General features: G+C 38.9%; 59 protein-coding genes (2 of these 59 cut by a window edge). 1 reads left to right on the top strand and 58 read right to left on the bottom strand.

The genetic code is table 11. The features are described from left to right. The 42 genes from rseP to ACJ004_RS02460 all read right to left on the bottom strand — a co-directional run. Positions 1 to 37, bottom strand: partial view of an RIP metalloprotease RseP gene (gene rseP / locus ACJ004_RS02665; protein WP_410890986.1) — the 5' end (the start) only. 1223 nt of this gene lie to the left of the window's left edge; only the first 37 of its 1260 coding nucleotides appear in the window; the start codon lies at positions 35 to 37; its stop codon lies off the left edge, out of view. Between the two features lie 17 nt (positions 38 to 54). Continuing rightward, complete coding sequence (gene dxr, locus ACJ004_RS02660) at positions 55 to 1197, bottom strand: 1-deoxy-D-xylulose-5-phosphate reductoisomerase (protein WP_410890985.1); 1143 nt, start codon at positions 1195 to 1197, stop codon at positions 55 to 57. 35 nt (positions 1198 to 1232) lie between these two features. Beyond that, positions 1233 to 2027 carry a phosphatidate cytidylyltransferase gene (locus ACJ004_RS02655; protein ID WP_410890984.1) on the bottom strand — a complete coding sequence of 265 codons (795 nt, stop codon included), beginning with the start codon at positions 2025 to 2027 and terminating at the stop codon, positions 1233 to 1235. Positions 2028 to 2050: 23 nt separating this feature from the next. Then, entirely contained in the window at positions 2051 to 2827 is a 777-nt protein-coding gene (gene uppS, locus ACJ004_RS02650; protein ID WP_410890983.1) for an undecaprenyl pyrophosphate synthase, read from the bottom strand. Between the two features lie 265 nt (positions 2828 to 3092). After that, positions 3093 to 3650 carry a ribosome recycling factor gene (gene frr / locus ACJ004_RS02645; RefSeq protein ID WP_410890982.1) on the bottom strand — a complete coding sequence of 186 codons (558 nt, stop codon included), beginning with the start codon at positions 3648 to 3650 and terminating at the stop codon, positions 3093 to 3095. Next, positions 3650 to 4375 (bottom strand): UMP kinase, encoded by a 726-nt coding sequence (gene pyrH, locus ACJ004_RS02640; protein WP_168242772.1) that lies wholly within the window; start codon positions 4373 to 4375, stop codon positions 3650 to 3652. Before pyrH ends, frr begins: the two co-directional genes overlap by 1 nt. 123 nt (positions 4376 to 4498) lie before the next feature. Further along, positions 4499 to 5380, bottom strand: a complete 882-nt coding sequence (gene tsf / locus ACJ004_RS02635; RefSeq protein WP_410890981.1) for a translation elongation factor Ts — start codon at positions 5378 to 5380, stop codon at positions 4499 to 4501. A gap of 268 nt (positions 5381 to 5648) precedes the next feature. Then, positions 5649 to 6353: a 30S ribosomal protein S2 gene (gene rpsB, locus ACJ004_RS02630; RefSeq protein ID WP_088086379.1), complete on the bottom strand. Its 705-nt coding sequence runs from the start codon at positions 6351 to 6353 to the stop codon at positions 5649 to 5651. A gap of 278 nt (positions 6354 to 6631) precedes the next feature. After that, the gene (gene codY, locus ACJ004_RS02625; protein WP_410890980.1) at positions 6632 to 7411 is read right to left on the bottom strand and encodes a GTP-sensing pleiotropic transcriptional regulator CodY; all 780 of its coding nucleotides are present in this window, start codon (positions 7409 to 7411) and stop codon (positions 6632 to 6634) included. A gap of 120 nt (positions 7412 to 7531) precedes the next feature. Next, positions 7532 to 8935, bottom strand: coding sequence for an ATP-dependent protease ATPase subunit HslU (hslU, locus tag ACJ004_RS02620; protein WP_410890979.1), 1404 nt, complete (start codon positions 8933 to 8935; stop codon positions 7532 to 7534). Positions 8936 to 8954: 19 nt separating this feature from the next. Continuing rightward, complete coding sequence (gene hslV / locus ACJ004_RS02615) at positions 8955 to 9497, bottom strand: ATP-dependent protease subunit HslV (protein WP_026566454.1); 543 nt, start codon at positions 9495 to 9497, stop codon at positions 8955 to 8957. 354 nt (positions 9498 to 9851) lie between these two features. Next, entirely contained in the window at positions 9852 to 11159 is a 1308-nt protein-coding gene (gene trmFO / locus ACJ004_RS02610) for an FADH(2)-oxidizing methylenetetrahydrofolate--tRNA-(uracil(54)-C(5))-methyltransferase TrmFO (RefSeq protein ID WP_410890978.1), read from the bottom strand. A gap of 231 nt (positions 11160 to 11390) precedes the next feature. Next, positions 11391 to 13469, bottom strand: a complete 2079-nt coding sequence (gene topA, locus ACJ004_RS02605; protein ID WP_410890977.1) for a type I DNA topoisomerase — start codon at positions 13467 to 13469, stop codon at positions 11391 to 11393. A gap of 343 nt (positions 13470 to 13812) precedes the next feature. Then, a complete protein-coding gene (dprA, locus tag ACJ004_RS02600) occupies positions 13813 to 14700 on the bottom strand; it encodes a DNA-processing protein DprA (protein ID WP_410890976.1) in 888 nt (295 codons plus the stop codon). 91 nt (positions 14701 to 14791) lie between these two features. Beyond that, a complete protein-coding gene (gene sucD / locus ACJ004_RS02595; RefSeq protein ID WP_410890975.1) occupies positions 14792 to 15694 on the bottom strand; it encodes a succinate--CoA ligase subunit alpha in 903 nt (300 codons plus the stop codon). 22 nt (positions 15695 to 15716) lie between these two features. Next, positions 15717 to 16877, bottom strand: coding sequence for an ADP-forming succinate--CoA ligase subunit beta (gene sucC, locus ACJ004_RS02590; RefSeq protein WP_410890974.1), 1161 nt, complete (start codon positions 16875 to 16877; stop codon positions 15717 to 15719). Positions 16878 to 17901: 1024 nt separating this feature from the next. Beyond that, positions 17902 to 18669, bottom strand: coding sequence for a ribonuclease HII (locus ACJ004_RS02585; protein WP_410890973.1), 768 nt, complete (start codon positions 18667 to 18669; stop codon positions 17902 to 17904). Positions 18670 to 18765: 96 nt separating this feature from the next. Next, positions 18766 to 19671 (bottom strand): L-serine ammonia-lyase, iron-sulfur-dependent, subunit alpha, encoded by a 906-nt coding sequence (sdaAA, locus tag ACJ004_RS02580; RefSeq protein ID WP_410890972.1) that lies wholly within the window; start codon positions 19669 to 19671, stop codon positions 18766 to 18768. A 31-nt stretch (positions 19672 to 19702) separates the two neighbouring features. Next, on the bottom strand, positions 19703 to 20365 hold the full coding sequence (gene sdaAB, locus ACJ004_RS02575) for an L-serine ammonia-lyase, iron-sulfur-dependent subunit beta (protein ID WP_410890971.1): 663 nt from the start codon (positions 20363 to 20365) through the stop codon (positions 19703 to 19705). A gap of 129 nt (positions 20366 to 20494) precedes the next feature. After that, positions 20495 to 21358, bottom strand: a complete 864-nt coding sequence (gene ylqF, locus ACJ004_RS02570) for a ribosome biogenesis GTPase YlqF (protein WP_410890970.1) — start codon at positions 21356 to 21358, stop codon at positions 20495 to 20497. A gap of 144 nt (positions 21359 to 21502) precedes the next feature. Further along, positions 21503 to 22060: a signal peptidase I gene (lepB, locus tag ACJ004_RS02565; RefSeq protein WP_410890969.1), complete on the bottom strand. Its 558-nt coding sequence runs from the start codon at positions 22058 to 22060 to the stop codon at positions 21503 to 21505. Positions 22061 to 22455: 395 nt separating this feature from the next. Further along, positions 22456 to 22800, bottom strand: coding sequence for a 50S ribosomal protein L19 (gene rplS / locus ACJ004_RS02560; protein ID WP_335382540.1), 345 nt, complete (start codon positions 22798 to 22800; stop codon positions 22456 to 22458). Positions 22801 to 22945: 145 nt separating this feature from the next. Continuing rightward, a complete protein-coding gene (trmD, locus tag ACJ004_RS02555) occupies positions 22946 to 23686 on the bottom strand; it encodes a tRNA (guanosine(37)-N1)-methyltransferase TrmD (protein WP_410891265.1) in 741 nt (246 codons plus the stop codon). Then, positions 23686 to 24204, bottom strand: coding sequence for a ribosome maturation factor RimM (gene rimM / locus ACJ004_RS02550; protein WP_410890968.1), 519 nt, complete (start codon positions 24202 to 24204; stop codon positions 23686 to 23688). The genes trmD and rimM overlap by 1 nt, the downstream gene beginning before the upstream one ends. A gap of 4 nt (positions 24205 to 24208) precedes the next feature. Continuing rightward, positions 24209 to 24604 carry a YlqD family protein gene (locus ACJ004_RS02545; RefSeq protein ID WP_410890967.1) on the bottom strand — a complete coding sequence of 132 codons (396 nt, stop codon included), beginning with the start codon at positions 24602 to 24604 and terminating at the stop codon, positions 24209 to 24211. Between the two features lie 82 nt (positions 24605 to 24686). Next, complete coding sequence (locus tag ACJ004_RS02540) at positions 24687 to 24917, bottom strand: KH domain-containing protein (RefSeq protein WP_410890966.1); 231 nt, start codon at positions 24915 to 24917, stop codon at positions 24687 to 24689. A gap of 11 nt (positions 24918 to 24928) precedes the next feature. Further along, positions 24929 to 25201 carry a 30S ribosomal protein S16 gene (gene rpsP, locus ACJ004_RS02535; protein WP_410890965.1) on the bottom strand — a complete coding sequence of 91 codons (273 nt, stop codon included), beginning with the start codon at positions 25199 to 25201 and terminating at the stop codon, positions 24929 to 24931. A 120-nt stretch (positions 25202 to 25321) separates the two neighbouring features. Continuing rightward, positions 25322 to 26674 (bottom strand): signal recognition particle protein, encoded by a 1353-nt coding sequence (gene ffh, locus ACJ004_RS02530; protein WP_410890964.1) that lies wholly within the window; start codon positions 26672 to 26674, stop codon positions 25322 to 25324. A gap of 12 nt (positions 26675 to 26686) precedes the next feature. Further along, positions 26687 to 27019, bottom strand: a complete 333-nt coding sequence (locus ACJ004_RS02525; protein WP_410890963.1) for a putative DNA-binding protein — start codon at positions 27017 to 27019, stop codon at positions 26687 to 26689. A 96-nt stretch (positions 27020 to 27115) separates the two neighbouring features. Next, positions 27116 to 28102, bottom strand: a complete 987-nt coding sequence (ftsY, locus tag ACJ004_RS02520) for a signal recognition particle-docking protein FtsY (protein ID WP_410890962.1) — start codon at positions 28100 to 28102, stop codon at positions 27116 to 27118. 17 nt (positions 28103 to 28119) lie between these two features. Beyond that, complete coding sequence (gene smc, locus ACJ004_RS02515) at positions 28120 to 31686, bottom strand: chromosome segregation protein SMC (protein ID WP_410890961.1); 3567 nt, start codon at positions 31684 to 31686, stop codon at positions 28120 to 28122. Positions 31687 to 31740: 54 nt separating this feature from the next. Then, a complete protein-coding gene (rnc, locus tag ACJ004_RS02510) occupies positions 31741 to 32481 on the bottom strand; it encodes a ribonuclease III (RefSeq protein WP_410890960.1) in 741 nt (246 codons plus the stop codon). A gap of 171 nt (positions 32482 to 32652) precedes the next feature. Beyond that, complete coding sequence (gene acpP, locus ACJ004_RS02505; protein ID WP_026566432.1) at positions 32653 to 32886, bottom strand: acyl carrier protein; 234 nt, start codon at positions 32884 to 32886, stop codon at positions 32653 to 32655. A 152-nt stretch (positions 32887 to 33038) separates the two neighbouring features. Then, the gene (gene fabG / locus ACJ004_RS02500; RefSeq protein WP_410890959.1) at positions 33039 to 33782 is read right to left on the bottom strand and encodes a 3-oxoacyl-[acyl-carrier-protein] reductase; all 744 of its coding nucleotides are present in this window, start codon (positions 33780 to 33782) and stop codon (positions 33039 to 33041) included. Beyond that, positions 33779 to 34726, bottom strand: coding sequence for an ACP S-malonyltransferase (gene fabD, locus ACJ004_RS02495; RefSeq protein WP_410890958.1), 948 nt, complete (start codon positions 34724 to 34726; stop codon positions 33779 to 33781). The genes fabG and fabD overlap by 4 nt, the downstream gene beginning before the upstream one ends. A gap of 12 nt (positions 34727 to 34738) precedes the next feature. After that, positions 34739 to 35743 carry a phosphate acyltransferase PlsX gene (plsX, locus tag ACJ004_RS02490; protein WP_410890957.1) on the bottom strand — a complete coding sequence of 335 codons (1005 nt, stop codon included), beginning with the start codon at positions 35741 to 35743 and terminating at the stop codon, positions 34739 to 34741. A gap of 12 nt (positions 35744 to 35755) precedes the next feature. Then, positions 35756 to 36322, bottom strand: a complete 567-nt coding sequence (fapR, locus tag ACJ004_RS02485; RefSeq protein WP_410890956.1) for a transcription factor FapR — start codon at positions 36320 to 36322, stop codon at positions 35756 to 35758. 141 nt (positions 36323 to 36463) lie between these two features. After that, positions 36464 to 38512 carry an ATP-dependent DNA helicase RecG gene (recG, locus tag ACJ004_RS02480; RefSeq protein WP_410890955.1) on the bottom strand — a complete coding sequence of 683 codons (2049 nt, stop codon included), beginning with the start codon at positions 38510 to 38512 and terminating at the stop codon, positions 36464 to 36466. Further along, on the bottom strand, positions 38496 to 39392 hold the full coding sequence (gene sdaAA / locus ACJ004_RS02475) for an L-serine ammonia-lyase, iron-sulfur-dependent, subunit alpha (protein ID WP_410890954.1): 897 nt from the start codon (positions 39390 to 39392) through the stop codon (positions 38496 to 38498). Before sdaAA (ACJ004_RS02475) ends, recG begins: the two co-directional genes overlap by 17 nt. 22 nt (positions 39393 to 39414) lie before the next feature. Further along, complete coding sequence (gene sdaAB, locus ACJ004_RS02470) at positions 39415 to 40077, bottom strand: L-serine ammonia-lyase, iron-sulfur-dependent subunit beta (RefSeq protein ID WP_410890953.1); 663 nt, start codon at positions 40075 to 40077, stop codon at positions 39415 to 39417. Positions 40078 to 40192: 115 nt separating this feature from the next. After that, positions 40193 to 41875 carry a DAK2 domain-containing protein gene (locus ACJ004_RS02465; RefSeq protein ID WP_410890952.1) on the bottom strand — a complete coding sequence of 561 codons (1683 nt, stop codon included), beginning with the start codon at positions 41873 to 41875 and terminating at the stop codon, positions 40193 to 40195. A gap of 36 nt (positions 41876 to 41911) precedes the next feature. Beyond that, positions 41912 to 42274, bottom strand: coding sequence for an Asp23/Gls24 family envelope stress response protein (locus tag ACJ004_RS02460; protein WP_088086349.1), 363 nt, complete (start codon positions 42272 to 42274; stop codon positions 41912 to 41914). Positions 42275 to 42559: 285 nt separating this feature from the next. Between ACJ004_RS02460 and rpmB the strand changes: the two genes are divergently transcribed. Beyond that, complete coding sequence (rpmB, locus tag ACJ004_RS02455) at positions 42560 to 42748, top strand: 50S ribosomal protein L28 (protein ID WP_026566424.1); 189 nt, start codon at positions 42560 to 42562, stop codon at positions 42746 to 42748. Between the two features lie 168 nt (positions 42749 to 42916). Here the strand turns inward: rpmB and spoVM are convergent, their stop codons facing one another. The 16 genes from spoVM to ACJ004_RS02375 form a co-directional block, all read right to left on the bottom strand. Beyond that, positions 42917 to 43000: a stage V sporulation protein SpoVM gene (gene spoVM, locus ACJ004_RS02450; protein WP_035445740.1), complete on the bottom strand. Its 84-nt coding sequence runs from the start codon at positions 42998 to 43000 to the stop codon at positions 42917 to 42919. A gap of 153 nt (positions 43001 to 43153) precedes the next feature. Then, on the bottom strand, positions 43154 to 43801 hold the full coding sequence (locus ACJ004_RS02445; RefSeq protein ID WP_410890951.1) for a thiamine diphosphokinase: 648 nt from the start codon (positions 43799 to 43801) through the stop codon (positions 43154 to 43156). 55 nt (positions 43802 to 43856) lie between these two features. Beyond that, on the bottom strand, positions 43857 to 44501 hold the full coding sequence (gene rpe, locus ACJ004_RS02440) for a ribulose-phosphate 3-epimerase (RefSeq protein WP_410890950.1): 645 nt from the start codon (positions 44499 to 44501) through the stop codon (positions 43857 to 43859). Between the two features lie 2 nt (positions 44502 to 44503). Further along, the gene (rsgA, locus tag ACJ004_RS02435) at positions 44504 to 45385 is read right to left on the bottom strand and encodes a ribosome small subunit-dependent GTPase A (RefSeq protein WP_410890949.1); all 882 of its coding nucleotides are present in this window, start codon (positions 45383 to 45385) and stop codon (positions 44504 to 44506) included. Positions 45386 to 45427: 42 nt separating this feature from the next. Further along, complete coding sequence (gene pknB, locus ACJ004_RS02430) at positions 45428 to 47410, bottom strand: Stk1 family PASTA domain-containing Ser/Thr kinase (protein WP_410890948.1); 1983 nt, start codon at positions 47408 to 47410, stop codon at positions 45428 to 45430. After that, the gene (locus tag ACJ004_RS02425) at positions 47407 to 48165 is read right to left on the bottom strand and encodes a Stp1/IreP family PP2C-type Ser/Thr phosphatase (RefSeq protein WP_410891264.1); all 759 of its coding nucleotides are present in this window, start codon (positions 48163 to 48165) and stop codon (positions 47407 to 47409) included. Before ACJ004_RS02425 ends, pknB begins: the two co-directional genes overlap by 4 nt. Positions 48166 to 48170: 5 nt before the next feature. Beyond that, positions 48171 to 49262 carry a dual-specificity RNA methyltransferase RlmN gene (gene rlmN, locus ACJ004_RS02420; RefSeq protein ID WP_410890947.1) on the bottom strand — a complete coding sequence of 364 codons (1092 nt, stop codon included), beginning with the start codon at positions 49260 to 49262 and terminating at the stop codon, positions 48171 to 48173. 3 nt (positions 49263 to 49265) lie between these two features. Continuing rightward, positions 49266 to 50615, bottom strand: a complete 1350-nt coding sequence (rsmB, locus tag ACJ004_RS02415) for a 16S rRNA (cytosine(967)-C(5))-methyltransferase RsmB (protein ID WP_410890946.1) — start codon at positions 50613 to 50615, stop codon at positions 49266 to 49268. Continuing rightward, positions 50596 to 51555: a methionyl-tRNA formyltransferase gene (fmt, locus tag ACJ004_RS02410; RefSeq protein WP_410890945.1), complete on the bottom strand. Its 960-nt coding sequence runs from the start codon at positions 51553 to 51555 to the stop codon at positions 50596 to 50598. The genes rsmB and fmt overlap by 20 nt, the downstream gene beginning before the upstream one ends. Continuing rightward, positions 51552 to 52037: a peptide deformylase gene (gene def, locus ACJ004_RS02405; protein WP_410890944.1), complete on the bottom strand. Its 486-nt coding sequence runs from the start codon at positions 52035 to 52037 to the stop codon at positions 51552 to 51554. The genes fmt and def overlap by 4 nt, the downstream gene beginning before the upstream one ends. 114 nt (positions 52038 to 52151) lie before the next feature. Then, positions 52152 to 54563, bottom strand: a complete 2412-nt coding sequence (gene priA / locus ACJ004_RS02400; protein WP_410890943.1) for a primosomal protein N' — start codon at positions 54561 to 54563, stop codon at positions 52152 to 52154. Continuing rightward, positions 54550 to 55773: a bifunctional phosphopantothenoylcysteine decarboxylase/phosphopantothenate--cysteine ligase CoaBC gene (gene coaBC / locus ACJ004_RS02395; RefSeq protein WP_410891263.1), complete on the bottom strand. Its 1224-nt coding sequence runs from the start codon at positions 55771 to 55773 to the stop codon at positions 54550 to 54552. Before coaBC ends, priA begins: the two co-directional genes overlap by 14 nt. A 195-nt stretch (positions 55774 to 55968) precedes the next feature. Next, complete coding sequence (gene rpoZ, locus ACJ004_RS02390; RefSeq protein ID WP_410890942.1) at positions 55969 to 56187, bottom strand: DNA-directed RNA polymerase subunit omega; 219 nt, start codon at positions 56185 to 56187, stop codon at positions 55969 to 55971. 1 nt (position 56188) lies between these two features. Then, positions 56189 to 56803 (bottom strand): guanylate kinase, encoded by a 615-nt coding sequence (gmk, locus tag ACJ004_RS02385; protein ID WP_410890941.1) that lies wholly within the window; start codon positions 56801 to 56803, stop codon positions 56189 to 56191. A gap of 11 nt (positions 56804 to 56814) precedes the next feature. Further along, the gene (gene remA / locus ACJ004_RS02380) at positions 56815 to 57078 is read right to left on the bottom strand and encodes an extracellular matrix/biofilm regulator RemA (RefSeq protein ID WP_026566410.1); all 264 of its coding nucleotides are present in this window, start codon (positions 57076 to 57078) and stop codon (positions 56815 to 56817) included. A 59-nt stretch (positions 57079 to 57137) separates the two neighbouring features. Next, on the bottom strand, positions 57138 to 57671 hold the 3' portion of the coding sequence (locus ACJ004_RS02375; RefSeq protein WP_410891262.1) for a YicC/YloC family endoribonuclease. 342 nt of this gene lie beyond the right edge of the window; the window shows 534 of its 876 coding nt (coding positions 343–876); the start codon falls outside the window, past its right edge; the stop codon is at positions 57138 to 57140.

The following is a 57671-nucleotide window of genomic DNA, read 5'->3' as shown; positions in this document are numbered from 1 at the left end:
CGCCAAAAATCACAATAAAGGCAATAACTGTAGTCAAATTAAAACCACCTTTTTTTATAGAAGTGAACGTACATAGTCTCTTGTATCTTTATCTATCTCTTGGATTGCAGTTAGGCTAGGGTGATCGACGGTTTGGTGAGCGGTTAATGCCTTTTCAATCAAGTCTTCAATTTGCAAGAAGTGAATTTTTCCCTCTAAAAATGCTGCAACGGCTACTTCATTAGCAGCATTTAATACTGTAGGCATTGATCCCCCTTTTTTTCCTGCCTCATAGGCAAAACCAAGACAGCGGAATCTTGCAACATCCATTTCCTGAAAATGTAATTTCCCGATATTCGCTAAATTTAAACGCTTTGATGTGGGCAATTCCAGGCGATCAGGATAGGTTAGTGCATACTGGATTGGTACTCTCATGTCTGGCGTACCAAGTTGAGCAATAATACTGCTATCATGAAATTCAACCATTGAATGAATGATGCTTTCTTTATGAAGCAATACATCAATTTTTTCATATGGCATATCAAAAAGCCAGTGTGCCTCGATTACTTCCAACCCCTTGTTCATCATCGATGCTGAATCAATGGTGATTTTGGCCCCCATTGACCAATTTGGATGGTTTAATGCTTGTTCTACCGTAACATTTTTCAATTCTTGCCTAGAAAGATCACGAAAACTACCGCCAGAAGCAGTGAGAATTAATCTTTCAATATTTTTTTCTTTTTCTCCTTGCAAGGCTTGAAAAATGGCAGAATGCTCACTATCGACAGGAAGGAGTGGCACATTATTTCTTTTAGCAGCTTCAATTACTAAATGACCTGCTGTTACAAGGGTTTCTTTATTAGCAATCGCGATAACCTTCCCACACTCAATGGCTTGCAGCGTCGGGTTTAAACCCACACTTCCGAGAACGGCATTTACAAGGATATCTGCTTTTTCATAAACCGCTGTTTCAATTAGTCCTTCCTGACCAAATGTAAATTTAATAGTAGGAAATTCTGCTTTTAATGTATTACAGTCATGATAGTCTTGTACAGAAACAAGCTCAGGTTGAAACTCAATAATCATTTTTCGAGCCAACTCGATATTTTTACCAACAGAAAGGGCTGCCACTCTAAATTCAGAGGGATGCTCACGAACAATATCTAACGTTTGGGTGCCAATTGATCCTGTTGCACCCAATAAACTAATTATTTTCAACTAGAGTCAACTCCTAAATGTGAAGCGCATGCGCTTTATACCCAAAGGTGAAACAGATGAAGCAAGGGCCAGACAAATAATAGACTGTCAAAGCGGTCAAGGATTCCTCCATGGCCTGGCAAGATCTTACCAGAATCTTTGACATTAAAATGACGCTTAAAAGCAGATTCAACTAAGTCACCGATTTGTCCAAAAACAGATAGCACCACTGTTATACCCATTAATGATATAAGACCGACGTTTATGTTAGAAAAGATTGCAAAGAGAACGGCAACCAAAACAGCACATACAACACCGCCAATTGAACCTTCTACTGTTTTATTAGGACTAATTTCCGGCCATAACTTTGTTTTACCAAGGGACTTGCCAATAAAATAGGCACCTGAGTCAGTAGCCCAGATCATAAACAAGGAATACAAAATAAAAACAAGTCCACCCTCTTGCCTTGTTTCGAAGAAAAAGGAAAAACCAATCCCTACATAAATCGCAGATAGGATTGAAAACGAAACATCTTCAAATGTAAATTGATTCTTGGTTATGACTGTAAAGGTTAATAACAATAGAATTAACGCAATACAAATCTCGATTTTTGAATAATAAAATGAATCTAATAGGTGATAATACTTTTCAGGAAAAATCAGCACCCATAGAAATAATACTGATAATACACCATTTATTGAAAAAATGTTAAGTTTTTTCATTTTTAATAATTCATACAGACCTATCGTCGCTAAAAAGTAGGTTAGCAATACCAATGGAAATCCACCAAAGTAAACGATTGGCAAAAATAGTGCAGCTGCGATGACTGCTGTTATGATTCTTTGCTTCATTTATTTTTTCAACACCTTTGTTGTTATATGCCACCAAACCGACGTTGACGTTTTTGAAATGTTTCAATTGCTTCAAGTAAATGTTCTTCACTAAAATCTGGCCATAACACTTCTGTAAACCAAAACTCTGAGTATGCCAACTGCCAAAGCATAAAGTTACTTAGGCGGATTTCACCACTAGTTCGGATTAACAGGTCTGGGTCAGTAAAGGCGGAAGTCATTAAATAAGAAGAAAAAACTTTTTCGTCCAGTTCTGATTCCTCCAGCTTACCGCTTTTGCTATCAGTTAAAACATTCTTAACGGCATCTAGTATTTCCGCTCTGCTCCCATAATTTAGTGCAAAGTTTAGTACTAACCCATCGTTATTTTTGGTATCTTCTATAGCTTTTTCAATTGCACGCAGTGTATGTACAGGAAGCTGATTTTTATAACCCATCATTTTTACCTGAACATTTTCTTCAATTAAATCAGGGAGAAAAGTACCTAAAAACTCATCAGGCAGACTCATTATATATTCGACCTCATTCTTTGGTCTTTTCCAATTTTCAGTCGAAAAAGCATATAATGTTAAGGTTTTTATCCCAAGCTCATTTGCTAATTTCGTTGTTTTCCGAACAACCTTCATACCTTCATGATGACCAGCAATCCGAGGCAATGCTCGTTTCTTAGCCCAGCGCCCGTTTCCATCCATAATAATCGCCACATGTTCAGGAACAGGCAATTTTTTTATTTCATCTATTTTATTTCGGAGTGTGGAAGAGGTACTTCGGTTCTTCCTAAGCCTTATTTTATTAAACATGACATTGCTCCTCCAATTAGTTAATCATTCCTCCGAAAATAAATCATCTATCAATTCCATTGTCGCGTGAGATGTTATGTAATGGATATTTCGGGGTAGCATTTTTATCATACCAAAAAAGCCTTAAGATATCTCTATTAAATAATTTATGTAAAATAGAAGGAATTAAGAATTATATTCAGACAACTTTCAAAATCCCTAAAAAATCTTATTCTAAGTAAAAAAATAGTGAAAAACCCCCTAAACAGAGGGTTCTAATTATAAATTATACTTCCAAAATTTCTTTCTCTTTATCTTTCGTGATTTGATCAATTTTGCTAATGTATTCATCTGTTAATTTTTGAATATCATCTGAGTGCCCGCGTAGACTATCCTCAGTGATTTCACCATTTTTCTCAAGCTTTTTCAAATCATCATTCCCGTCACGACGGATATTACGGACTGCTACTTTAGCTTCTTCAGAATACTTCTTAACTAACTTAACCAACTCTTTACGGCGCTCCTCAGTCAATTGCGGGATTGCTAGGCGAATCACCACTCCGTCATTGGTTGGATTCAATCCTAAATCGGATTTAAGGATAGCTTTTTCAATATCACCTAGAATGGACTTATCATATGGTTGAATAACAATCAGCCTAGCTTCAGGTGTTGTAATTCCAGCCATTTGATTGACAGGCGTAGGTGCACCATAATAATCAATTGTAATTCGATCCAATAACGATGCACTTGCTCTTCCTGCACGGATACTCGCAAGCTCACGTGTATATGACTGAATCGCTTTTGTCATTCGATCTTTAATGGTAGAGATGACCTGTTTTGGCATTAATGTTTCCCCCTAACAATGGTTCCTATTTTTTCACCCATAACGGCTCGTTTAATATTTCCCTGCTCCATAATTGAGAACACAATCAATGGAATATCATTGTCCATACATAAAGAGGAGGCAGTAGAGTCCATAACCGCTAATCCTTCTTTAAGAACATCTAGGAAAGACAAATCTTCATATTTAGTAGCATTAGCATCTAAACGTGGGTCAGCAGAGTATACTCCATCGACATTATTTTTTGCCATTAAAATCACTTCTGCATCAATTTCCGCTGCTCTTAATGCTGCCGTTGTATCAGTTGAGAAATACGGATTCCCAGTACCTGCCGCAAAAATAACCACTCGTTTTTTTTCTAAGTGCCTAATCGCACGACGTCTAATATACGGTTCTGCCACCTGACGCATTTCAATTGAAGTTTGTACTCTCGATTCAATACCCAAGTGTTCCAAGCTATCTTGTAAAGCTAAAGAGTTCATTACCGTTGCAAGCATACCCATATAATCTGCAGTTGCCCGGTCCATACCCATTTCACTGCCAATTTTTCCGCGCCAAATGTTACCACCGCCAACCACGACAGCAACTTCTACACCAAGTTCCGCTATTTCTTTTACTTGAATAGCAATCGATTTGATCACAGAAGGTTTAATTCCAAAGCTCGACTCACCTGCAAGTGCTTCTCCGCTCAACTTTAATACTACGCGTTTGTACTTAGGACCGCTCATATAAACCTCCATTTATGTAATTTCTTTTTAAAAAAGGGAACACACTGTGTCCCCTATTTAATAACTATTTCAGTAACATTCCCTTAAAACTTTCATGGTTTATATCTCGAGAATATTTGCCGATTATTTTTTAATTTGATTCATAACTTCTTCTGCAAAGTTATCTTCACGTTTTTCGATACCTTCTCCTACTTCGTAACGAACGAATTCACGGATAGTAGCACCTTTAGATTCAACAAATTGACGTACTTTTTGATCAGGGTTTTTAACAAACGTCTGATCAAGAACACATACATCTTCAAAATATTTTCCTAAACGGCCTTCAACCATTTTTTCAACAATTTTAGCAGGCTTGCCTTCGTTAAGTGCTTGTTGTGTTAATACTTGACGCTCATGCTCTACTTCTTCTTGTGATACTTGGTCACGAGAAACATATTTTGGCTTAAGTGCAGCGATATGCATAGAAACATCCTTAGCAGCGTCAGCTTCAGTAGTACCTTCAAGAACAGATAACACAGAAATACGCCCACCCATGTGGATGTATGCTCCAAATGCATCATTGTCTGTTTTTGATAAAACTGCGAAACGGCGAAGAGTTAACTTTTCACCAATCTTAGCAATTGAAGCATTGATATGGTCTGCTACAGTCGCACCATTTTCCATTGTTTGAGCTGATGCTTCTTCAACAGTTGCTGGCTTGTTGTTTAAAAGATGTGCAGCTAAGTCTTTTACAAGAGCTTGGAAAGCTTCGTTTTTCGCAACAAAGTCAGTCTCAGAGTTAACTTCTAGGATGACTGCATCATTTCCTTCAGATACAACATAAGTTAACCCTTCAGCAGCAATACGGTCACCTTTCTTAGCGGCAGAAGCAATTCCTTTTTCACGTAAGAAGTCGATTGCTTTGTCCATATCACCATCAGTTTCAGTTAATGCTTTTTTACAATCCAACATACCTGCACCAGTTTTTTCACGTAATTCTTTTACCATTTGAGCAGTAATTGCCATAATGTAAATTCCTCCTTTAGTTTACTATGTATCCATATCTTAGCCAATGACAGCTAATATAAAACTTTCTTTTAAAAACCTTCTTAAAAAAAGGTGATAAAGGGTCTCCCTCTTATCACCTTTTTATTTACTCACTTAAATTAAACTGTCCGGCTTCATCGCCTAGCCCCTCTTTGGTCTAAGCCAAGCACTGTGGAAGGCAAAAAACGCCTTCCGCAGTGCTCGCCTTACGCTTGTCGGGGCTGAACAAGGCGATTCCGCTTTTCTATTAAGCTTGAACTTGTACTTCTTCACCTTGTTTTGCTTCAAGGATCGCATCAGCCATTTTACCAGTTAAAAGCTTAACCGCACGGATTGCATCGTCATTTGCTGGAATAACAACATCGATTTCGTCTGGATCGCAGTTTGTATCAACGATACCAACGATAGGAATGTTTAATTTCTTAGCTTCTGCAACAGCGATACGCTCTTTACGAGGGTCGATGATGAATAAAGCATCTGGAAGTTGTTTCATGTCTTTAATTCCGCCTAGGAATTTTTCAAGACGTTCTTGTTGTTTCTTTAATTGTACAACTTCTTTCTTAGGTAATACTTCGAAAGTACCGTCTTCAGACATTCTTTCAATATCTTTTAAGCGGCCAATACGCTTTTGAATTGTTTCAAAGTTTGTTAGTGTACCACCTAACCAACGTTGGTTAACATAGTACATACCAGAACGGCCTGCTTCTTCTTTAACAGAATCTTGAGCTTGTTTCTTAGTACCAACAAAAAGAACTGTTCCGCCGTTACCAGCAAGTTCCTTAACCCAGTTATAAGCTTCTTCAACTTTCTTAACTGTTTTTTGTAGGTCAATGATATAGATACCGTTACGCTCAGTGAAGATATATTTCTTCATTTTTGGGTTCCAACGGCGTGTTTGGTGTCCAAAGTGTACACCAGCTTCAAGCAATTGCTTCATAGAAATTACTGACATGATTTTTCCTCCTAATGGTTTGTTTTCCTCCGCTCACTTCATCTTTAAACAGAAACTGTCAAAACAGCACCATCTGTTTAAATCAATGAGCGTGTGTATTAACACCATGAAATAATATAGCATATGTAATACTAACAATCAAGCATTACTTTTAAAAAAATGGCTGTGTTGTATCTGGATGTTGATTTCCGCTCCAATCAACATAGTTACAAAATCACCAATGACCTTTAACACAGCCCAAAAAATAAATCCCCAGCAAAGCTAGGGATTTGTTATGATTAATTTGCTCTTAATTTATCTAATTCAATCAAAAACTTATCATTTAATACTTTGATATACGTTCCTTTCATTCCAAGGGAACGAGATTCAATTACCCCAGCACTCTCAAGCTTTCTTAGAGCGTTAACGATAACGGAACGAGTTATACCAACACGATCAGCAATTTTTGAGGCAACCAATAAGCCTTCACGGCCATTAAGTTCTTCAAAAATATGTTCGATTGCTTCAAGTTCGCTATATGATAATGAACTAATCGCCATTTGAACAACTGCTTTACTTCTTGCTTCTTCTTCAATTTCTTCTGACTTTTCACGAAGAATTTCCATCCCTACAACAGTTGCACCATATTCTGCGAGGATTAAATCGTCATCTTGGAATTTCGACTCTAATCTTGCAAGAATAAGTGTTCCAAGACGCTCCCCTCCACCAATAATTGGAACAATCGTTGTTAAACCTGTACGGAATAAGTCTCTGTTTTCCACAGGAAATGCAGTATATTGACTTTCAATGTCAAGATTTGAAGAGGTTTCTTGGATATTAAATAAACCAAGTGTATATTCTTCAGGGAATTGACGATCCTCAAACATTTTTTTCATTCTTTCGTTTTCAATTTGCTGATGAATTGAAAAACCAAGAAGTTTTCCACGACGGCTGACAATATACACATTTGCTTCAATTGTTTCACTCAATGTCTCAGACATTTCCTTAAAGTTAACTGGTTTTCCAGCCGCCTTTTGCAATAATACGTTAATCCTTCTAGTTTTTGTAAGTAAATCCATCTGTTATTTCCTCCTAATTAACTACAACCATTATTAAATTTTAAACAATCATTCATTCTACTTTTTAGGGTATTTAATAAATGAACATCTTCTCCAAAAAGGAAAATCAAACGTTCATTTTTATAGGATAAACTGACTTAAATCTTTGTTTTTCGAAATTGCACCGAGTTTATCATCTACATACTGTGGTGTAATGGTGATTTTTTCCATAGAAATATCTGGTGCCTCAAAAGATAAATCTTCTAAAAGCTTTTCTAGTATTGTATGAAGACGTCTTGCACCAATATTATCGGTATTTTGATTTACTTCAAAAGCAACTTCAGCAATTCTACGAATAGCATCGTCAGAAAATTCAATTTGTATACCTTCAGTTTCCAATAATGCTTGATATTGTTTAATCAGTGCATTATCCGGCTCGATTAATATCCTGAAGAAATCTTCCACTGTTAGCTTCGTTAATTCAACACGAATAGGGAAGCGCCCTTGAAGTTCTGGAATGAGATCAGAAGGTTTAGCCATGTGAAATGCACCAGCAGCAATAAATAAAACATGATCAGTTTTTACTGATCCATATTTAGTCACAACTGTTGAGCCTTCGACTACAGGCAAAATATCCCTTTGGACCCCTTCTCTTGATACATCTGCAGAAGAGCCTCCAGAGTTCTTGCTGGCAATTTTATCAATCTCATCAATGAAGATGATCCCATTTTGTTCAGCGCGATATATTGCTTCTGACGAAACTTCGTCCATGTCAATTAGCTTAGAAGCCTCTTCACTAGTTAACACCTTTCTAGCTTCACGAACAGTCAATTTTCGCTTTTTGCTTTTTTTAGGCATAAAGCTGCTCAGAGCATCCTGCATATTCATCCCCATTTGTTCAATCCCTGAGCCTTGAAGCATATCAAACATGGATGGTGTTTGCTCTTCTACTTCTACCGTAACGATTTCATCCTCTAGCTGCCCTAGTGCTAATTTTTCTTTGACGATTTTCCGTTTTTCAGCAATCGAATAATCTTCTTGCTGTGTTTCAGTTTCAGTAGATTGGTTACCACCGCCAAATAACATCTCAAGTGGATTTTTAAAGTTATTTGATTTTTTAGCAGATGGGACTAGTAAATCCACCAATCTGCTGTTGGCATTCTCTTCAGCCCGCTCTTTCACACTTTGCATTCGTTCCTCTTTGACTAAACGTACAGAGGTTTCAGCAAGATCTCTTACCATGGACTCAACATCTCGCCCGACATAGCCCACTTCCGTAAACTTAGTAGCTTCGACCTTGATAAAAGGAGCACCAACAATTTTAGCAATCCTTCTGGCAATTTCAGTTTTCCCCACACCAGTTGGCCCGATCATTAAAATATTTTTAGGGATAATTTCATCCCTAATTTTTTCATTTAACAATCCTCTTCTATATCGATTCCTAAGAGCAACAGCCACTGCTTTCTTAGCATCTTTTTGTCCAATGATATATTGATCAAGTTTTTCTACAATTTGACGAGGGGTTAAATTAGTGGTTCTTCCCATGATAATTAGTCTCCTTCCGTTATAGCTCTTCAACAATAATGTTGTGGTTCGTATACACACATATTTCCGCTGCTATTTCTAAAGAAGCTTTCGCAATTTCCTTTGCAGATAAATGGTCTCCTGCATATTTCTTTAATGCACGACCTGCGGATAATGCATAGTTCCCCCCTGAGCCAATCGCAAGAATTCCATCGTCAGGTTCGATTACTTCTCCAGTTCCTGATACAAGCAGTAAGTATTCACGATTCATCACAATTAACATCGCTTCAAGCTTTCTGAGCACCTTATCGCTTCTCCACTCTTTAGCAAGCTCAACTGCAGCTCTTTGAAGGTTGCCATTAAATTCTTCTAACTTGCCCTCAAATAATTCAAAAAGAGTAAATGCATCTGCAACAGATCCGGCAAAACCAGCGAGTACTTTTCCATTAAATATCTTTCTTACTTTTCTTGCTGTGTGCTTCATCACTACCGCATTACCAAATGTCACTTGTCCATCACCTGACATTGAATATTCACCATTATGATGGATTGCAAAAATCGTTGTCGCATGAAATTGGTTCATAAAGATGAGCCTCCCTTTGGAGTGATTTCGATTCACATTTCCCGTAGATAATTATGTAACATGTGATTACCATTGATTGTTATGATAACTGACTATGTTAACTGGAACATTTTATCCAATAAGCTACCTAAGACTCAGCATTGAATATTTGACCTCTATACTACATTTCAACGAATGAAAAAAAGAAATTTACTGATTTCATGTTGATAATGTTCAATTGTATATTGTGCATAATTCGTTCTTATTTGTAAAGACTCCATAACTAACTTTAATAAAACATTCACATTTGTCACAATATTCACCTCGCAAGGGCTACTAAATAGTAACATACTTCTAATGCCCTTGCAATAAACTTTACAAAACTTTCACAAAGTTCTGAATTGTTTCTAACGCTCGATTAGCATGCTGTAAATTTCTTTCTTGCTTTCCTTTAATTCTTGCCGGCAGTTCGGGAAATAAACCAAAGTTCGCATTCATTGGTTGAAAGTTTTTAGCATTCGTTGTCGTAATATAATGGGCCATGCTTCCAATCGATGTTTCTGCTGGAAACTCCAGTGGATCCAAGCCTTGGCTTAACCGAGCAGCATTTATTCCTGCAATCAACCCGCTAGCAGCAGATTCAACATACCCCTCTACTCCTGTCATTTGACCAGCAAAAAATAAATCTTCGCGATCGCGGAATTGATAGGTTGCTTTAAGTACCTTAGGAGAATTGATAAAAGTATTACGGTGCATTACACCGTAACGGATGATTTCCGCATTTTCTAATCCAGGAATTAATTGGATTACTTCCTTTTGAGCCCCCCACTTTAAATGTGTCTGAAAACCGACAATATTAAAAAGAGTTCCTGCCGCATCATCCTGACGAAGCTGTACTACTGCAAAAGGTCTTTTTCCTGTTTTCGGATCCTCTAATCCTACTGGTTTTAACGGACCGAAAAGCATTGTTTTCTTTCCTCGGGAAGCCATTACTTCAATTGGCATACACCCTTCGAAAAAAACTTCCTTTTCAAATTCTTTTACTGGCACTGTTTCAGCAGAGATTAGCGCTTCATAAAAACGGTTAAATTCCTCTTCATTCATTGGACAATTCAGGTAGGCTGCTTCCCCTTTATCATAGCGGGATTTTAAATAAACTTTTTCCATGTCTATGCTATCTTTTTCAAGAATTGGTGCAGCAGCATCGTAAAAATAAAGATAATCTTCGCCAGTTAGTCCCTTAAGCTTCTCAGAAAGTTCAGGACTCGTCAGCGGTCCTGTAGCAATAACTGTGATCCCCTCAGGAATTTCCGTTACTTCTTCATTTACCACCGTGACATTTTCATGGTTTTTGACCATTTCAGTCACTTTAGCTGCAAATTCATGACGGTCAACGGCAAGGGCACCTCCGGCTGGAACAGAACAAGCATCGGCCGCTGCAATGATAACGGAATCAAGCTTTCTCATTTCTTCTTTTAACACACCAACTGCATTTGTTAATGTATTTGCACGTAAAGAATTGCTGCAAACTAATTCTGCAAATTTATCCGTATGGTGGGCCGGGGTTTGCTTCACTGGTCTCATTTCATATAATCGTACCTTGACCCCGCGTTTCGCAATCTGCCAGGCTGCTTCACTTCCTGCTAATCCAGCACCGATTACATTTATTGTTACATCTTTCATTTATTACCCTCCTATTTTTAACTGTGGTTTTATGTACATGTAGGAAAGTGCACATACCTATCCATACTTTTCCCACAATTAAGTCCATCTTGCATTGTACTATACGAATGAAAAAGAAAAAAGTTTTAAATCATTCGAAAATGTTTTAAAAAGTGAAGTTGCCATATTCGTGCCTTTCATTTACGGATGATTTTCACAAAATGAAAAGAGTGGACTTTGTCCACTCTCCCCTTAGCTTTGTGGTTCTTCCTTGTAGTCACAACTAACACATTGAACTTGCACACCTTTTTTCAATTTCTTTTCAACCAACATGCCTTCACATTTAGGGCATTCCCTCGGCAGTGGTTTATCCCAGGAAATAAATTCACATTCTGGGTATTTGGTGCACCCGTAAAATAATCTCTTTTTCTTGCTTTTACGTTCAATGATCTGTCCTTCTTTACAATTTGGGCAAGTCACACCGATTTCTTTGACAATCGGTTTTGTATTCCGGCAATCTGGGAAGTTGCTGCAAGCCATGAATTTTCCATAGCGCCCCATTTTAAAGACCATCGGGTTTCCGCAGTTCTCACAATCTTCCCCAGCAGGTTCGTCTTTGATTTCAACTGATTGCATTTCTTCTTCAGCTTTTTTTAAATGAATTTCAAAATCTTGATAAAATTCATCAATTATATTGACCCAAGGAACTTTCCCATCCTCAACATTGTCTAAGCCTTGTTCCATTTTCGCTGTAAATTCAACATCGAGAATATCTGGAAAAAACTCTAAAATTAATTCATCGATAATTTCACCCAGCTCGGTTGGAACAAATCTTTTATTATCTAGTGCTACGTAGCCCCTCTTTTGGATCGTGTCTAATGTAGGTGCATAGGTAGACGGGCGCCCAATGCCAAGTTCTTCAAGTGTTTTCACAAGTCTTGCCTCTGTGTACCTTGGAGGTGGTTGTGTGAAGTGCTGCTTCGGCTCGATATCCTTTTTAAACACTTCATCGCCTTCTTTAAGATCAGGAAGCATTTTGTCCTTTTCATCTACATTGTCATCTGACCCCTCAACATAAAGCTTCATAAAGCCAGGAAACTTAATTTTTGAACCATTGGCACGGAATATAACGCTACCATTTTGCAAGTCGACACTCATGGTATCCATAACTGCTTGTGCCATTTGACTAGCTAAAAAACGTTCCCAGATTAATTTATATAAGCGATGTTGGTCTCTTGATAAAAATGCTTTTAAGCTATTAGGGTCCCTTAATGTACTGGTCGGGCGAATCGCTTCATGTGCATCTTGAGCATTCGATTGTTTCTTCTCTTTTCTTTGATCTTCTTTTAAATAATTTTCCCCATACTCTGATTGGATGTAACTCGCAGCTTCGGCTTGGGCGACTTCTGAAATCCGTGTTGAGTCTGTTCTCATATAAGTAATCAGACCAACCGTTCCTTCTTTTCCAAGTTCGATTCCCTCATATAACTGCTGTGCGAGCATCATCGTTTTCTTAGCCCGGAAGTTCAGTTTTCTGGCTGCCTCTTGTTGCAAGGATGAAGTAATAAAAGGTGGTGCCGGGTTTCTTTTTCGTTCTTTTTTTGTAACTGACACAACTTTGAATTTATTATCATCCATTTGACTTAAGATTTTTTGAACATCTTGTTCGGATTTAAGTTCGAATTTTTCCTTATTAGCTAGTGAAAAATACTGGGCACTAAAATGGTCTTTCCCTTTTAAAAATTCTCCATCAATCGTCCAATATTCTTCTGGGACAAAGGCTTTGATCTCCGTTTCCCGATCAATAATTAGTCGGACCGCAACCGATTGAACCCGACCAGCACTTAATCCCTTTTTCACCTTTTTCCAAAGTAATGGACTGATATTATAGCCTACAAGGCGATCAAGAATTCTCCGTGCCTGCTGAGCATCGACTAAATCCATATTAATTGGTCGTGGATGCTTAAATGACTCTTTAATTGCATCTTTTGTAATTTCATTAAAAACTACACGACAATCAGAAGTAATGTCGACTGATAAGCTATGGGCCAAATGCCAAGCTATTGCTTCCCCTTCGCGATCCGGGTCAGCTGCGAGATAAATTTTTTTAGCCTTTTTGGCCGCTGTTTTTAATTCTTTTAAAACAGGACCTTTTCCACGAATCGTTATATATTTTGGTTCATAGCTATTTTCTACATTGACCCCCATTTGGCTCCGTGGCAAATCGCGAATATGTCCCATTGATGCTTTTACTTTATATTTATTGCCTAAATATCGTTCAATCGTTTTCGCTTTTGCCGGCGATTCAACGATTACAAGAAAATCTGCCATTCAAATATCCTCCTTAAGAGGGAAAGTGTAGAAGCGCCCCGAATCCGGCAACTGTCTGTTTCCAAGGTGCTTTTCATTTGAGAAGCTTTCCTAAATACCAGTTTTACCTAAATTGACCGGAGAAAATACTTTACAAAACTGCCCTATCCCAAAGTTTTTCATTATATGTTATTTAAAATATTATTTATTCCATTTGCAAATATTCTTTTTTTCGAACATCTGTTGGAAAATGTATAACAAATTTGAAATTATTGCAACCTTTTTAAGCTAATTTCTCCATTTATTCATAAAAACCTTTAAAATTAACCAATTTTTCTAAGATATTTATAGATAAACAAGAGTTTCATTTAATTTCAACTAATATATCTTCAGCATCTGTCACGAGCTTTGCCCCTTGTTGAATTAACTCGTTTGCACCGATGGAATATGGATTAAAAATGCTTCCAGGTAAGGAAAATACATCTCTTCCCTCATTAACAGCAAAATTTGCGGTTATTAGGGAGCCGCTTTTACGTTTTGCTTCTATAATAAGGGTCCCCTTTGACAGACCGCTTATGATTCGATTTCTAGACGGAAAATGCCATCGAAGTGGCTTTGTATCGGGTGGGTACTCTGATAGAACGAGCTGATTTTTCATCATTTCTAATGCTAAGTTCATATTTTCCTTTGGATAAATATGATAAAAGCCACCAGCTATCACGGCAATGGTTTTTCCACCATTTCTAATCGCAGATTCATGAGCAAGTGCGTCAATGCCCCTTGCTAACCCACTTACAATCAGCACACCTTTGTCTATTAAACCCGGAAAAATCAGACGAATCGCATTTTTACCATATTGAGTAGCCTGTCGAGATCCGACAACTGCAAGTTTGGGGTCTTTTTCAAGGAGAGATAGGTCACCCTTAGCAAACAAAGCCCATGGCGGTTGATATATTTCTTTTAACAAGGGGGGATATTCCTTATCCAAAATAGTGATCACGGTTATTTCATTGGTTTCATATTGGCGGATTTGGTCACGAATGATGTCGGGATGAAGGAAATTGGTAGAAAATTTTTCTGAAGGGTTACTTGAGGTACCGGGTGGAAATAAGCAAGTTTGCTGTGGAAATGGGGGGTGTACCTTATACAAGTTTTTTAAAGTCGGGTCTTTTTTTAGCATTTGTAAAACGGTACTCCAAGAGATTTCCGGATAATGCAGCAAGGAAATAAGCTTTTCTTTAAAATCGTCCATTATAAAAAATTGCCTCCTTATAATTATGATAGTAGAATAAATAGCCCCTCAATTATGAGGGACTATTTGATATGATCTCGCAGCACATATATTAGTGTGTTTTACACTTTTCGTATAAACCTTGTTCTTTTAATACTTCGATTAAAGTTTCACCCATAACAGATGGAGTGTCAGCAACTTTAATTCCGCATTCGTTCATAACACGGATTTTTTCATCTGCTGTACCCTTACCGCCTGAGATAATTGCACCTGCATGTCCCATACGCTTTCCTGGAGGGGCTGTACGACCACCAATGAATCCGACAACAGGTTTTGTCATGTTCGCTTTCACCCACTCAGCTGCTTCTTCTTCAGCTGTTCCGCCGATTTCACCAATCATGATTACAGCGTATGTTTCAGGATCTTCATTAAATGCCTTTAGGACATCAATGAAATTGGTTCCGTTAACAGGGTCCCCGCCAATACCTACAGCAGTAGTTTGACCAAGCCCAGCTTGAGTTAATTGATGAACAGCTTCGTAAGTTAATGTTCCAGAGCGGGATACAACGCCTACATGGCCTTTTGTATGAATGTAACCTGGCATGATACCGATTTTACACTCGTCAGGAGTGATTACACCTGGGCAGTTCGGACCAACTAAGCGGGTCTTTTTGCCTTCCATGTAACGCTTTACTTTTACCATATCCAATACTGGAATATGTTCAGTGATGCAAATAGCAAGATCTAACTCAGCATCGACAGCTTCGATAATCGCATCTGCGGCAAATGGTGCTGGTACGTAAATAACGGATGCAGTAGCGCCAGTTGAATCAACAGCATCTTTAACCGTGTTAAAGACAGGCACGCCTTCTACTTCCATACCGCCTTTACCTGGTGAGGTACCACCAACAATTTGTGTACCATATTCAAGCATTTGTTTTGTATGAAAAAGGGCTGTTGAACCAGTAATCCCTTGAACAATAACTTTTGTATCTTTATTAATAAAAACGCTCACGTTAATTCCCCTTTCTATGATCCTATTTCACTAATGAAACGATTTTTTGTGCGCCATCAGCCATGGATTCAGCAGCAATAATCTCTACGGTTGACTCAGCTAAGATTTTCTTACCTAAATCAACATTTGTTCCTTCTAAGCGAACAACTAGTGGAACACTTAGGCCAACCTGCTTAGCTGCTTCTACTACACCCTCAGCAATAACATCACACTTCATGATTCCACCAAAGATATTAACGAAAATACCTTTTACGTTTGGATCAGAAAGGATAATTTTGAATGCTTCTGTAACCTTTTCAGCTGTCGCGCCGCCCCCAACATCAAGGAAGTTAGCGGGGTCGCCGCCGTAATGTTTAATAATATCCATCGTGGACATAGCAAGTCCAGCTCCGTTAACCATACAGCCAATGTTGCCATCTAATGCAACATAGCTTAAATCGTATTTAGAAGCTTCGATTTCTTTTGCATCCTCTTCTTCAAGGTCACGGTACTCTAAAACGTCTTTTTGACGGTATAGAGCATTTGAGTCAAAGTTCAATTTAGCATCAAGTGCCATTACTTTCCCATCACCTGTAACAACAAGCGGGTTAATTTCTGCAATCGAGCAATCCTTGTCAATGTAAGCATTGTATAGTGCTGTCATAAATTTTACAGCCTGGTTAATTAATTCTTTTGGAATATTAATATTGAACGCAATTCGACGTGCTTGATAAGCCTGTAAGCCAACTACAGGATCAATTTGTTCTTTGAAAATTTTCTCTGGAGTCTTTTCAGCAACCTCTTCGATTTCCGTACCGCCCTCTTCTGAAGCCATCAAAACAACTCGAGATGTCGCACGGTCTAATACTAGTCCAATATAATATTCTTTTTTAATATCACAGCCTTCTTCAATTAGCAGGCGTTTTACTTCTTTACCTTCTGGACCTGTTTGGTGTGTTACTAAAGTTTTTCCGAGGATTTCGCTGGCATATGTACGAACCTCATCAAGGTTTTTCGCTACTTTAACACCACCGGCTTTACCCCGTCCACCGGCATGGATTTGTGCTTTTACCACACAAACCTGTGTACCTAATTCTTTCGCCGCTTCCACTGCTTCTTCTACAGTGAATGCTACTTTTCCATTTGGAACAGCAACCCCGTATTTTCTGAGGATCTCTTTCCCTTGATACTCATGGATATTCATTTCCCATCCTCCTATTCAAACTCTTCTAAAAACTGACTCCGTTTTCATTTTATATAATGATACATACCTTGTCTACCATTATGCTAAAAAATTATATACGTCGTTTTAATACTCGAAATAGTCAATTACTTATTCTTGATTTCTCGGAGGGAATCTACACCTCATTTGGAATAATTTGTTTTCCAATATAATAAAAATACAGGTATTTATCTGTTTTCAGGCTATCGAAAAACCTCGACAGCATTTTATTCATTCACTTCAACAATTCACCGCGTAAATTCGTTATAATTATTGGTATATAGACTTTAAACAGGTCTGTTGATTGGCGCTCCAGGCACTTCGCTTTCCGCGGGCGTGCCGGGAAGCCTCCTCCGCTCCTGCGGGGTCTCCCCTGACCCGTACTCCCGCAGGAGTCTTCGTGCCTTCCGCACCAATCAACAGAGTGTTTTCAATAAAGACCTTCACCTCAACTAATAAATAATAAAAGAAGTGGTGAAATCAATGTTTAAGCCAAAAGAGTTTAGCCAAAGTGAATATGAATTTGTATCTATTGATGAATAGTTACCTGATGACCATCTTCTTCGTTTGATTGATAAGCATATTGATTTTTCGCTTCTTCTTGAGAAGGACCGTCCTTATTACAGCGATTGAAGAATGTGAGCGAACAGGCTCTTCTTACTGCAGCCTGACAAAATATAAAAAGATTGTGACACACTTAGCAAGGTTAGAAAAATTGTGTTGTAGTACTTTAGGTTGATTTGCCTCCCTGTTGATTGGAGCGGAGGGCACTTGACTCCTACGGGATAGAGAGGTCACTGGAGACCCCGCAGGCGCCAATGCGCCGAGGAGGCTCCAGGACCTCCCCGCGGAAAGCGAGTGCCCGGAGCGGAAATCAACAGGCCTATTTGCATGGACAATCAATAAATTTAGTATTTAGATTCAGACAAATAAAAAATTGCAGAGAAAAATACCCTTTCTCGACAATCTGAAAACAGGTATTTACCTGTTTTTTATTGTGTTTTCCTTAGACAAAATCCTTAACTGGTGCGAAGCTTTTTCTGTGATAGGATGTAATCCCATGTTTCTTAATAGCCTCGATGTGCTCCTTTGTTCCATATCCCATGTTTTGCTGAAATCCATAGACAGAGTGGATGTGGGAAATTTCCTTCATCAGTGAATCTCTGGCTACTTTTGCTACAATTGATGCTGCAGCGATTGAGATACTTTTTGCGTCACCCTTAATAATAGATTCAGAGGGAAAAGGAAGGTCAAGTTTCATTGCATCAATAAGTAATAAGTCAGGTTTTGGGTCTAATGATGCAATTGCAGCATTCATAGCTTTTTTTGTGGCTTGATATATATTCATTTCATCAATTTCCTGCGCATGAATCATCGAAATGCTGAAGGCTATTGCTTCTTTTCTAATGATTGCATCGTATTCCAAGCGTTTTTTTTCAGATAGCTTTTTGGAGTCGTCTATCCCTGCAAGGAAAAAGTCTTTTGGTAAAATGACTGCTGCGGCAACTACTGGACCTGCAAGCGGTCCTCTCCCAACTTCATCAACACCTGCAATCATTTCATAGCCTCTTATGCGCCATTTCTGCTCATACACATTCATTTCAACAAATTTTTCTTTTAGTTGTTGCTGTTCTGCAAATTTCTTTTTCCATCTATGTACCAACTGTTGGACACCTTTACGCTCATCTTGAAAAAGATTGACTAAGAAAGGATCAGATTCGTTCACGATCTTTTCCAAATGTTGTTCAATTTCTGTGATTGTTAATTGTTTCATTCATTTTCACCCGCTATTATAATCCCTTAGCATCTACTAGTTCGGACACAAAAGAACACCCAATATTTTATATCAATTGGGTGTTATTTACTCTTGTTAGGATAACACTAAGTCTTTTAGTTTAAATGGTTTTTCCGTGCCAAAAATTTCTTGTTCCAATCTTTTTCCTGTCGGAGTTGCTGCAAGACCACCCTCAGCTGTTTCCCTTAAAGCAGATGGCATGGATTGGCCTATTATAAACATGGCATGAATGACTTCATCACAAGGGATTCTGCTTGTAATTCCTGCCAACGCCATATCCGCTGCAGTGATGGCATTGGATGCCCCCATAGCATTTCGCTTCACACAAGGAACTTCAACTAAGCCTGCGACTGGATCACATACTAATCCAAGCATATTTTTCAAGGTAATCGCCATCGCCTCAGCAGCCTGCTTAGGGGAGCCGCCTGCTAGCTCTACAATCGCTGCTGCTGCCATTCCACTTGCAGAACCTACCTCTGCTTGGCATCCCCCTGCTGCGCCAGATATAGAAGCATTATTAGCCACGACGAAACCGAATGCCGCGGCCGTAAATAAAAATTCAATCATTTCTTGCCGGGTGGGATTTAACTTTTCTTTTACAGCAAATAATGTTCCAGGGACTACGCCTGCTGAACCCGCTGTAGGCGTAGCACAAATAACACCCATTGCGGCGTTCACTTCATTCGTTGCAACCGCTTTACTTACGGCATCTAATAAAATGGTTCCCCCAAGTGCTTTACCACTTTTAAGATAATTTTGGAGCAATACTGCGTCGCCGCCTGTTAGGCCGGTATGGGAGTGTACGCCCTTTAGACCTCTTTCAACCGCTTGTTCCATAATCATTAAGTTCTTTTCCATTTTATTAAGGACTTCTTCTCTAGAAAGACCCGAAACTTCAATTTCTTGACGGATCATGATTTCTGCAATTTTCACTTGATTAGTTTCCGCAAGTTGAACAAGTTCCGCTACATTTCTAAACATTCGAACACCTCCTGATGGCAATATCGTTTATCTATTCAGCCATTCGAATGATTTGGGATACATTTGAAAGCTGCTGTAATTCATCGATTACTATTTCATCAATTTTCTGGTCCACTTCAATAAGCATTAAAGCCATTTCACCTTTTTCTAATCGCGAAACTTCCATATGACCAATATTAATCTCATATTTTGATAAAACACTTGTTACGGCTGAGATGATACCAAAACGGTCTTGATGAATGACCAAGATAGCGGGATGTTCACCAGAAAGTTTCAACGGAAAGGAGTTTAATTCTGTAATCTCTATCGTACCACCGCCAATAGAAATCCCAACTAATTCAAGTTCGTTATCATCGTGATATAAATTAATTTTTACGGTATTGGGATGATCCGTTACTGCTTCTTCAATAGAAAAGGTCACATCTAAACCCAATTCTTTTGCTATTTCTAAAGATTGTGGCATACGTTCATCAAATGTATCAAAATCTAACAGTCCAGCCACAATGGCAAAGTCTGTTCCATGTCCTTTATAGGTTTTTGCAAATGAACCGTACAAAGAGATAATTGCTTTTTTGGGCAGACGACCGAATAAGGTTCTTGCGACCCGGCCAATTCTTGCTGCACCTGCTGTATGAGAGCTTGATGGTCCAATCATGACTGGACCTATAATATCAAATGCTGATCGATATTTCATTTAGGACGCTCCTTTACTTTCATTACTAATTAATTTTACAAGATATTGTGCTAAATAGCCTGCGATAATTACTGGAAAATCTCATAAAAAAGACTCTCCGACCTGGAGAGCTCTAGCCAAATTTTTCCTTTATTCAACAATAAAATCAGCTGGTCGTTCAAAGGTAATCCGGCCAAATTTTTCCGACCTAATTTCCCTGATCACTAGTTCTGAAACCTTATCATAGTCAACGATCCCGCCTGCCATTAGGCATCCACGGAGTACACCTATTTTGTCAAACATCTCGACTACATCCTCAGGCAGGGTATCAAGATTGAAGCGCTCCTTTAAGCGCCCGGGATATTCACGTTCTAAAAACTTGAGAACATATACAGTAAGGTCTTGCAGGTTCAGTAAAGTATCCTTGATTGCCCCTGTTACGGCCAGTTTTTTACCAACTTCCTGGTCCTCAAACTTCGGCCATAAGATCCCTGGCGTATCAAGAAGTTCCATTTCCTTCCCTACTTTAATCCATTGTTGAGCTTTCGTAACACCTGGTGTATTTCCAGTTTTAGCGATATTTTTCTTCGCTAACCGATTAATTAATGTCGATTTTCCAGCGTTAGGAATTCCGACAATCATCGCACGAATCGCCCTTGGATTTGTAACCCCTCTTGCTCGAAGGCGGTCAAATTTTTCCTTCAATAGTTCTTGAGAAGCCTGGGCAATATCTCTCATCCCTTCTCCGGCTTGAGAATTAATCGCTAATGCTTTAATTCCTTTTCCGGCAAAGAAGTCAATCCATTCCCTTGTAGCTTCTCTATCAGCCATATCTGCTTTATTTAACAAGACAAGCCTTGGCTTATGCTGAATTATTTCATCGATCATTGGATTTCTCGAAGAGTATGGAATTCTCGCATCCACCAATTCGAAAATAATATCAACCAATTTTAACTTTTCTGTGACCTCTCTGCGAGCCTTTGCCATATGGCCTGGAAACCATTGGATCGTCATACGGCCACCTCCCATAAAAGCGTAAGCGCCTTGACCAGCCCCGACAAGCATAAGACAAGCCGGCAGGAAGGTTGTTTTTTAACCTTCATGACGGATTGGCTGTAGACCATCGAGGGGCTAGGCGCTGTAGCTGGATAATAAACTCTATTTCACTGTTACGATATGTGCATCATTTAAAGGCCAGTAAACAAAACTTGTTTTACCGATAATTTTATCATAAGAAATGGTCCCAATATGGCGACTATCTTTACTGAAGCGGCGATTATCACCCATCACAAACAATTCACCTTTTGGAACTGTTTTACGACCTATTTTTTCTTCCAATGTGAATGGATCTGTTAACGGTCCATCTTGAACTTCTTTTTTATACTTATCTAAATATGGCTCTTTATACGCTTTTCCATTAACATATAATGTATCATCTTTATACTCGATCGTATCGCCGGGCAGTCCTATCACGCGCTTTATGTAATCTTTTTGCTCTGGTGCATGAAAGACAATGATATCAAAACGCTTTGGCTCACCAATATTATAACTAAACTTATTTACTATCATTCGATCCTGATCTTTCAATGTTGGCATCATCGATAACCCATCGACAACAATCGGAGCAAACAGAAAGTAACGAATTACCGCAGCTAATATAACTGCAATTAAAAGGGCCTTTGTCCATTCCCAAAGTTCATTCTTCTTTTTTGTCATAACAATCCCCGCCATTCTCTGTAAAAAAATGTTTTATAAAGCTTATTTTACATAACTTCAACAAATTTAACACGATGGGAACATATTTTTTAATTAAACTTTAATAATTTATTAAAAAATCATCAACAATTTGGTAACCCCATAAATCTCTTTATTAAAGGCTCTTTTCGTAAAATTTGTTGCTTTTGGAGCTTTATAAGGGTCATCTACTAAGTATCTAGGCAATTTTAGCAAGAGTTCTTACGTAAAGATGCCACGATGCATAAAGTTATACGGTTTGAAGAACTTATACGAAAAGCAACAATCTATGCGAAAATAGCCTTGTTAAGGGGCTCATTAAATCGATACATATAAAAAAAGAGCCTGCTCCCGAGCAAGCTCTTTTTCTTTTCTTATTATCGAATCTCTTTAATTCTTGCTTTTTTACCACGAAGGTTACGCAAGTAGTAAAGCTTAGCACGGCGAACTTTACCGCGACGAAGTACTTCTAGCTTCGCAATTTTTGGTGTGTGTACTGGGAAAGTACGCTCAACGCCTACTCCGTAAGAAATTTTACGAACTGTAAAAGTTTCGCTAATTCCACCACCACGACGCTTAATCACAACACCTTCAAATAACTGAATACGCTCACGAGTACCCTCGACAACCTTAACGTGTACACGTACAGTGTCACCAGGACGGAAAGCAGGAAGATCAGTACGAAGTTGTTCTTTTGTGATATCTTCAATCAATTTTTGCATCGTTTTCAACTCCTTCCAACAGACGCTCATGCACATCAAACTTCTAAATCCACTGCAGCGGAACATCGTTATAAGACCACAATCTGATAGGTATCAGCTCAAGTCACAAGTAGTATCATACCATATTTACTAGACACGTGCAATACTACTTATCCTCTTTTTTTATTTCATTAAGCCATTTTTCCTGCTCGTCTGTTAATTCAATTTTCTCCAAAAGGTCTGGGCGTCTGGCAAGTGTTCGTCGCAATGCTTCTTTATTACGCCATTCCTCTATTAACTTATGATTCCCTGATATTAGAACGTCCGGTACCTTCAGGCCTCGGAAATCTGCTGGTCTTGTATAGTGTGGATGCTCAAGCAGTCCCGTGCTGAAAGAATCTTTCATATGAGATTCCTGGTTACCTAACACTTCAGGCAGGAGGCGGACTACACTATCGACTACTACCATTGCACCAAGTTCACCGCCAGTCAAGACATAATCTCCAATCGATATTTCGTCCGTCACAACATGTTCCCTAATTCGTTCATCATAGCCCTCATAATGACCACAAATAAAAATTAAATGCTCTTCTTTTGCCAATTCCTCCGCTTTTCGCTGTTCATAGCTTTCACCCTGTGGACATAGAAGAATCACTCTGGGAGTTCTACACTTTGCTTTTTCTTTAAGAGATTCAACAGCGTCAAAGATCGGCTGCGCTTTTAAAACCATACCAGCACCACCGCCGTATGGGTAATCGTCCACGGTTGAATGTTTGTTATCTGCAAATTCACGAAAATTAACGACGTTATAGTTGACTGCCGATTTTTCAACAGCCTTTTGCAAAATGGATTGGCCCAGTACCCCGGAAAACATTTCCGGAAATAAAGTGAGAATATCTATCTGCATCATGAAAATAGACCTTCTATTGGATCAATTAATATAACTTTCTCTTTCACATCTACTTTCTTAACTACATCATGGATATAAGGGATTAGTAATTCTTTGCCGCTTTTACCTTTTACCACCCAGACATCATTGGCACCAGGGGATAGGATTTCAGAAACTTTTCCAAGTTCTTCCCCTTTTGTTGTAGCAACAAGGCATCCAATAATTTCATGGTAATAAAATTCGTCTTCTTCAAGGGTACCTAGTTGTGATTCAGGTACTTTCAGGATTCCTTCTCTAAACTTTTCTACTTCATTGATATTGTTAAAACCTTCAAATGTAAGTAATTCAAAATTTTTATGGGTTCGGTGGCTTTTGACTGTTAGTTCAATCGGAGAACTCGAACCTGGCATAAACAAATATAATACATTTCCTGCCTTATAGCGTTTCTCAGGGAAATCAGTCTTTGAAATGACCCGGACTTCCCCCTTAATCCCCTGCGTATTAACAATTTTTCCAACATTAAACCATTTTTCCATTTCCTTATTCACCTTCTCTTATTTCCTCAATTATTCCATCTTTAATTATGATCTCTGGCTGTCCTTGGCGATCATTCCACGAATCGCCCACTTTTACCTCAATAAGAGCCTGAACTTCCTTTTCCTTTAATTCACTGCCTAAAGGTAGCATATGTAATTGTTCGATTTGAAAATCAAGAAGCTTTTCTTTTTCCAAACGTTTATTGATTTCTTTTTCAAAATGATTCTTTAACGCTCCAGGAGAGAAATTCTTGGTTTTTTCCATCCGCTTCAGTTCAAATTGAAGCTGATTATTTTCCCGCTGAAGCTGCAGTTTTTTCGCTTCATATTGATCGAATAATTTTTTCTTACTATCTTCCGTTAGAATTTGTTTTACCACAACAGTTTGAATGATTTGCATAGAAATTCCTCCCTCACGCTCTCACATTCGTATGCAAAAAAAGGGAGGAAATAATTCCTCCCTTTCATCTCGGTGCAAAAAGCTATTCACCAATTTCTAGAAAAATTTTCTTTTGTTGTGATGATCCCGCTGCGTATACAACAGTTCTAATGGCCTTTGCAACACGCCCCTGTTTACCAATAACTTTTCCCATATCTGTTTTATTAACAGATAGTTGATAGGTTATGCGGCTGTCGTCTTCCACAACATCCACTCGAACGTCTTCTGGAAAATCAACAAGAGGCTTAACAATCGTTTCGACTAATTGTTTCATCGTCGTCCGGATTACTTGCTTAATTTTGCATTATGGAATTTTTCCATGATGCCTTGGTTAGAGAAAAGGTTACGAACTGTATCAGATGGCTTTGCGCCGTCTTGTAACCATTTAAGAGCTAATTCTTCGTTGATGTCAACTTTAGCTGGTTGCGCAACTGGATTGTAAGTTCCAACAATCTCGATGTAACGTCCATCACGTGGTGAACGAGAATCTGCTACTACGATACGATAGAAAGGAGTTTTGTTAGCTCCCATACGTTTTAAACGAATTTTTACTGCCATTTTAAAAAAGCACCTCCGAATAGTTTCACACAAGATAGTATAATATCAATTCTTTTATAGTTTGTAAAGTGTTTTTTCTTTACATACAGTATTGCCAATTTTTTTCAGAAATAAAACAAGCTAGAATGGTTTAAATGGAAATTTAAATCCACCTTTTTTCTTGCCTTTTTGCTGCATTCCAGTCATTTGTTTCATCATTTTTTTCATGTCTTCAAACTGTTTCAACAAACGATTTACTTCCGTTACAGAGCGACCGCTGCCCTTAGCAATGCGGTTTTTCCGTTTTGCATTCAAAATTTCAGGATTATTTTTTTCAGCCATAGTCATCGAACGGATGATTGCCTCTACATGCGCAATTTGTTTCTCATCAATTTGAAGATTATTTAACCCTTTGATTTTATTTGCACCAGGCATCATCTTTAATAATTCGTCAAGTGGTCCTAAATTACGAACTTGACCAAGCTGTTCCAAAAAATCTTCCAGCGTAAAAGACGCTGTCCGCATTTTTTGTTCCAACTCTTTGGCTTTTTCTTCATCAACATTGGCCTGTGCCTTTTCAATCAACGTCAGCACGTCACCCATACCAAGGATCCTTGATGCCATCCGTTCAGGGTGAAACGGTTCAAGAGCGTCTAACTTCTCACCTAAACCGACAAATTTAATAGGTGTTTGCGTTACAGCACGAATCGATAGCGCCGCACCGCCCCTAGTATCACCGTCTAACTTCGTTAATACAACTCCTGTTAGACCGAGCTGTTCATTAAAGCTTTGAGCGACATTAACCGCGTCTTGACCGGTCATGGCATCGACAACTAAGAAGATTTCATCAGGCTTCGTCAATTCTTTAATGTCCTTTAACTCACCCATTAATGCTTCATCAACATGAAGTCGGCCAGCAGTATCAATAAGGACATAATCATTGTGCTCTTCTTTTGCTTTTGCAATTGCCTGCCTAGCAATTTCTACTGGGCTAACTTGATCACCAAGTGAGAAAACAGGCATGTCCAGTTGCTTACCAAGGGTTTCAAGCTGTTTAATGGCTGCAGGTCGATAAATATCTGCTGCAACAAGCAGGGGCTTACGGTTATACTTTTTGCGAAGTAAATTAGCAAGCTTTCCTGAAGTTGTCGTTTTACCGGCACCCTGTAAGCCGACCATCATGATGACCGTAGGGGGACGATTAGACGCAGCGATTTTGCTTTGTTCTCCACCCATTAACTCCGTTAATTCTTCATTAACGATTTTAATAATTTGCTGTCCAGGTGTTAAGCTTTTCAGTACTTCCTGCCCTACGGCACGGTCACTGACTTTTTTCACAAAATCTTTAACTACCTTGAAGTTTACGTCTGCTTCTAGTAAAGCGAGACGTACTTCCCGCATCATTTCTTTTACATCCGCTTCTGAAACTTTTCCTTTACCGCGGATTTTCTGGATTGTATTCTGCAGTCGGTCGGCTAATCCTTCAAATGCCATTCATGCCGCCTCCTAATCTAAATTCTCCAACTCGGCAACAGCTTCTAACATTGCCTGCTTTGAAGGGTCATCCTCATTAAGCAATTCTTTAACATTTCTTAAAAGTTTGCTGCGCTCTTGAAATTTATGAAATAAAAGAAGCTTTTCTTCATACTCCTCGAGCATTGCCTCGGTCCGTTTAATATTATCATAAACGGCTTGACGACTGACGTCATACTCTTCGGCTATTTCTCCTAAAGAAAAATCATCTAAATAATAGAGAGACATATAGCTTTGCTGTTTTGGTGTTAACAACGAATGGTAAAAATCATAAAGATAGTTCATTCGTGTTGTCTTTTCAAGCATGCCAATCCCCTCCAACACGTATGTTAAGTGAAAAGCCTTTACATAAGTAGTTTACAGGGTCAGGGATTATCTGTCAAGATAATCCCTTTACATCACTTATTCCGTTTTTTCTATTTCATTGGCAAATAATCCATACACATATTTCTCCGCATCAAATTCCTGAAGATCATCCATTTTTTCGCCAAGACCAACAAATTTTACAGGAATTTTTAATTCATTGCGAATCGCAAGGACAATACCGCCTTTTGCCGTTCCATCCAATTTTGAAAGGACGATTCCACTTACATTTGTCACTTCTTTGAAGGTTTTTGCCTGGATTAAAGCGTTTTGACCAGTTGTTGCATCTAAAACTAGGATTACTTCATGGGGTGCACCTGGAATTTCTTTTTCGATGACACGTTTAACCTTCTCAAGCTCCTTCATTAAGTTCACTTTGTTTTGCAAGCGTCCAGCGGTGTCACATAACAAAATATCTGTTTTTCGAGATTTCGCAGCCTGAATTGCATCATACATAACAGCAGCTGGATCTGACCCTTCTGCTTGCTTGATAACTTCAACACCGACTCTTTCTCCCCAGACTTCTAGCTGTTCTATTGCTCCAGCACGGAAGGTATCACCTGCAACCAATAATACTTTCTTTCCCTCATTTTTAAACTTGTAACCTAGTTTTCCAATTGTAGTAGTTTTTCCAACGCCGTTTACCCCAACAAATAGGATAACAGTTAACCCATCCGCTTGAATATTTAATTTTGAGGATTGTTCTTCACCCGCATTATAAATATCAACAAGTTTCTCGGAAATTACGCTTTGAACTTCCCGTGGATCTTGGATATTTCGGCGTTTTACCTCCATTTTTAAATCTTCGATTAGTTTCATTACGGTGTCAAAACCGACATCGGCTTGGATCATGATTTCCTCTAATTCCTCGAAGAAATCTTCATCCACTTTGCGGTATCTTGCGACAAGATCATTTACCTTTCCGGAAAAATTATCTCTTGTTTTCGTCAAACCTTCCTTAAACTTCTCTGTTACTGTATCGGTTGACTTTGTAATTTTTTCTTTTAACTTTTTAAAAAAACTCATTTTCTCACTTCCTAATGTTAAGATTCAACAAGCTCTTTTGTGTCCTCGAGACGAACAGATACCAGCTTTGAAACGCCTGATTCCTGCATTGTTACCCCGTAAAGAACATCCGCTTCCTCCATTGTTCCTTTACGGTGAGTAATGACAATAAATTGCGTTTCATTACTGTATCGTTTTAGGTATTGGCTAAAGCGCTGGACATTCGCTTCATCCAAGGCAGCCTCTACCTCATCCAGAATACAGAATGGAACTGGCCGTACTTTTAAAATCGAAAAAAGAAGGGCAATGGCGGTTAATGCACGTTCTCCACCTGATAATAAGCCTAAGTTTTGTAGCTTTTTCCCAGGCGGCTGTGCAACAATTTCGACTCCTGTATTTAATAAATCTCCGGGGATTGTTAGTACCAAGTCAGCTCTTCCACCACCAAAAAGGGATCTGAAAACCGGCTCAAAATGCTCTCGAATTCCTTTGAAGGTTTGTTCAAAGCGTCTTTTCATTTCCTCATCCATTTCCTCAATTACCTTGTAGAGGGTTTCTTTGGCATCCTGAAGATCAGTCTTTTGTTCATTGAGAAACTCATAACGTTCCGATACACGATCATATTCTTCAATCGCACCAATATTGACATTTCCAAGTTCCTCAATTGCCAGTTTGATGAGCTTGACCTTTTTCCTTGCCTCTTCTATCGGAATAGTTAATGGATATTGCTCCTTAGCCCCTTCAAAGGATAAAAGATATTCTTCTCTTAAACGGGCAAAACGGTTTTCAAGCTCCACATCCAAACGGTTGATTTTTACTTCCTCGTCTCTTAAAACAACAATCAGCCCTCGATGAAGTCTTTTTAATTCCTTTACTTCCAATTCCAAATCTTCTAAGGCCGTCTTTAAGGATAGGCGCTCTTCTCTTCGAACAGAAATTAACTGCAATGCCGCATCTTTATCCTGTTGTTTTCTAATGGCAGCATTTTCTAACTGCTCCTCACCTGATGAACTATTCGTCATTTCAGAGGTTAATAAATTTAAGTCATCAGAATACAGGGAATGCTTTTGTTCACTCTCATCCAAATCGGCCTGTAATTGAGTTAAGCGTTCTTGTGTACTCATAAACTGTTCATTTTTGGAGGCAAATGTTACTTTTAAATCATTTATTTCGTTCGTAAGTGCTTCTTTCGAAGTCAGATCACTCGTCTTTTGTTCCGAGAGCTTTGATATTTCGGCATCTAGATCCGCGACCGAAATTTTATAGTTTTCCATTGCACTAGATAGTTCACTTTTTCTATTTGTTAAGGTTGTTTTCTCATCAGAAAATTGCCCTTTTTCAAGATCATAAATGGCTAAACGATCATTGATATTTTTTTCTTCAAGTTCTGCCTGACGAAGGTCACCCTTTAATGTCAATTCAGTTAATCTCAAATCTTCGCCATCTTTACGCAATTCTTCTAGTTGATTTTCGAAAACTTGAATTTCTGTTTTTAATGACTTGACGAGTTTCTCTAATTGGGTAGTTTTTTCTTCCATCACCGTTAGCTTTTCTTTTAATTCCTCTAACTCACCTTTACGAGTTAATAAAGAAGAGTTTTTTTGCTTAATGGCTCCCCCTGTCATTGAACCGCCAGGATTGACGATATCCCCATCAAGGGTGACCATTCGGCAGCGATATTGGAGAATTTTCGCTAAATCATTTGCCCCTTTTAAGTCGCTTGTAATAACCACATTGCCAAGTAGGCTGCTCATAACCTCTGAGTACTTTGGATCAAATTGCACCAGACTGACTGCTGTTCCAATAAAAGATGAATGATTTTGAATCGAAGATAATTGGACTGCAGACAAAGCTCGCCCCTTAATGACATTCAAAGGTAAGAACGTTGCCCTGCCAAAAGAATTCTGTTTCAAATATTGAATGGCAGACCGTGCATTTTGTTCATTATCGACAACGATATGCTGCAATGCCCCGCCAAATGCTGTTTCCAGTGCGGTTTCATACTCTTTAGGTACGGTCACAAGCTCAGCAACTGCCCCTTCAATTCCCTTGAGGTTTTTCCCGCGCGCTTTAAGCACCTCTTTGACACCTTGAAAAAAGCCTGAGTAATCCTCTTCCATTTCTTCGAGCATTTCTTTTCTTGACTTTGCCTGCTGGAGAATTTGATATGCTTGGTACAGCGTCGTTTCCTGTTTTTGATAATTATTTTTCGTTGTTTCAAGCTTTCGTTGCTTGTCTCGAAAGGCTCCAACTTGATCGTCTATTTTTTGTCTGATTTCGTCTAATGCCGATTGGATGTTAGTTTTTTTACTTTTCGCAAGTTGCCGTTCCTCAATAAACTTGTCATTCTCAACATCGAGACGCGAACTTTTTCTTTCTTGCTGTTCTAACTGTTGCTCAATATACTTCAATTCATTTTTTGCGCCAGCTTGGTCGTTTAGTATTTCGATATATTCACTTTTTAAGCTCTCAATTTTCTCTTCAATATTTTCACTAAATAACTGCAGTTTTGACTGTTTTTCTTTTAATTGAATTTGTAATTGTTTAACTTGCTGACCAAGATCCTCAGCTGTGCTGGAAAGACTGTCGCGACTCATTCTTAGCTGGCTAATTTTTTCAGCTAATTCTGTGATGTTGGTTTGAAGCTGCTCTTTATTTTGCGAGGCATTTTTCTTTCGTTCTTTTAAGACTTCTTTTCGGCCCTCAAGTTTTTCTAGTTCCTCTGTTGCATGAAGAAGGACGTTTTGCAGGTCGGTAATTGATTCATCAAACGCTGCTATCTGGTCTCTTTTTTCAACGATTTTTGCTTCTTTTACCTGTAGTTCAGAAGAGATTTTGAGTTCATCCTCCTGATGTTCTTTTAACTGATTTGATAGGTCCTCCCATTTTTGATGGAGGTCTTCGATCTCATAAACAGTTAAGGCAACCTCAAATTTTTCAAGTTCCTCTTTTTTCTCAAGAAAATCTTTTGCCATCGATGCCTGTATTTTTAATGGTTCTACTTGGCCTTCGAGTTCGTGTAATATATCATTAACACGGTTTAAATTGTCCTGAGTCTCAAACAGTTTCACTTCTGCCTTTTTTTTACGCTGTTTATATTTAAGAACCCCTGCGGCTTCATCAAATATCGTTCGTCTTTCTTCTGCTTTGCTATTTAATATTTCTTCCACTTTTCCTTGGCTAATAATCGAAAATGCTTCTCGTCCCAGCCCAGAATCCATGAATAAATCGATAATATCCTTAAGCCGGCATGGCTGCTTATTTATTAAGAATTCACTATCTCCAGAGCGGGATACTCTTCTTGTAACGCTAATTTCGTTATAATCAAGTGACACGCCTTGTTCTTGATTATCTAAGGTTAAGGTAACTTCAGCAAAATTCAATGGCTTTCTCGTATCACTTCCACCAAAAATTATATCTTCCATTTTGCTGCCTCTTAGCGATTTAGCTGATTGTTCTCCCAAAACCCAACGGATGGCATCAGTTATATTACTTTTTCCACTGCCATTGGGTCCTACCACCGCCGTTACTCCTGGAACAAAATCAACACCAATGCGATCAGCGAAGGACTTAAAGCCAATAATGTCCAACCGTTTTAGAAACATTTCTTAATCCTCCCTATGCGCGCAAGACGGACTCCTTGCAAACATTTTGTCATTCTAGGTTGTTTTAGCCTTTAATATGTCTAAAGCCATTTGGGCGGCATGTTGTTCGGCTTCCTTCTTTGATTTTCCGGTACCTACACCTAATTCCTTGCCGTTCAAGGAAACCTTTGAAACAAATTCTTTGTTATGTGCAGGACCTATCTCTTGAAGAACACGGTATTCAATGGTCCCTGTTCCGTCACGTTGAATAAGCTCCTGTAATTGGCTTTTGTAATCCATCACATGAGAAAAAGCACCAGCATTTATTTTAGGAAATACTACTTTTTCAAGAAAACTAATAACTGTTTCAATTCCTTGGTCCAAATAAAGGGCACCGATGAATGCTTCAAACACATCAGCTAATAAGGCTGGACGCTCTCTTCCTCCCGTCATCTCTTCTCCTTTACCTAACAATACTAATTTCCCAAAATTCAGTTCGTTGGCAAAAGATACCAGAGATGGCTCGCAAACAATAGCTGCTCGAAGTTTCGTCAATTCGCCCTCGGACATGGTTGGGTATTTTTTGTAAAGGAATTGTGAAACAGTTAGCTCAAGAACGGCATCCCCTAAAAACTCAAGTCTCTCATTATCTTCGAAAGGCTTTCTGCGATGCTCATTCACATAGGATGAATGAGTAAAAGCTTGTTTTAATAATTTCTCGTTCTCCATCGTAATACCAATCGTATTTTGAAAACCTTTAAATAGATTTTCTTTTGCGCGATTATTTAACTCTTTTTCATTACTGTTCTTGCGCATATGAAACTTCTCCACCTTGCATCAAATAATTTACACACTGCTACTAACTACTAGTTTAAAAAAGTTTTTCGCAAAACGCAAAGAAACTTGGCATCACAATTGGAAGCCAAGTTCTATTTTACAGAATAAAGCTCCGTTTGAAAACGGAGCTTTTGTGAATAAATCCAACGATTACTTCGTGCTTTGTATGTAATTAACAGCGTCACCAACTGTGCTAATTTTTTCAGCATCATCGTCAGAAATTTCCATATCGAACTCATCTTCTAATTCCATAACTAGTTCAACTACGTCAAGGGAATCAGCACCAAGATCATCTTTAAATGAAGCTTCAAGTTTAACTTGAGATTCATCTACACCTAAGCGGTCAACGATGATTTTTGTTACACGTTCTAATACCTCTGCCATGCCTGTTCACCTCCCCTCAAGCTATTATAGAGTATTTCATCAAAATAATACACTAGGTTTTTATAACTATTTGCATTTTAAACTTTTTGAATTGTCTAGCTACATCGTCCAACGGCTAGTGTCCTTCGCTGAACGGGCGATTCGCTTTCTAATCACATTACCATGCCGCCGTCAATATGAAGGGTTTGTCCTGTCATATAGGCAGAATCGTCAGAAGCGAGGAATGCCGTTATTTTTGCGATATCTTTAGGCTCTCCTAATCTTGCCAATGGTATCTGTTTTAACATTTCAGCTTTAACTTCTTCGGAAAGTTTATTTGTCATATCTGTCGTGATGAAGCCAGGTGCAATTGCGTTTACTGTAATGTTGCGAGAGGCCAGTTCTTTCGCTGTTGTTTTGGTTAATCCGATTACCCCGGCTTTGGCTGCAACATAGTTAGCCTGGCCTGGATTCCCACTAACGCCAACAATCGATGCGATATTAATGATGCGTCCAACCCGCTGCTTCATCATTTGCCTTGTTACCGCCTTGGTACAAAGGAAAACACCTTTAAGGTTGATATTAATAACATCATCCCATTCTTCCTCTTTCATTCTCATCAACAAATTATCTCTTGTAATCCCTGCGTTATTAACGAGGATATCAAGTTTCCCAAAGTTGTCAATTGTACCTTTCACCATTTCAGCAACTGCATCAGCGTTTGATACATCACATTTTACAGCGAATGCCTCTCTGCCAAGCGCTTTTATTTCATCAACAACCTCATTTGCTTTTGCTTCACTGCCCGAATAATTTACTGCCACATTGGCACCTTGTCGTGCTAGTTCAAGGGCAATCTCTCTGCCAATACCTCTTGATGCTCCAGTTACAAGGGCTGCTTTCCCTTCTAGATTCATATTCTTTCCTCCTTTAATGCGTCAATAACAGTTTGCGCACTCTCCTCGTCCGATACTGAAAATGTCGTAACTGTTTTATCGATTTTCTTGATTAAGCCTGAAAGAACTTTCCCAGGGCCAATTTCAATGAACGTATCGACACCTAACTCGATCATTTTGCGAACGGAATCTTCCCACAAAACAGGGGAATAAAGCTGCTCAATTAATTTATCTTTAATTTCAGTAGCCGAAGTAATTGGTTCTGCCGTTACATTGGCGACAATCGGCACTGAGGCGTCCTTTACTTCAATTCCATCTAGGACTTCACGAAGCTGGTCTGCAGCAGGTTTCATTAAAGCAGAATGGAATGGGCCGCTAACGTCTAAAGGAAGAGCTCTTTTTGCACCTGCTTCTTTCGCCTTCGCGCCTGCAATCTCGACCCCTTTTTTCGAACCAGAAATAACGATTTGCCCAGGACAATTTAGATTAGCTAATGAGACTGGATTGCCTGATTCACTTACCTCGTTTGTTACCGCAAAAAGACGGTCACGGTCAAGCCCTAATACGGCAGCCATCGAACCTTCTCCATTTGGGACTGCATTCTCCATAAACTCGCCCCGTTTTCTGACGGCATACACTCCTTCTTCGAAAGAAAGTGTGCCTGCAGCTACAAGCGCGGTATATTCACCTAAGCTGTGACCAGCGACATAATCAGCTTTAATCCCAGACTTTTGGAAGTAGTCTAAAATAGCAATACTGGTAGTTAAAAGGGCAGGCTGTGTATTGAAGGTAATTGTCAATTCTTCCTTCGGTCCTTCAAAAATTAGTTTACTCAGTGGAATATTTAGCTTTTCATTGGCTCTCCTAAAATAATCCATAACTTCAGAGTGTTTTTCTGCTAACTCTTTTCCCATTCCGACTGCTTGTGACCCTTGTCCTGGAAACACGAATGCTATTTTATTCATTTCAAAACTCCTTTACCGTTCTACTTTTTCCTTATTTTCTTCTTCAGTTGACATCTTAATTAAACCTACCACATCATTACTTACCATTTCCCTTGTTTGCCTAATTGCACTAAATATAGCTTGGCCATTGGATGAGCCGTGTGCCTTAATTACAGGAGCGTTTAATCCAAATAAAGCAGCACCGCCATATTCAGAGTAATCCATTGTATTTTTTAAGGTTTTAAGATTCGGTTTCAGCACGGCTGCGGCTAATTTACTAGTAAAGCTGCTCATTAAGGCCGTTTTTAACATTTTAAACATTGAAAGAGCCGTACCCTCTATTGTTTTTAAGACCATGTTACCCGTAAATCCATCGGTCACAACAATATCAGCAACACCATCTAACAAATCCCTCGCTTCAACATTTCCGACAAAGTTAATATCAGCATTTTTTAACAATTCGAAGGCTTGCTTAGTAAGTTCATTCCCTTTCTTTTCCTCAGTCCCGATATTTAAAAGACCGACTCTAGGCCTTGAAATTCCCCTTACTTTTTCACTATAAATGGAACCCATTAGTCCATATTGAAGCAGATGCTCTGGTTTTGCATCTGCGTTTGCTCCGACGTCTAATAACAAGAATCCTTCACCGCCAATGGTAGGAAGCGTTGGTGCTAATGCTGGGCGGTGTATTCCATTTATTCTCCCAACCACAAAAAGACCTGCTGCTACTAAAGCTCCTGTATTTCCTGCCGAAATACACGCATCTGCCACCCCATCTGCTACTTGCTGTGCGGCTAACACCATTGAGGCATTCTTTTTGCGGCGAACCGCTTTTACAGGTTCATCAGTTCCAAGGATCACTTCGGTGGTATGGATTACAGAAATCCGATCATGATTCGTTAAAGTTTCTTTAATCTTATTTTCATCCCCGACAAGGGTAATATGTATATCTGAAAATGCTTGTACGGCTTTTAGTGCCCCTAAGACGATTTCTTTTGGAGCATTGTCGCCGCCCATTGCATCAATTGCTAGTTTCATTTTCCTCATCCTCTACCGATTTTTCGAACGGTACATTTCAAATTCTCCGGTAAAAACAAGTTCATTATTTACAAAACTTGTTACCTCGACACTCGTTCTGCCTAGGTTCCTGTCAATTTTTGTTACCTTGGCTTTGGCAATAACACGCTCATTCAATTTTACCAAACGATTAAATTGAATATTCGCTTTTGCTGTCAAAGCTAATTCATCATTTATAACGGCCACTGCTAAAGAATTTGCCTGAGCGAAAACATGATGGCCGCGGGCAATGTTATTTCGTTTAAACACATGCTCTTTTTTTACATCAAAAATCGAAATTGCATTCTGATCCAATTCTATATGAATAATTTCACCAATCACTTCTTCAAGCGGTAATGAGCGGACTTCATCATCAAATCGTTTCTCAGCTACAGTCTTAATGCGTTCCCTGAGTTCTGGAATCGATAATTCTAAACGGTCCAGACGAATGGTTTGGACACTCACCTGAAATTTTTCTGCTAAATCCTCATCCGTAATAAATGGATTATCGTTAATTGTTGAAGTCAACAATTGTTGGCGCTCTTTTTTACTTTTTCTCATGTATTTTCACACCGTCCGCGATCTTATGACTAGGTACTAATAGTAGTATAAAATTTGAAAAAGCAGATTGCAAGAATTAGTTTTTATCATGACCATCTGCTATAGCCTATTAAAGAGTCCTATAAGGGGAAAAAGTTTGATTTAATCTAGCTTTTCCCCTTCTAATACTCCTGATTCATCCAGGCTATTTCTTAAAAATTGATATTCCGGGGCTGTCCAAAATGTTTCAGACTGGATAAGCATCGCCGCATCACTTCTTGCAGTTTCAAGGGCACGATAGTCATGAACCATATCTGCTACCTTGAATTCAGGAACCCCGCTTTGTTTTCTGCCAAAAAAGTCGCCAGGCCCTCTAAGTTCTAAATCTTTTTCACTTAAAACGAAACCATCATTCGTTTCAGTCATAATCCGCATTCTTTCTTGGCCAACTTCTGACTTTGGACTAGCCAGCAAAATACAATAGGATTGATCGCTGCCTCGTCCAACCCGGCCGCGCAGCTGATGAAGCTGTGAAAGGCCAAACCTTTCCGCATCATAAATTACCATCATGGTTGCATTCGGTACATTTACTCCAACCTCAACAACGGTCGTTGAGACTAACACCTGTACTTCGCCCGTACTAAATGCTTTCATCACTGAGTCCTTTTCTTCTGAACTTAAGCGGCCATGCATAAGACCTGCTTTAAAACGGTTTTTGAAATATTGACTTAATGTATTATAGACGTCAATAGCATTTTGAACATCGAGCTTTTCTGATTCTTCGATGAGCGGACAAATTACATAAGCTTGGTGGCCTTTTTGTAATTCTTTTTCAACAAACGCCAGAACGCGTTCAAGCATTTCTGGTTTTGCCCAATAGGTTTCAATGGTTTTTCTCCCTGCTGGCATCTCATCTATAATGGAAACATCCATTTCCCCAAATACGGTAATCGCAAGGGTTCGAGGAATCGGTGTCGCCGTCATAAAAAGCACGTCCGGATTTTCACCTTTTTCTCTTAGAACACGTCGCTGTTCAACGCCAAATCGATGCTGTTCATCCGTAATGACAAAGCCGAGTCTCTTGAAGGTGACCTCATCTTGGATTAGGGCGTGTGTCCCAATTAAGATATCAACGTTCCCTTCTGCTAATTCGTGGAGGATTTCCTTTCTTCGTTTTCCTTTTATCGAACTCGTCAGGAGTTCACACCTGACATGAAATGGTTCTAGCATACTTTTTAAGCTTTCTGCATGCTGCTCTGCCAATATTTCTGTTGGAACCATAAGCGCTCCTTGAAAACCTGCCGTGACACTGGCATACAAGCCAATCGCTGCGACCACTGTTTTTCCCGAACCCACATCTCCCTGCAGTAAGCGATTCATTCTAAGTGGAGATTTTAGCTCTGCTAATACTTCATGGATCACACGTGTTTGAGCATTTGTTAATGGAAAAGGAAGACTATTAATAAATTCCTTTACCTTTGTTTCATCATAGTTTTGGCAAACCCCTGGGGAATGTTCCCGTTCGAACTTCCTAAGTGCCTGCATTTTTAATTGAAACAAAAGAAATTCCTCATAAACGATGCGTCTTCGAGCTTGTTTCACATCTTCTTGACTGTCGGGAAAGTGCATCGCTTGGATGGCCGCCTGCCTATCAAGAAGGCGATATTTTTTCAAGAAAGCGAGGGGCAGTGTTTCATCAATAAATTGTCCATATTGTTGAAGAGCAATGCTGATAAATTTCCGGATTCCTTTTGTCGTTAATTTCCCTCTTAATGAGTATACTGGTTCAAAATCCTTTGATTTTGCATTTGGGCCCACCTGCATCTCATTTGCCGTAATGGTTTGCCGATGTGCATCCCATTTTCCTGTGACAGTAATTGTTTCATTGATCATGATTTTATTTTTTAAATAGGGTTGGTTGAAAAAGACTATTTGGATCAGATGAGTTCCGACAAAAAAACGGAACATAAGTTTGGATTTCTTCCTACCATAATAGACAAGAGAAGGCTCACTATGAACCTTCCCTTCCACTGTTACTTTCTCCTCATGCTGCACCTCTGTAATATCACGGAGGCGATAATCTTCATAACGATACGGAAAATATTCCAATAGGTCTTCGATCGTATAGATTTTCATTTCCGAAAAAATTTCAGCAGTTTCTTCACCTATTCCCTTTATGACAGTTATTGATTGATTAAGATGTGGTTTCACTATTATTTCGCGGTAAACCGAAGATCTTTGCTTCCAGTTTGCGACCTGTCGGTGTTGCCGCCAACCCTCCCTGCCCAGTTTCTTTTAGTGTTGTTGGCATGGTTTGACCTATTTTAAACATCGCTTCAATCACTTCATCACAGGGAATTCGACTTGTAATTCCCGCTAAAGCCATATCGGCAGCAACCATTGCATTCGCTGCACCCATCGCATTTCGCTTCACACAAGGAACTTCAACAAGGCCAGCAACCGGATCACATACTAAACCCAGCATGTTTTTTAAGGTAATCGCCATTGCCTCTGCACATTGTTCGGGGGTTCCGCCTGCCATTTCTACAATGGCAGCTGCAGCCATTCCCGCTGCAGAACCAACTTCCGCCTGGCAGCCACCTGCTGCACCAGAAATCGAAGCATTATTTGCCACTACAAAGCCAAATGCCCCTGCCGTAAACAGGTATGAAATCTTTTGCTCTTTGGTGGGCTTTAACTTTTTTTCGACTGCAAATAAGGTACCTGGCACAACACCTGCAGAACCGGCCGTTGGAGTCGCACAAATGGTGCCCATAGCCGCATTCACTTCATTTGTTGCGACAGCTTTACTTACCGCATCCAGAATAGTTTCACCTGTTAAAAAGGTGCCCTTTTCAATATATTTTTGCAACAGGACAGCATCTCCACCAGTTAACCCTGAGTGTGAGTGTACCCCTTTAATCCCTCGTTCTACCGCTTCTTGCATAACCTTAAGATTCCGTTCCATAAAGGCTAGCACTTCTTCTCGGGAACGCCCTGTCACTTCTACCTCTTGCTCGATCATAATTTCTGAAATCTTTTTCCTCTGACTCTTTGCCAGCTCAACTAATTCTGCAACATTGCGAAACACTGAGACCATTCCCCCTGGTTGGTTAATCCACAATTTTGGTTACTTTTAAAATGTTGGGAAGCTGTTCTAGCTCAACGAGGATTTTATTGTCAATATTTTGGTCTACTTCAATGGTCATTAAAGCAAGCTTTCCTTTTTCTTTTCGAGAAACCTCCATATGACCAATATTTATTTCGTATTGTGCAAGAATGTTAGCTACACCAGCAATTGTTCCATAACGATCATTATGAACGACTAGAAGGGCCGGATGATTACCTGACAGCTTTAATTCAAACCCATTAAGCTCGGTTATCTCAATTTTCCCGCCGCCAATAGAAATACCAACTAACTCTAGCTCCCCATTATGATCACCAATAATGACCCTTGCCGTGTTGGGATGGTCAGCAACCGCATCCTCTTCAATAAACCTGAGCTTTATCCCCTTTTCCTTAGCAATGTCTATGGCCTTAATGATTCGCACATCATCGGTATCAAAATCTAACAGTCCACCCACAATGGCTACATCCGTGCCATGCCCCTTATAGGTTTTAGCAAAAGAACCATATAAAGAAATATTGGCCCACTTCGGCTCCCTGCCAAATAAGCTTCTAGCTACCCTGCCTATTCTTGCTGCACCAGCTGTATGTGAGCTTGAGGGTCCAATCATGATTGGACCAATGATATCAAACACGCTCCTATATTTCACTCGATTCTCCCCCTCGCGCGCTAGTCTATTTAATATTCTTTTTTATTATCTTATTTTTCCCCCAGCTTTTTTCCACAAAAAAAGAAGGGAATCCCCCTTCTATTTTAGCTGAGCCTTATTCAATTGAAAAGATAAATGAATACAACGGCTGCTTACCGTTATGGATTTCTACTTCAATATCTGCATAGTTTTCTTCAACAAACTGGGTAAGCTTATTTACTTCTTCCTCACTAATGTCTTCCCCATATATGATGGTTAAAATTTCTGAATCCTCATCCAGCATTTGTGAGAGTAAATTTTCTGCTACTTTTCCTTTGTCCTTGTTTTTAACTACGATTTTCCCTTCGGCAATGCCCATGAAATCATCTTTCTCGATTTCTAAGCCATCAATTTGGGTATCTCGAACAGCAAAGGTTATTTGGCCAGTTTTCACGTGTTCTAAGGCATCGCTCATTGCGCCTTTATTTGTCTCGAGATCAGCAGAAGGATTAAAAGCTAACAAAGCTGAAAGTCCTTGCGGTACCGTTTTGGAAGGGATCACATAAATTTCCTCTTCAGAAACATCTGCTGCCTGTTGAGCTGCCATAATGATGTTTTTATTATTCGGCAGGATAAATACCTTTTTAGCATTCACTTCATTAACAGCCTTGATGATATCCTCCGTACTCGGGTTCATTGTTTGCCCGCCTTCAATCACCTCATGGGCGCCAATACTTTTAAATAAGTCTGCAATTCCTGATCCCATAGAAACGGCAACAATTCCGAATTCTTCTTGTTTTCTAGGTGACTTCTGCTGGTTAACAACAGATGAATTATGTGATTCGCCAACAATATTGGTATGTTGTTGACGCATATTTTCTATCTTCATATTAATTAAATTTCCATACTTTTGTCCGTAGCTAAGTACTTCTCCAGGCTGTTCGGAATGAATATGCACTTTCACAACATCCTCATCCGCAATAACCAATAAAGAATCTCCTAATTTGCTGAGGTCATTTCTAAATACCCCTTCATCAAAAGGATGTTTAGCGGTCTTTTCTTGTTCAAAGCGAACCATAAATTCTGTACAGTACCCAAATTCAATGTCTTCAGTGTTTATATGTCCTTGGACACTTTTATGGTGCTCCGTATTGACCAACTCATCCATCGAAAGCCATGCAGAAGGTGTATCAGGTAACTTTTCACCTTTTAAAACCGCAAGAAACCCTTCGTAAACAAAGACAAGACCCTGGCCTCCACTATCAACCACGCCAACTTCCTTTAAAACTGGAAGTAGATCCGGAGTGCGTTTCAATGAAGCCTTTGCTTCTTTTAAAACTTCATCCATAATCACAATGAGATCGTTAGAATGCTGAGCTGCTTGTACAGCCTGCTTAGCAGAATCCTTTGCAACAGTTAAAATGGTTCCTTCAACAGGCTTCATTACTGCTTTATAGGCTGTTTCCACACCAGCTTCGAGGGCATGAGCAAAATCATTCCCTGAGATTTGTGCTTTAGTTTCAACCGCCTTAGAAAAACCACGGAACAACTGTGAAAGGATAACGCCTGAATTTCCGCGAGCTCCCATTAGCAATCCCTTCGATAGGGCTACTCCCACTTTACCTATATGATCTTGTACATTATTTTTTACTTCTTTGGCCCCAGATGTCATTGATAAATTCATATTCGTTCCTGTATCACCATCGGGCACGGGAAAAACGTTTAAAGCATCAACCATTTTTGCATTTGCTGCTAAATGATTGGCCCCTTGAATCACCATCTCGGCAAAACGTTTTCCATCTAAAGCTGTAATTGACACAAACTTTCCTCCTCTACGTGAGTTCAGCTCACGAACTTAGGGGTTCGTCACTCGAACTCCCTGAACGTAAATATTTACCGAGTCAACGGCAAGTCCAACAGTCTTATCGAGGGTATATTTAACCTTTGATTGCACGTTGTGGGCAATTTCGGAAATTTTCGTTCCATAACTAACAATTATATACATATCAATATGTAATGCCTCATTCTCTTGGCGAACAATTACTCCCCGAGTGAAATTTTCTCTTCGTAGTATTTCCGTAATTCCATCTTTAATTTGATTCTTAGAGGCCATACCTACGATCCCATAACATTCAATTGCCGCACCTCCGGCGATGGTCGCGATTACTTCGTTAGAAATATCAATTTGTCCGAACTTTGTTTTTAATTCAATGGACATGAATCGTTCCCCCTCCTGAAAAATTGCTCCTTGACTACAGTCATTTTACTATAGTCAATGCAATATTGAAAGTTATTCCTGCCTGTTTAATACAAGAGGATTTCATTTTAAGTGATGTCAAGGTTTTTTTCTTGAAAGGTAACTATTGCAATCAAATTAGTTGTATGATAAATTATTAAGGTATCTCAAGTCTAGAAAATTTGTTCAAACAATTTTTCTTTTTCCAGATGAGGATCTTAAAAGATTGCTGTATAAAGCTTTTGGTAGTTAAGGAGGGAAATCATTATGCCACGTCAATGTGTTGTAACTGGAAAGAAAACAACAACTGGTAACGCACGTTCTCACGCTATGAACGCAAACAAGCGTACATGGGGTGCTAACCTACAAAAAGTACGTATTCTTGTTGATGGAAAGCCTAAGCGTGTTTGGGTTTCTGCAAGAGCGTTGAAATCCGGTAAAGTAGAACGCGTTTAATAGAACGTTTAGAAAAGGCATCCGCTAAGGGTGTCTTTTCTTTTTGAACAGAAAGCAATTTCAATTCAAAACCTTCTCACCTATTATTCCCAACTAACAAAATAAAAAGCACCCAAATTAAACGGGTGCCATTAGTTAAAGAAAAGGTTATCAAACTACATACATATGCTATTCGTTCTTTTTAAACGCCCCAATCATCGCGCGGACAAGTCCGCCTAAAAATTTCGGCAGTTTAATCGTATAGAATTTCATACTGTCCCTCCTCACAAATCTCCCCAGCTTATTTCAACTCAACTTTTTTCGAACGCCCTACCATTTTATTCAAACGAACGAAATCAGTACCAAAAAAATTGAAGGCACTATTCCAACTTCAAAGGGCTATTCTGAGTTAGTTACTAAAACATATTAATCGTGACTTCTTATCACTATTAATATGCCTTCAGAAAATGAAAAAGTACCATAATCACTAATAAGTTCATTACTAATACATAGTGTTGAACCAATTGAAATATGACGATTTTCCAGGGGAAATTTAAAGCCCTTTAAGGTGAGATTGCGGATATTTAGAGTTAAAGGAACAAAGGATATATATTTTTTTGTATTCATTTTTTCAATCGTATAGCTGCCAGCTTCCTTTATAAAAATGATGTTAGAACGATCAATTAAGAAAACATCCACTTCATTTTTTTCTTTGAATGGATTAAGTAATAAGTGCACATTCGCAAATAAATGATCAAGTCTTCCTCCAGTTGCCCCAAAAATACGGATGATACTTGGATGCTGATTAAGTGCCCAATTGAGGGCAAGTTCCATGTCTGTTTCATCCTTTTCCGGTTGATATTTCTTCAATTCGGTTACATTGTCTTCAATAAACTTTAATTCTTCTGATGAGACAGAATCAAAATCACCAAAAGCAATTGCTGGAGTTATATTCCTTTTTAACAAATGATAGACGCCACGATCGACTCCGACCCAAATTTCGTCCTTTGCTAAGTACTCAGTTAAATTAGGCAAAAGGTCTTCAGGTCCCCCGCCTAGAATATTGATAATCATAGAAATGTCTCCTTTACAATATGCAAAAGGCCAGCATCTAAGCTGGCCCTCCTCATTAACCTCTTAAAAGCGAAATTGCCTTCGCATAATCTTCTTCATTATAAATAGCTGAGCCTGCAACAAGTACATTTGCGCCAGCTTCCATACAGAGCTTTGCTGTTTCTGAATTTACGCCGCCATCAATTTCGATCTCAAGATCCATACCTTTTTCTTCTGCCATCGCTTTTACTTTTCTTATTTTCGGAAGAACCTCAGGTATGAATTTTTGACCGCCAAACCCAGGATTAACTGACATTAATAATACCATATCAATATCTCTAATAATATGTTGAATTGATTCTACGGGTGTCGCAGGATTTAAGACGACACCTGCTTTTATTCCGTAAGACTTAATATTTTGGATTGTTCGGTGAAGATGCATGCAAGCTTCTACATGTACTGTAATATAGTCGGCCCCTGCCTTTGCAAATGCCTCAATATATTGATCAGGGTTTTCAATCATTAGGTGTACATCAAGCGGAAGTCTCGTGATTGGACGAATAGCTTCGACAATCAGCGGTCCAATCGTGATATTTGGTACAAAATGACCATCCATGACATCAATATGAATGTAATCAGCTCCACCTTTTTCCACAGCTGTGATTTCTTCACCCAATCTCGAAAAATCGGCTGAAAGTATTGAAGGTGCTATTTTAACCATTTTTAATACCTCGGCTTTCTATCTTTTATCTCCTGTAGGAAATCCAGATAATGTTCATAACGATAAGCTGGGATTTCACTTGAGTCAACTGCTTGTTTCACCCCGCATTTGGGTTCAGATACATGTAAACAGCCTCGAAATTTACAATTCTCACTTGCTCTTTGTATCTCAGGGAAACAAAAAGTTAAATCTTCCGCTTCAATATTGGTAAATTCCAATGAACTAAATCCAGGCGTATCTGCTATTAGTCCATTGCCGATCTTAATTAATTCCACATGTCTTGTCGTGTGCTTTCCTCTGCCTAGATGCGTTGAAATATCATTTGTTTTTAATTCAAGATCCGGTCTAAGTACATTCAATAACGATGATTTCCCGACACCGGATTGACCGGCAAAGACAGATATTTTATTATCGACGTGAGGACTTAACAGTTCAATTCCAGCTTCTGTTTCGGAAGAAGTAAGGATTACTTTATATCCTGCAGCGGTATACTGCTCTGCATAATCCTTTATCATCTTTTTCTCTTCATCGTTTGTAAGGTCCATTTTGGTAATACATATAAGCGGTTCAATCCGATTAAATTCAACAAGTACAAGGAAACGATCTAATAAGACCGTACTGAAATCTGGTTCAACAGCCGAAAACACTAAAATGGCCTGATCTACATTAGCAATCGGTGGACGAATTAACTCATTCTTCCGTGTCTTAACTTCCATAATGTACCCTTCCAAGTCATTCTCAGCTTGAAAGACAACCTCATCACCCACAAGAGGGGTAATTTTATTTTTTCTAAATATCCCTCTCCCACGGCACTGGATTAACTTATCATTTCCAAGTACATAATAGAAACCGCTTAATGCTTTAACAATTTTTCCTTCAGGCATAGCCACACTCCTTGCCTTTCAATTAGAACATTAGAATATTAATCATTCTGTTTCAGAATAGTTAATGACATCCTCTGCGATCACCTTAGTGTCCCGAATAACTTTGTAACCAGCTTTTCCGCCATAAGGAATCGTTAACTCAATTTGTTTTTTTGTTGTTTCAGTAATAGAAAAGGTTTCAGCAGGTTCAGTCATGCTGTGATTCATATCTTCAATGTAGATGAGAACTTCCTGCGGTGGAATAGGTTCGCCAGTAACTGGAACGGTCGGTTCATAATCGATTGTTATCTCCTTAATTACCGTTTTTGGAGGCTTTTCTTCCTTACCTTTTGAGATAATAACGGTTACTGTGTCACCCTTATTCATTTCCGTTCCAGGTTTTGGTGTTTGTGAAATCACCATGTCAGCAGGAACTTTTTCATCATATTTTTCTTCTGTCTCTATCTTGAGCCCCACTAAGGAAGCATAGTCCTCAGCACTTTTTAATGTGTATTGTTTTAAGTCCTTAAGGACAATTGTTTCTGGTCCTTTACTAACTTCAAACTCTAAAATAGTATCTTCAGGGACGACTTCTTCACCACCTGGAGGGGATTGGCTAAGTATCGTTCCTGGTGGACTTTCATTGTATATCTCCGTTTTCTTGATATCTTTAAAATTTCTACCTTCTAATAATCCAAAGATATCATCATATAGTCGGCCAACATAATTAGAGAGTTCCGTTTTTTCTTTCCCTGTACTAACATATAATGTTACTTTTGCGTTTTCCTTCACCGTTGTACCAATTTCAGGATCTGTCTTAATAACATCTCCTTCTTCCACATTTTCATCAGGAATTTCGATTTGTTTATCAACCTCTAGCCCACTAAGAGTCAGCTTAGAAATCGCATCATTTAATTCCATGCCACTTACATTTGGAATTTTGACATCCTTAGCAGTTAATAATCCAGGTAAAAATGTAATAACTAATAGTCCAAGAACAGCAAGGATAAGAAAAGTAATAATTAAGACAGCCGGCCATTTTTTCCGCTTTTGCTTACTATTTTTATCTTTTTTAGGTGAATCCTTTTTGTTTTGTACCATTTTATCGGTACTATGCACTAATGTTTCATCAAGGTTTTTATGTGGACGGTCATTTGTAATAATAGGTATTGCTTTTGTTGCTTCGTCATCAACCGGAATGGTAAACTTGGGTTCATTCATTCTCTCAGAATTAAGTGCTGTTCTGATATCCTCCTCCATTTCATCGACACTGTTATAGCGATGGAATGGATCTTTTGCGGTGGCTTTCAAAACGATATTCTCTACACTTTGCGGTATGTTTGAATTCCACCTTCTGACAGAAGGTGTTTCTGACTGGAGATGCTTCAATGCAATCGATACTGCCGATTCACCTGAGAAAGGAAGCCTCCCTGTTAAAATTTCGAACATAACAATCCCAAGGGAATAAATATCAGATTTCCGATTCGCCATGCCACCTCGGGCTTGTTCTGGTGATAAATAGTGTACTGAACCTAATACAGAATTAGTTTGGGTAATGCTGGTTGCACTCAGGGCCATAGCAATTCCAAAATCAGTGATTTTCACATTGCCATCCCGATCGATTAGGATGTTATGCGGCTTAATATCACGATGAATAATATGATTTTGATGGGCATGGGATATAGCAGAAGTTAGCTGCATCATAATATCTAAGGCTTTTTCGACACGAAGCGACGAATGTTGGTTTATGTATTGCTTTAAAGTTTGCCCATTCACATATTCCATAACAATATAGTAAAGAGAATCCTCTTCCCCTACATCATATATACTTACGATATTGGGATGGGTAAGACTAGTAGCTGACTGTGCTTCTCTATGAAAACGTCGAATAAATTCCTCATCATTGACAAAATCAAGGCGGAGCATTTTGACAGCAACTTCTCTGTCTAAAATCATATCATGTGCTAAATAAACATTTGCCATACCGCCTCCGCCAATCATTCTAAGAACTTTATAGCGGCCGCTTATTCTCTTCCCAATAATCACTGAACATCACCCAATTCAATATCTTTAGCAAATTCTAATATGATCAGGGTAATATTGTCTTCTCCACCATTCTCATTTGCAATCCTAATTAATGTAGAAGCTTTTTCATCAAGTGAATCTTCATTTTGAAGAATTTGTTCCATTTCCTTTTCATTTACTTTATTGGACAAACCATCAGAACATAAAAGTAGAAAATCTCCTTCTTCAAACATGATTGTCTTAATATCGATTTTAACGTCTTGTTCTGTTCCTAATGCTCTTAAAATCCAATTTTTCCTTGGGTGATGCTCCGCATCCTCTTTCGTGATTTGCCCCGTTCGGACTAATTCATTGACAAGAGTATGGTCCTCAGTAAGCTGCTGAAACCCCATATCATTTAATATATAACAACGACTATCCCCCACATGGGCAATTGTTGTAAAATTATCTGATGCAATGACAGCTTCAATCGTTGTGCCCATTCCCTCACATTCCACATGACTTCTGGCATGGTCAAAAAGTATTTGATTCACCTGAAGGACATGCGCTTTCAGCCACGCTTCCGCTTGATCAGCTGTTTGAATTCCTTTCGATTTCTCCCACATTTCTTGTAAATGTGAAACGCTCATTTTACTTGCAACATCACCAGCAAGGTGACCGCCCATACCATCAGCTACGATGGCAAGGCGGTGTCCGTCCCGATTTACAAAAGTACCACCACTATCTTCATTATTCTGACGAACTCTACCTTGGTCCGTTTTAAAAACAGCTTTCACTTTTGTCACCTCGTCTCCTCTTTCCGCTCCTTTGCACGAAGTTGCCCACATGCTGCAGCTATATCTGAACCTTGCTCCCGGCGAATGGTTACATTAACTCCGCGGTTTTTCAAGGTTTTTTCAAAAGCAAAAATCTTGTCTCTTGGCGTCCGTACATAATCCCGTTCTGGAACATAGTTAACAGGAATTAAATTCACATGACACTTAATTCCTTTTAATAGTTCTGCTAATTCTTCGGCATGCTCGACAGAATCGTTAACTCCTCCAAAAAGACCATATTCAAAGCTTATACGACGCCCTGTCTTATCGATATAATACCTTACTGAGGCCATTAAGTCATCAAGTTTGTAAGCTCTGTTAATCGGCATTAACCGTGAACGTAATTCCGTATTTGGGGCGTGCAGTGAAATAGCAAAATTAATTTGTGTATCTTCATCAGCAAACTGATAAATCTTTGGCACGATACCACTTGTTGAAACAGTAATATGACGAGCCCCAATATTAAGAGCTTTTTTGTGGTTAATGATTTTTAAAAATGACATCATATTATCATAGTTATCAAAGGGCTCACCAATTCCCATAATAACCACTGAACTAACACGCTCATCTGTTTGATCGAGCGCTTGTTGTACTTTCACAACTTGAGCAACAATTTCGCCCGCTTCTAAATGTCGTTTTAATCCTCCTAATGTTGAGGCGCAAAAGGTACAACCAATTCGACAGCCTACCTGCGTCGTGACACAAACGGAATTCCCATAATCATGACGCATCAACACGGTTTCAATCGAGTACCCATCATGAAGTTCAAATAGGAACTTTATCGTCCCATCAGATGAAGTTTGTTGAATCGCGATATCTAATGTTGTAAGTTCAAAATGCCTTGCCAGCTTTTCTCTAAGACCTTTCGAGACATTACTCATATCCTCAAAAGTTGTTATCCTTTTTTTATAAAGCCATTCAAAGATTTGTTCGGCACGAAATGGCTTTTCTCCATTTTCTGACAGCCAATCCTTTAATTCGTGTAGCTGCAATGAATAAATTGATTTTTTCTTTATTTCCGTCGTTGTGTTTGTCTCAGTTGTATTTAATTGTTCCAACTGTTACACCTTCTTTCTTAAAACTGCAATATAGAATCCATCTGATCCAAAATCCTGTGGGAATATCTGCAAATCAAAACCTGTAATTAATGGCTGTACCGCTTCAGGCATCCGGTTTTTAAATGTTAAATCCCCTTCAAATTCAGGGTTATTCGCAAGGAATGTCTTCACCGTATATTCATTTTCCTCTTTATCAACAGTACAGGTGCTATAGACAAGAATGCCTCCCTTTTTCAATAACGGGGTTACGGATGTTAACAAGTCTTGCTGAATCGTACTTAGCCGCTTAATATCCATCTCAGTTTTTGTGTATTTCATATCTGGCTTTCTCCTCATTACCCCAAGACCGGAGCAAGGAGCATCAAGAAGAATTCGATCAAAGGATTCACTCTTAAACTTTTCCTGTAAATGTCTTGAATCAGAGACACTTGTTTTTATATTTTCTAACCCCAACCGTTTGGCATTATCATTGATTAACCTTACTTTGTGCTGATGAAGATCAACCGAGATCACTTCACCGGAATTGTCCATTTTTTCAGCAATATGGGTACTTTTACCACCTGGTGCGGCGCAGGCATCAAGGACATATTCATTTTGTTTTGCACCTAATGCATAGGCTGCAAGCATTGAACTTTCGTCTTGAATCGTAAACATTCCATACTTAAAAGAAAGGGTTGAAGCCAGATTTCCCTTTAACGATCGAATTGCCTCAGGAATAATCGGACTTTCCTCAATTTGAAAACCATCTTCTTCCAATATATCAATACATTCGTCTCTTGTGATTTTCGTGAGATTAACTCTGGCTGTTTGCAGTGGTGCTGTTAGGTTAATTTCACACATTTCTTTCGTTTTATCAAAACCGAATTGATTAACCCACCTGGTAATAAGCCATTCAGGGTGACTAGTTTCAAGTGAGAGTCGTTTATTAGAGTCCGTAATTTCCTCTAAAGACCTGAGTCCTTCTCTCTGAATGCTCCGGAGGACTCCATTTACCAAACTGCCGATTCCTTTATGACCTCGTTTTTTGGCAATTTCGACCGCCTCGTATATAGCAGCTCTGTCTGGAATCCGATCAAGATAAATCATTTGATAAAGCGTCAGCCTTAATAAATGGTGAACCCAATTAGCTAACTTTTTATTTTCTTTGACGAATGGCTCTAAAAAATAATCTAGTGCCATTCTTCTTTGTAATGTTCCATAAACTAATTCTGTTAAGAGTCCAACATCCTTAGCAGGCAGCTCGTTTTTTTCAATTGTTGTATTAAGTAGTAAATTGCTGTAGGATTGATTCTTCTCAATAGCAACTAACATATCCATTGCGATGGTCCGTACATTATTTATTGTTGATGTCATTGCTTTCTCCTAGCTTTGTGCCTATTGAAATTTTTGATCCTCTTAAGAATTGTTCACTCATCATTTTTGATTTCCCAGAAGGCTGAAGTTCAATGATTTTAATTGCTGTTTCATTGCCTGTACTAACCGTGAATCCATCTGACTCTACTTTAATGACAGTTCCAGGAACTTCTTTCATGTGTCCTTCTACCTTTTTTGCCCCCCATACCTTGATTACCTGACCATTCAAGGTTGTAAACGCAACTGGCCAAGGGTTTAATCCACGGATATGGTTATAGATTTCTTCACCCGTTTTTGTCCAGTTAATTTTTTCCTGTTCTCGTTTAATATTGGATGCAAAGGTGGCATCTGCATGGTTTTGCGGCTTTGGAGTAAGTCGCCCCTCCAATAGAAGCGGCAAAGTTTCCGATAATAACTTAGCCCCTGCTGAACTCAATTTGACGAAAAGTGTTCCAACATTGTCCTCTTCCGTGATTGGAACTTCGATACTTGTTAAAATATCGCCTGCATCTAATTTTTCCACCATATACATGATTGTCACACCAGTTTTCTGTTTCCCTTGAATGATAGCGTAGTGGATAGGTGCACCGCCGCGAAGTTCTGGAAGTAAGGAGGCATGGACATTAATGCAGCCATATTTTGGAGCTTCTAATATTTGATTTGGTAAGATTTGGCCAAACGCGGCCGTAACAATTAAATCAGGTTTCAATGAAAGGATTTTCTCAAGTTCTTCTTCTTGACGAACTTTTTCTGGTTGAAAGACCGGAATACCATGTTTTAAAGCCTCAACCTTTACTGGAGTGGGTGTCAATATCTTTTTTCTTCCTACCGGTCGATCTGGTTGTGTAACAACACCAATGACCTCATATCCATCATTAATAATTTGTTGTAAAACCGGTACGGAAAAATCGGGAGTACCCATAAAAACAATCTTGGTCATTCAACTTCTACTCCTTTTAACTCATCTTCCTCTAGATATCTCGACACTTTTGTTGTAAATAATATCCCATCCAGATGATCAATTTCATGCTGAATCGCCCTCGCGAGAAAGTCTTCAGCTTCTAATGTATATTTTCTGCCTTTACGATCAAATGCTTCAATTTTAACAAAATTGGGTCTAGTTACTTCGCCATACAATCCAGGGAAACTTAAACAACCTTCTGGTCCAGTTTGTTCACCAGATGTTTCTAAGATGACTGGGTTGATCATTTCAATTGTCCCTAATTCATCATCGATATCAACTATAGCAATCCGTTCGGCTAATCCAATTTGCGGAGCAGCAAGTCCTACCCCGTCATATTCAATCATCGTGTCATACATATTTTCAAGTAATTTTGCCAGCTTTCTATCAAACTTTACGACTGGCTTGCAAGTCTGCTCAAGTATTTCAGCAGGATAATTTACTACTTTAAGTATTGGCAAATCATTTCCCCCATTAATGCCATTATTATTAAGGCGTAATTAATTTTTTTATTGCTTACATTTTCACCAAAAAAGCGAAATATTAACCTTTGACTACCTTGACTATCAAGCTTGTTACATTAAAATAAATGGATTAACATCTATTGTTACCAATAAGCCACTCTTTGTATCTGTTTGATATTGATCCAAAATTGTTTTTAACATTTTTGTCAAGTTCGGTTCCCGCTTGTATTTTATCAGACATTGATAGCGATATCTATTATTAATCCTAGGAATTGGCGAGGCTGCTGGTCCTAATACAACCGCATCGTTTGAAACCTGCGAGCGTACATACTTAACAATTTTCTCTGTAGCCGTTACGACTGTCATTAATTGTTCATGACTGACTGTAATCAGTGATAGATAATAAAAAGGTGGGTAATGATGAGTTTTTCGAATCATCATTTCTCGGTGATAAAAGAGATCATAGTTTTGTGTCCCAGCAAGTTCGACACTATAATGTTCAGGTGTGTAGGTCTGGATAATGACCTCACCTGGCAATTGGTGACGTCCTGCCCTTCCGCTCACTTGTGTTAATAATTGAAAGGTTTTTTCAGATGCTCGGAAATCAGGTAAATGAAGCATGGTATCAGCCGAAAGTACACCAACCAAAGTGATATTGGGGAAATCCAAGCCTTTAGCAATCATTTGTGTCCCGAGGAGAATATCTGCTTTGCCATTTTGAAAATCTGTTAGTAATCGTTCGTGTGAGCCCTTTCGCCCTGTTGTATCCACATCCATACGAATAACCCTAGCTTCAGGAAGAAGTTTTCCAAGTTCATCTTCCACCTTTTGTGTACCGGTCCCAAAGTAACGGATATACTCACTTGAACATTCCGGGCACTCTTTAGGAACAAGGCTTTCATACCCACAATAATGACATTTCATTTGTTCATGGACACGGTGATAGGTTAGCGATATATCGCAATTAGGACAATTCATCACATAACCGCAATCCCGGCACATCACAAAGGATGAATGGCCGCGTTTATTTAAAAATAAAACAGATTGTTGTTTTTTTTCGATTCGGTCCTTTAGCATCTCAAACAGCTTTCCAGAAAACATGGAACGATTTCCATTCCGAAGCTCTTCACGCATGTCAATGATCTCCACTGCGGGAAGAGTTTGATTATTCATCCGACTAGGCAGTGATAAAAGATGATATACCTTCTTTTGAGCCCTAGCAAATGATTCGAGTGACGGGGTTGCACTTCCGAGCACAACAGGACAGTTATAGGTTTTTGCCCTTTCAATTGCCACATCCTTGGCATGATATCGAGGCATTTCCTCCTGTTTATAGCTTGTTTCGTGTTCCTCATCAATAATAATGATTCCTAAGTTCTCAAAAGGTGCAAAAATCGCCGATCTAGCTCCTACCGCTACTTTTACTTCCTTGCGTTGAATCTTACGCCACTCATCATATTTTTCTCCAGCAGATAAACCACTGTGCAAAACAGCCACTAAATCCCCGAATCTTCCTTTAAAGCGATTAACCATTTGCGGGGTAAGCGAAATTTCCGGTACGAGTACAATGGCTTCCTGCCCTCTTTCAATAACCTCTTGTATGGATTGGAGGTAAATTTCCGTTTTTCCACTTCCAGTAACCCCATAAAGTAAAAATACCTCATGTCGATTTGTTTCAATTGAGTTTAAAATTGGCGTAATGGCTGTTTGTTGGGAACTTGTTAAGGGTAAAGGCTTTGTTCGTTTGAAAGTGCTATGTTCAAATGGATCGCGATATACTTCCATTTCATACTCAATAAGGAGCTTTTTTCCTACAAGCGCTTTAATGGTTGCGGAAGTCGTTTTTATCTCAGCGATCAATTGTCTCAATTCGACCGCATCGAAATGGTCAACAAAATAACTTAAAACTTGCTTTTGTTTCTCAGCTTTAGCAGGAAAATGCTCAATAACCTCTTTTAATTCAAGTAAAGAAACGAGAGGCCGGACAAATTTAAGTTGTTTCTTTTTAACCTTTTCTTTCACAATGTAAATGACTTCCAACTTACCTTTCGTTGCCTCTTTTTGTAATAAAGAAACCATACCATTCTTCAAAGCATCTTCCCAGTCCACCATTAATTGGTTTTCAAAAAGAGCTTGGAGGGGTTCTGATAAATCAGCCAGTTGCACCCCCACAGCAAGTTTCACTTTTTTTTCATACTTTGCTTTTAATGCAGCTGGCAGCATCACCTGATAAGCAAAGATTTTAAAACAAAGTGTATGTTCGGTCAGCCAGTCGCCAAGTTCTAATAATTCTTTGTTTAAAACAGGCTCTAACTCCATTGGTTCAATAATCTCTCTTAACTTTTTAAACTCAGATTGTGATTTTAACGAAGTGACAAACCCTTGGATTTTTCTCGGACCGAAGGGAACAATTACCCTCATTCCCGGCTGAATGACTCCGCTCCATTGCCTTGGAATCAAATAATCGAAGGTCCGATCCGTTTGCTTTGTCGGTACATCCACAATCACACTAGCTATTTCCATTTTTATCCATATCCTTTAAAAGGGAAGTAATTTCTTCAATAATCCTTTTTGCTACCTTACTTTTTGACATAAGCGGCAAATCAATTACTGCTCCCTCGCGTTTAAAAAGCGTGACAATATTTGTATCCGTCCCAAACCCTGCACCTTCCGCTTTCACATTGTTGGCGACGATTATATCTGCATTTTTCGTCGTTAATTTTTTCCTTGCGTATTCTTCAACATTCTCCGTTTCAGCGGCAAAGCCAACAAGGACTTGGTTCTTCTTTCTCTTTCCCAGTTCCATCAAAATATCTTTGGTTCTTTCCAATTCAATAATCGCGTCACCAGCTTGCTTCTTTACCTTATGTTCATGAGTAATTTTTGGACGGTAATCAGCAACAGCTGCTGTTTTTATAACTACATCGGCTAATGAATAATATTTCAGAACCGCATTGTACATTTCCTCTGCGCTTTCCACTTTCACCACTTCCATCCCGGAAGCAGGTGTAAGTTGGACCGGGCCGGAAACTAAAACAACGTTAGCACCTTGTTTTTTTGCCTCTTCAGCAAGGGCATACCCCATTTTTCCTGAAGAATGATTAGAAATAAACCGCACTGGATCAATTTTTTCACGAGTCGGACCAGCTGTTACCACAATAGTTTTGCCTTTTAAGGGTTGCTGTCCTTTGTTCTTAAAAAATTCGTGGATCAGTTCGACGATTTTTTCTGGTTCTTCCAATCGTCCCTTTCCAACATATCCACAAGCAAGGTATCCTTCACTAGGTTCAATAAATTGATAACCATATTCGGCTAATAGGGATAGGTTCTTTTTCACAGCAGGATGATCGTACATATGCACATTCATGGCAGGGGCAATCCAAACAGGTGAAGTGGCTGCGAGCAGTGTTGTAGTTATCATATTGTCTGCTATTCCACTCGCTATTTTCCCAATCGTATTGGCAGTTGCAGGGGCTACAAGGATCAAATCAGCCCAATCTGCTAAATCAATATGGGCAATGACACGCGGATTGATTTCATCAAAAGTATCGACATATACTTCATTGCGGGATAATGCCTGAAAGGTTAATGGGGTCACAAATTTTTGGGCTGATTCACTTAAAATAACTTTTAATTGTGCTCCAGTCTGAACAAGCTTACTAGTTAGTGCTGCTGCTTTATAGACGGCGATTCCACCTGTAACACACAATAATATTTTTTTATCTTTTATCATCATCGGTTCCCCCGCTTCTTGTTCAACAGTCTTTACTGTTATTATGCAAGAATAAATGTAATTTTTCATCTTTTACCTACTCATATTTCGACAAAATTCACAAAAAAAGAATCACCAAAATAAAAAAGGCTGACACGTAAGGTTTCCCCCTTTTGTCACGCCTTCTTTCATGATTTTTTCACCTATACTTATTTTCTACTCAATGCTTGTTTCGGCTTTCTTAGAAATCCGGTAGGTTAATTCACCGCTATAAATTTCCTCAAGTGCTTTACCAACATGCTTATGGGAAACATACTTTGGTAATCTTTCATCCTTTACTTGGGACATTACACGTGCACGCTTTGCAGCAACGGACACTAGTGAGTATTTAGAATCGATTTTTTCAAGCAATGAATCAATAGAAGGATATAACATTTTATTCAACCTCCAGCAATTTTTTATAGCGATGTTCTACACGTTCTCTGCGGCAATGCTCTGCTGTGACAATGGCTTTTACTCGTTCACATGCACGCTTCACTTGGTCATTTTCAACGACATAATCATATAATTCCATCATTTCAATTTCATCCCGGGCAGACATCATCCGGTTTTTGATAATGTCATCTGTTTCCGTTCCCCTAGTGACAATCCGGTTCTTTAGTTCGGATAGGCTCGGTGGCATAAGGAATATAAATAAGCCTTCAGGAAACTTTTCACGAACCTGACGGGCACCTTTTACTTCAATTTCTAAAAAGACATCTTTACCTGCATCTAAGGTTTCACGAACATAATCCACAGGAGTACCATAATAATTTCCGACAAATTCGGCATACTCCAACAGCTTTCCCTGCTTAATTAAATGTTCAAACTCTTCCCTTGATTTAAAAAAGTAATCGACTCCATCAATCTCCCCTTCTCGCGGTGAGCGGGTTGTCATCGAAATGGAATACTCAAAAGCTGTATCCGGATGGGAAAAAATTTCTTTGCGTACCGTTCCTTTACCAACCCCGGATGGACCAGAAAGTACAATTAACAATCCTTTTTCCTGCATTTTCAAAAATCCTACCCTTCATCAATTATTTCATCACGATCAGCTAAACGGTGTGCAACCGTTTCAGGTTGAACGGCTGATAGAATAACATGGTCACTATCCATAACAATTACTGCTCGTGTCCGTCTACCGTATGTGGCGTCAATTAATGCACCCCGGTCCCGGGCATCTTGAATAATTCTTTTTATTGGAGCAGATTCAGGGCTGACAATTGAAATAATTCGATTGGCAGAAACGATATTTCCAAATCCAATATTAATTAATTTAATCGACATGGTTTTCATCCAATCATTAATAATATATTTTGACCGTCTCAAACCATTTCTAAACAAGGTTACTCGATATTTTGAACCTGTTCTTTTAGTTTCTCAAGCAAACTTTTAATATCGACCACTTGTTTAGCAATGTTTGAGTCATTTGCCTTTGAACCAATGGTATTTGCTTCTCTGTTCATTTCCTGGACGATAAAATCCAACTTTCTTCCAATTGGCTCCATACTTTGTAAAGTTTGCAAGAATTGTTGAATATGGCTTTTTAAACGCGTAACTTCTTCATTGATATCTGCCTTATCAGCAAAAACAGCTACTTCTGTTAAAATTCTCGTTTCGTCTAATTGCCCATTAGCAAATTCTTCCATCCTCTTTGTTAGACGCTCTTTATATGATTGAACCACAAGTGGAGCGAATTTTTGAAGTTCAAACACATATAGTTCTAATTGTGCCAGGATAGCGAGCAAATCTTTTTTTAATTCTTCTCCTTCTGCCAACCTCATTTGTTTCAATAATTTGGCAGCTTCTTCTGTTGCGTCTAGAACTAGTTTCTCAAGCTCATCATTGCCGATTTCACTTTCTTCAATATGTAAGAGTTC

Origin of the sequence: Neobacillus sp. 204 (assembly GCF_046562815.1) — a bacterium.
In the GTDB taxonomy this organism is placed as follows: domain Bacteria; phylum Bacillota; class Bacilli; order Bacillales; family Cytobacillaceae; genus Neobacillus.
The sequence above is the reverse complement of the archived record's forward strand: the minus strand, read 5'-3'. Positions and strand labels throughout refer to the sequence as shown.

Coding starts and splice junctions, on each gene's coding strand:
- ACJ004_RS02655 (WP_410890984.1), bottom strand. CDS start 2,027: ATGAAGCAAAGAATCATAACAGCAGTCATCGCAGCTGCACTATTTTTG.
- uppS (WP_410890983.1), bottom strand. CDS start 2,827: ATGTTTAATAAAATAAGGCTTAGGAAGAACCGAAGTACCTCTTCCACA.
- frr (WP_410890982.1), bottom strand. CDS start 3,650: ATGCCAAAACAGGTCATCTCTACCATTAAAGATCGAATGACAAAAGCG.
- pyrH (WP_168242772.1), bottom strand. CDS start 4,375: ATGAGCGGTCCTAAGTACAAACGCGTAGTATTAAAGTTGAGCGGAGAA.
- tsf (WP_410890981.1), bottom strand. CDS start 5,380: ATGGCAATTACTGCTCAAATGGTAAAAGAATTACGTGAAAAAACTGGT.
- rpsB (WP_088086379.1), bottom strand. CDS start 6,353: ATGTCAGTAATTTCTATGAAGCAATTGCTTGAAGCTGGTGTACACTTT.
- codY (WP_410890980.1), bottom strand. CDS start 7,411: ATGGATTTACTTACAAAAACTAGAAGGATTAACGTATTATTGCAAAAG.
- hslU (WP_410890979.1), bottom strand. CDS start 8,935: ATGGGAAGAACCACTAATTTAACCCCTCGTCAAATTGTAGAAAAACTT.
- hslV (WP_026566454.1), bottom strand. CDS start 9,497: ATGAACCAATTTCATGCGACAACGATTTTTGCAATCCATCATAATGGT.
- trmFO (WP_410890978.1), bottom strand. CDS start 11,159: ATGAAAGATGTAACAATAAATGTAATCGGTGCTGGATTAGCAGGAAGT.
- topA (WP_410890977.1), bottom strand. CDS start 13,469: ATGGCAGATTTTCTTGTAATCGTTGAATCGCCGGCAAAAGCGAAAACG.
- dprA (WP_410890976.1), bottom strand. CDS start 14,700: ATGGACGATTTTAAAGAAAAGCTTATTTCCTTGCTGCATTATCCGGAA.
- sucC (WP_410890974.1), bottom strand. CDS start 16,877: ATGAATATCCATGAGTATCAAGGGAAAGAGATCCTCAGAAAATACGGG.
- ACJ004_RS02585 (WP_410890973.1), bottom strand. CDS start 18,669: ATGAAACAATTAACAATCACAGAAATTGAACAACATTTGGAAAAGATC.
- sdaAA (WP_410890972.1), bottom strand. CDS start 19,671: ATGTTTAGAAATGTAGCGGAACTTGTTCAACTTGCGGAAACTAATCAA.
- sdaAB (WP_410890971.1), bottom strand. CDS start 20,365: ATGAAATATCGATCAGCATTTGATATTATAGGTCCAGTCATGATTGGA.
- ylqF (WP_410890970.1), bottom strand. CDS start 21,358: ATGACGATCCAATGGTTTCCAGGCCATATGGCAAAGGCTCGCAGAGAG.
- lepB (WP_410890969.1), bottom strand. CDS start 22,060: ATGACAAAAAAGAAGAATGAACTTTGGGAATGGACAAAGGCCCTTTTA.
- rplS (WP_335382540.1), bottom strand. CDS start 22,800: ATGCAAAAATTGATTGAAGATATCACAAAAGAACAACTTCGTACTGAT.
- trmD (WP_410891265.1), bottom strand. CDS start 23,686: ATGCAGATAGATATTCTCACTTTATTTCCGGAAATGTTTTCCGGGGTA.
- rimM (WP_410890968.1), bottom strand. CDS start 24,204: ATGGAAAAATGGTTTAATGTTGGAAAAATTGTTAATACGCAGGGGATT.
- ACJ004_RS02545 (WP_410890967.1), bottom strand. CDS start 24,604: ATGCAAATCATTCAAACTGTTGTGGTAAAACAAATTCTAACGGAAGAT.
- ACJ004_RS02540 (WP_410890966.1), bottom strand. CDS start 24,917: ATGAAACAATTAGTCGAAACGATTGTTAAGCCTCTTGTTGATTTTCCA.
- rpsP (WP_410890965.1), bottom strand. CDS start 25,201: ATGGCAGTAAAAATTCGTTTAAAACGTATGGGAGCTAACAAAACTCCT.
- ffh (WP_410890964.1), bottom strand. CDS start 26,674: ATGGCATTTGAAGGATTAGCCGACCGACTGCAGAATACAATCCAGAAA.
- ACJ004_RS02525 (WP_410890963.1), bottom strand. CDS start 27,019: ATGCTTGAAAAGACAACACGAATGAACTATCTTTATGATTTTTACCAT.
- ftsY (WP_410890962.1), bottom strand. CDS start 28,102: ATGAGTTTTTTTAAAAAGTTAAAAGAAAAAATTACAAAGTCAACCGAT.
- smc (WP_410890961.1), bottom strand. CDS start 31,686: ATGTTTCTAAAACGGTTGGACATTATTGGCTTTAAGTCCTTCGCTGAT.
- rnc (WP_410890960.1), bottom strand. CDS start 32,481: ATGCGCAAGAACAGTAATGAAAAAGAGTTAAATAATCGCGCAAAAGAA.
- acpP (WP_026566432.1), bottom strand. CDS start 32,886: ATGGCAGAGGTATTAGAACGTGTAACAAAAATCATCGTTGACCGCTTA.
- fabG (WP_410890959.1), bottom strand. CDS start 33,782: ATGAATCTAGAAGGGAAAGCAGCCCTTGTAACTGGAGCATCAAGAGGT.
- fabD (WP_410890958.1), bottom strand. CDS start 34,726: ATGAATAAAATAGCATTCGTGTTTCCAGGACAAGGGTCACAAGCAGTC.
- plsX (WP_410890957.1), bottom strand. CDS start 35,743: ATGAAACTAGCAATTGATGCAATGGGCGGCGACAATGCTCCAAAAGAA.
- fapR (WP_410890956.1), bottom strand. CDS start 36,322: ATGAGAAAAAGTAAAAAAGAGCGCCAACAATTGTTGACTTCAACAATT.
- ACJ004_RS02460 (WP_088086349.1), bottom strand. CDS start 42,274: ATGTCCATTGAATTAAAAACAAAGTTCGGACAAATTGATATTTCTAAC.
- rpmB (WP_026566424.1), top strand. CDS start 42,560: ATGCCACGTCAATGTGTTGTAACTGGAAAGAAAACAACAACTGGTAAC.
- spoVM (WP_035445740.1), bottom strand. CDS start 43,000: ATGAAATTCTATACGATTAAACTGCCGAAATTTTTAGGCGGACTTGTC.
- ACJ004_RS02445 (WP_410890951.1), bottom strand. CDS start 43,801: ATGATTATCAATATTCTAGGCGGGGGACCTGAAGACCTTTTGCCTAAT.
- rpe (WP_410890950.1), bottom strand. CDS start 44,501: ATGGTTAAAATAGCACCTTCAATACTTTCAGCCGATTTTTCGAGATTG.
- rsgA (WP_410890949.1), bottom strand. CDS start 45,385: ATGCCTGAAGGAAAAATTGTTAAAGCATTAAGCGGTTTCTATTATGTA.
- rsmB (WP_410890946.1), bottom strand. CDS start 50,615: ATGACATCAACAATAAATAATGTACGGACCATCGCAATGGATATGTTA.
- fmt (WP_410890945.1), bottom strand. CDS start 51,555: ATGACCAAGATTGTTTTTATGGGTACTCCCGATTTTTCCGTACCGGTT.
- priA (WP_410890943.1), bottom strand. CDS start 54,563: ATGGAAATAGCTAGTGTGATTGTGGATGTACCGACAAAGCAAACGGAT.
- coaBC (WP_410891263.1), bottom strand. CDS start 55,773: ATGATAAAAGATAAAAAAATATTATTGTGTGTTACAGGTGGAATCGCC.
- rpoZ (WP_410890942.1), bottom strand. CDS start 56,187: ATGTTATATCCTTCTATTGATTCATTGCTTGAAAAAATCGATTCTAAA.
- gmk (WP_410890941.1), bottom strand. CDS start 56,803: ATGCAGGAAAAAGGATTGTTAATTGTACTTTCTGGTCCATCCGGGGTT.
- remA (WP_026566410.1), bottom strand. CDS start 57,078: ATGTCGATTAAATTAATTAATATTGGATTTGGAAATATCGTTTCTGCC.